Below are 57671 nucleotides of genomic sequence, written 5' to 3' on the forward strand. Positions count from 1 at the left end.
CCGGCTCAAACAATTCCGAGGCCTAGCGACCCGATACGCCAAACGAGCTGCCTACCACCGCGCCGAGATCATCCTCGCCTGCATCATCCTGCACCTCCGATGAAGATCCCCAGGACACACCCTAGGCCGCACGCGGCTCGGGGTCGTGGGCATGCCGAGGAGCCCGTCGCCGATGTGGCTGGCGGGCTCCTCGGTCAGACGAGGGCGCGGTGGAGTGTGTTGCGCCTCGGGGCCTGTAGCGGGTCCAGATATTGGGGCGGAATGAACTCCGGTAACCCGTCGACGGCCATGCGAACTTCCCAATCACCGTGGTGAATCAGGCGGTGGTGGAAGGAGCAGAGCAGGCACAGGTTGCGAAGGTCGGTCATGCCACCGTCTGCCCAGTGGTGAATATGGTGGGCGTGACAGCGCTTCGGTCTCCGCTGACAGCCAGGGAACGAACAGCCCCGATCCCGCGCATTCAGGGCCTTGCGTTGGCCTGGGGTGACGAACCGTTTGATCCGCCCCACATCCAAAGGCTCACCGGCAGCGTTCATGACGATGGGGAGCATGAGGCAGTCGCAGGCGGCCATGCGTGCCTCGCGGGCGGTCATCTGGCCGACGAAATCCACACTCGCGGTCCCGAGACCGGTCTTCAGCTCCTCGAAACCGACCAGGACGTGCACCATCGTCCGATACCCGCAGGTGCCGGGCTGGTCAGGGCTCGCGATCGCCAGGTCGAGCAAGTCCACCCACGCGTCGCCCTGACGTTCCCACACTGTCCGCAGGTCCGCTTGCCCGAACTCGTCGACCGGGCGAGGTTTCGCGTAGGCCTCGATCGCCGCCGCGGTGCGGGCACCTGCTTCGTCATCCAACAGGCCGGTGAGCTTCCAGAACCCGTCTTTACGCCGGTGCAACCTCAACTCACGACGCGGCTGAACGGGCTCGGGATCCTTCGGCTCTGCACCGTCCGGATCCAGCCACGCCATCAAGCCTGCTTCAGCCCGCGCGATCTGCGAAGGACCTCCATCACGAGCAAGATCAGCAAGGATCTTCTCAGCAGCGTCCCGGTTCTCCACCGACACATGCGCGGGGATCTTCTTCAGCACTTCGATGATCCGGTCGATGTGCTGTTCCCCGACAGCGCCTTCCGCCGCCGCAACAGCCGTCGTAGGTGCCAACGCTGGAACCTCGGTGCCATCGAGTGCACGGGTCGGGTTCAGCGCCACCGCGCGATCCACGAGTTTCTTCGCCTCAGCCGGAGCAATCCGCGCGACATCAGCAAGCCACATCTTCGTGTTCGCATACCCGTACAGATCTTTCGTGCCACGAGACTCGATCTCCGCCAGATAGATGCCCAACACAGCGGACGCAGCACGTGCCAGCGTCAGCGCCTCAGTCACTCCGTGGGCAAGCTCCAACTTCCCGGCACGCCACAACTCCTGCGGCAACTGAGGAAGAACGAGGGTCTCGGACACCCCTCCATAATACCGCAGTTTTGTCGAACACGTGTTCGTACTTTTAAGTGGTCGACGGATAGCGTTGATAACACTAAGGAGTGATCGGGGCACGCTCGCCGGTCACTTAACAATAAAAGCTCGTGAGTGGTCTTCTGCGTTTAGTCCTCTAGTTGCGTTCTCCCTGTGGGTGGCCGTGGCAGAGGTGAAGCACCACACCCCGCCACAGTGGGTACACAAATCAAGCCCCACCAGAACCGTCATTCCCACTCACGAGGAACGGGTTCGAGACTTCCGGTTGAGGAACGCGGAAGCCCCGACACCGTGCGCGGCGACGCTCGCCAGCACCGTCACGGACATGACGCTCAGCGCGATGTCGGCCGCGTCGCCGTCGAGCGAGTTGTAGGCCAGCAACCCGAACACGATCGAAGCCGCACCCCGCGGTGCCAGCAGGCCGATGGTCATCCGGTCCTTCCACCGCACATCGGTGCGCAGCAACGTGAGCAGCACCGGAATCAACCGGGCGACGGTCAGGGCGACGACGCTGACGATGACCACACCCCACGTCAGGCCGAACGAGAGCACCAGGACAGCCGTACTGCCGAAGACGAACCACATCAGCAGCCCGCACAGGGAACTGACGTCCTCGGCAAGCCCGAGTTCGTCGCCGCTGGGGTGCCGGGCGGTCTTGTAGGCGATTCCGCAGATGAACGCGGCGACGAACCCGTTGCCGCCGATGGCGACTGCGGCGGTGTAGGTCAGCAGGGGCAGCGCGACGGTCGCGACGCGCGCGGAGTGCTGTGTGGACCAGTTGTGCCTGCCCGCCACGTTCATCGCCACCGCCGCGACGGCGCCGATGACCGATCCGGCCAGCACCGCCAGCAACGCCGCCGGGATCGCGGCCTGCAGGGCCTCGACGGGTGTGTCCGCCTGATGGCGGCTTCCCGCCAGGGTGAGCGCGAAGATGAACACCGGGGCGACGATGCCGTCGTTGTAGCCGCTTTCGACGTTCAGCAGGTGCCGTACCCGTTCGGGGACCCGCACGTCGTGCACCACCGACGTCGCCGGGGCGAAATCGGTCGGGGCGATGATGCAGGCGATCAGCAGGACCACCGCCCAGCCGAGTCCGGGCAGCACCAGCAGGCCGACGCCCATCGTGATCAGGATCGACAACGGCAGCGCGATCACCAGCAGCCGGACCGCGGTCTTGCCGTCGTGCCCGAGATAGCCTCCCTTGACCGCGGTCGCGTCGACGAACAACAGCAGCGCGAGGATCAGTTCCGCCGCGTTCAGGGCGATCTCGGTGTTGAGGCCGTTCCCGAGTTCGTTGCGGGTGCTGAACCCGATCGCCAGTCCCGCCGCGACCATCGCCATCGGAGCGGTGACCTGCCACCGCTCCAGCCGCGCCGCCGTCATCGTCCACATCAGCACGACCACCGCGCCGACGAGCACGCTCTGGATCATGTCCCCGCCTCTCGTCCACGGCGGCCTCCCCGGCCACCGTGGACGAGCATAGAGAACCGGCGGACCACCTCGGTCCACAAAGGAACGCCGATCACACCACCGCGCCGTTGTCGTTGCGGTCACGCGCTTGCGGGGCCCTCTTCGCCGGACGGCCGGCGCCGGGATGGCGCCGGTCGAGCAGGATCGCCACCGGCCCCGCGGTGGCCACTGTGGACACCGTGCCGGCGACGAGCCCCAGCAGCAGCGCGAGGGCGAAGTCGGCCAGCGAACCGTCACCGAGGAACAGGAGCGTGCCGAGGACGAACAGCACCCCGATCCCGGTGTTGATCGTGCGGGGCAGCGTCTGCAGTACCGCCGCGCCGACGACGCGGGTGAACGGTTCCTTGCGGCGTTGCCCGCGTATCTCGCGCACCCGGTCGAAGACCACCACCGAGTCGTTGACCGAGTAGCCGATCACCGTCAGCAGCGCGGCCAGGAAGACGCCGTCCATCGACTTGCCCAGCCAGGCGAAGATCCCGAGGATGATCAGGACGTCCTGGGCCAGCGCGGCCACCGTGGCGAGACCGAGCCGCCAGTCGAACCGCACCGCCAGGTAGATCAGCTGGGCCAGGACGGCGAGACCGAGCGCGATCACGGCCTTGGTGCGCAGTTCGGCGCCGAGGCTCGGGCCGATCTGCTCGTCGCGGATCTCGGTGGCGTCACCCGAGACCCCGGACACCGCGGCCCGGATCCGTTCGGTGGCGGCCTCGTCGATCGGTTCGGTGCGCACGGAGATGTCGTTCTCCCCGGACGTCTGCACCACGGCGCGCGGGAATCCCGCGTCGGCGACGGCGTCGCGGACTTGCTCGACGTCGGCGGGGGCCGTGGTGCTGTACTCGATCACCCGCCCGCCGGTGAACTCCACGCCGAGGTTCGGCCCGGCCACCAGCAGTCCGGTGACGGCGGCGATGAGGACGGCGCCCGCCACCATCAGCCATCGCCGGGGTTTCGCGAGGAATCCCGGGTCGCGACGGTTGACCCACTGCCGGACCCGGCCTTCGTGGGTGAGCCCGGAAAGCCGGGGTTTGCGTGCCACGAAGCCGCGCATCGTGAGGTGCAACAGCAGCCGCGTGAACACGAGCGAGATGAACAGGGCGACGATCACCCCGATGGAGAGGGTGACGCCGAAACCGCGCACCGGCCCGGAAGCCAGCCAGAACAGGAGCCCGGCGGCGAGCAGGGTGGTGACGTTCGAGTCGACGATCGCCGACAGCGCCCCGCTGAACCCACGGCTGACCGACCGGGGAAGTGAGCCTCCCCGTTTGAGCGAGTGTTCCTCTCTCGCCCGTTCGAAGACCAGCACCGTGGCATCGACGGCCATGCCGATGGCCAGGACGAAACCCGCCAGGCCGGGCAAGGTCAGTGTCGCGCCGACGGCGAGCAGCGCCGCGTAGGACATCGCGGCGTAGACGACCAGCGCGCCCACGGCGACCAGACCCGCGAGCCGGTACACGGCGAGCAGGAACAACGCGGTCAGTCCCAGGCCGATGACGGCGGCACGGGCGCTGGCGTCGATGGCGGCCGCACCGAGTGTGGGGCCGACGGTCCGCTGCTCGATGATCTCGACCGGTACCGGCAACGCCCCGGCGTTGATCAGCAGCGCGAGATCCTTCGCCTCGGCGGGCGAGAACCGGCCGGTGATCTGCGTGCTGCCGCCGACGATCCCGACCTGGCAGCCGACCTGAGGGCTCACCTGCGGCGAGGAGATCACCTTGTCGTCGAGCGCGATCGCCACCCGCCGGGTCGGATCACCGGGCGGGGAACAGGCGGCCTGTCCGGTCAGCCGTTCCCAGCCTTGACCGGCATTCCCTTTGAAATCAAGGGAAACGAGCCAGCCGCCGCCCTGGGAATCGACCGTCGAGAGCGCCTCGTCGACGCCTTCCCCGGTCAGCGCGGCGGGTCCGAGTTTCAGCGGCTGCCCGGACTCGTCGGGCAGCACCCGCGTGCCGTCCGCGGCCGGTGCCGTCGATCCACCGGCGGTCGCTTCGACGCCGAGGACCGGATGGAAGGACAGTTGCGCGGTCCGGCCGATCACCTCGACGGCTTCGCGCGGATCCCGCAAGCCGGGCAGTTCGACGATGATCCGGTCGTCCCCGGAGCGGGCCAGCATGGGCTCGGCCACGCCGAGCGCGTCGACCCGGCGGCGCAGCACCTCAAGGGTGCGGTCGGTGGTCTCCGGTCCGGCGGTTGCGGTGGGCGAGTCCTTGGTCTCCAGCACGATCTGCGTGCCACCACGCAGGTCGAGCCCCAGCCGTGGGGCGGTGGTCAGTAACAGGTAGACGGTCGCGGCGAGGACGACCAGGGACACGACGGCGCGCCCGGTCATGCCTCGCCGCGCGGTTTCGCGCGGCACGACGAGTTCTCCTCGATGAATTCCCCCGCGCGCCGAGAAAGGCAGGCGGGTTCCCGGTACGGGCGCGCGGAACGCGGGCCCGTGGAGCTACAGATCCAGCAGCCGGGAAGGAGGAGCGCGATCCCCCAGTGCGACGAGGTGCGCGGCGCGCGACGGAAGCGTGATGTCGGAGTGGACGCCGCTCAGCCGGAGCAGCGTCGTCGACGCGGGCCCTTGCGGAACGGCGCCGAAGAGAGGCAGGTCACCGTGACCGTGCACACCCAGCAGTGACGGTTCGGCGGCGAGCCTGCCCGCGGCGCGCGCCGGCGCGATGGCCTTCGAGACGGAGGCGTCGACCACCACGTTCGTCCCGGGGGACTCCGCCGCCGCGGCGGTATCGCCGGAGAACAGGACGGAGAACAGCCCCAGCGCGGTCAGCACGGCGGCGAGCAGCGCCGGCACGGCCGGCCTGCCCCGCCGGTGCGTCACGCGCTCCACCGTCATCGACACTCTCCAAAGCTCTCTCGCCGACACCTTACTTGGACCCGGCGTCCCCCGTCGGAACACGACGCCGCAGGAGCGGGACCCCGTCGCCGTCGAGTTCGTCCAGGTAGGCCGCTCGTCCGGTCATGGCCATCGTCAAGGCCAGCGTGGTACCCGAGACGAGCGGCCCGGACCCGACGGCGAAGGGGCCGTCGGTCGCTTCGAGCCGCAGTCCGCCGATCCTTCCCTTCGCCATCACCACCAGGTCGGACCCCTGGTAGTAGCGCGCCAGCGAGGTGAGCGTCGCGATCGGATAGTCGTGGCGGATGCCGAGCGGCCGGCGGATGTCCTCCGCGTGCACGATCGCCTCGCCGAGCATGGCCAGCACGGGCAACGGTGGTTTGGTCGTGCTGGTGACGACGCGATGGAACCGCTCCAGCGTCTCGGCCCCGCTCGTCCCGAGGTGTTCGGCGAGCCGCATCGCGACCTGCTTGTCGAAGTCGAACCGGCAGCGGACGACTCCGACGTACCACCGCAGCGGAGTGAGGCTCGCCGAGGCGGTGAGATGGGCCAGCACCTCGCGCACCGTCAACCCGGCGCACAACGACGGTGTCGCCCATTCCTCCTCGGACAGGTCGCCGAGGTCGTCCGCCAGGGCCTGCCGCTCGGCGTGGATCAGCGGCCAGGCCACGGAGAGCGCGCGACTGCGTGATTTCGGCCCTGTGTTCGTCATCCAGGTCTCCTCAAGTAGTTCTCGGAAGAAGAGACTCTCGCCGGGAGCGCGAATCATCGGTCGTCGCGATTTCGGCTTGGAACAGCGGCTCAGGACTCTCGACGCCTCCGTCCGGCGAGGAGCAGCAGCGCGCCGACGGCCAGCATGCCGAGCGCCAGCACCGACATGGTCTTCACCGGCGAACCGGTGACCGCCAGTCCGGGCGGACGCGGCGTGTCCGGCGGCTGCGGGGTCGGCTTCACCGGCGGCTCCGGCGTCGGCGGCACCCGCGTGTCCGTGCCGCATTCGGGGTTCGCCGAGCCGGGCGGGCAGTTGACGCCAGGGGTGTCGGAGGTGACGACGTTGCGGAGCCGGTGGTCACCGGTCGCGGGCGACTTCAAGGTGACGCCGTAGGTGACGGTGGCCTTCTCCCCCGGCGCCAGCTTGCCGGTCCAGGTGAGTTTCGGCGCGGCGTAGGTCACCGTTCCGATGGTGGCCTTCGCGGCGCCGTCGAACGTGGCGTCGTCGAGCACCTGGGTCAGGTCGTCGGTGAAGGTCGCACCGTCCACAGTGGCCTGCCCGGTGTTCTCGACCGTCACGGTGTACGTGACGACCTCGCCGGGCTTGGCCTGCGTCTTGTCGACGGTCTTCTTGATCTTCAGGCTCGACACCGGCGTCGTCGTGCCGCACTTCGGGTCCTTGCTTCCCGGCGGGCAGTTGGCGCCGGGGTCGTCCGAGGTGATCGCGTTGGTCAGCTTGCCGTCGCCGTCCGGCTTGGTCACCTTGACGCTGTAGGTGATCGTCGCCGTCTGCCCGATCTCCAGGTCGCCGGTCCAGGTCAGCTTCGGTTCCTCATAGGACACCGCGCCGATCGTCGCCGTGCCGTCCTTCTGGAACACGGCGTCGTCGAGGACCTCGGTGAGATCGTCGGTGAACGTCGCGCCGGCCAGTTTGGTCTTTCCGGTGTTGCGCACGGTGACGGTGTACTTGACGACGTCGCCCGGGTTGACCGTCGACTTGTCCGCCTTCTTCTCCAGTTCGAGGCCCGGCACCGGGGTGCTGGTCGAGCAGGCCGGGTCGTCGGACTGCGGCGGGCAGGTGCCCGGCGTGTTGGTGTTGACGGTGTTCCGCAGTTCGTGGTCACCCGTGACCGGGTTCTTCACCTTCACCGAGTAGGTCAGCGTGGTCGACGTGCCCACCGGAAGATCACCGGTCCACACCAGGTTCGGTGCGGTGAAGGCGAACGCGCCGCCGACCGGCGCCGACTGGGCGTCGTTCTGGTACTCGGCGTCGTCGAGCACCTCGGACAGGTCGTCGGTGACCCGTGCCGCGTCCTCGCCGACCAGGTCGACCTTGCCGGTGTTGGTGACGGTGACCGTGTACTTCACGACGTCGCCCGGATTCGCGCTCTGCTTGTCCGACGTCTTCTTCACCGTCAGTTCCCGGGAAGGAACGTCCGCGGTGCAGTTCGGGTCGGTCGAACCCGGCGGGCAGTTGTTGCCCGGCGTGTCCGAAGTGACCACATTGGACAGCTTCTTGTCGCCGGGGTCGGGATTCTTGATCTTCACCGTGTAGGTGATGGTCGACGTCTCCCCGATGCCGAGCGAACCGGTCCAGTTCAGTTTCGGCGCGGTGTACGAGACGGCGCCGATCGTGGCCTTGCCGTCGTTCTGGTAGTCGGCGTCGTCCAGCACCTGGGTCATGTCATCGGTGAAGGAGATACCGTCCTGGCGGGTCTGCCCGGTGTTGGCCACGGTGACGGTGTACGTCACGGTGTCGCCGGGATCGACCGACTTCTTGTCGGCGGTCTTCTTGATGAGCAGCCCGGAAACGGGCGTGGTCGTCCCGCACTTCGGATCGGTGGAGCCCGGCGGGCAGTTCCCACCGGGGATGTCCGATGTGACGGCGTTGACGAGCTTCTTGTCACCGTCGCCCGGGTTCTTAACCTTGACCGTGTAGGTGACCGTGGACGTCTCCCCGACGCCGAGGTCGCCCTTCCACGTCAGCTTCGGCTCCGCATAGGACACCGCACCGATCGTCGCGGCGCCGTCCTGCTGGTAGTCCGCGTCATCGAGAACCTGGGTCAGGTCGTCGGTGAACGTCGCGCCCGGCAGCTTGGTCTGGCCGCTGTTCCGCACGGTGACGGTGTACTTCACGACATCGCCAGGGTTCGCCGAGTCCTTGTCGACGACCTTCTTGATCTCCAGCCCCGAAATCGGAGTGGTCGTGCCGCACTTCGGATCGGTCGAACCCGGCGGGCAGTTGTTACCCGGGATATCCGAGGTGACCACATTGGACAGCTTCTTGTCGCCGGTGTTCGGGTTCTTGACCTTCACCGTGTAAGTGACGGTCGAGATCTCCCCGATGCCCAGCGAACCGGTCCAGCTCAGTTTCGGTGCGGTATAAGTGACATCGCCGATCGTCGCTTTACCGTCGTTCTGGTAGTCCGCGTCGTCCAGCACCTGAGTGAGATCGTCGGTGAACGTCGCACCGGTCAGCTTGGTCTGCCCGGTATTGGTGACGGTGACCGTGTACCTCACGACATCGCCCGGGTTCGCCGACTCCTTGTCGACGGCCTTCTCGATCTTCACGCCCGCCACCGGAGTGGTCGTGCCACACTTCGGATCGGTCGAACCCGGCGGGCAGTTCCCGCCCGGCGTATCCGAAGTGACCGTGTTGACGAGCTTCTTGTCGCCGGGGTCAGGACTCTTGACCTTGACGGTGTAGGTGACCGTGGAAGTCTCCCCCACCGCGAGGTCGCCCTTCCACGTCAGCTTCGGCTCCGCATAGGACACCGCACCGATCGTCGCGGCGCCGTCCTGCTGGTAGTCCGCGTCATCGAGAACCTGGGTGAGATCGTCGGTGAACGTCGCACCGGACAGCGCCGTCTGGCCGGAGTTCTCCACGGTCACCGTGTACTTCACGACGTCGCCGGGATTCGCCGAGGACTTGTCGACGACCTTCTTGATCAGCAGACCGGAAACCGGCGTCGTGGTCCCGCACTTCGGATCGGTCGACCCCGGCGGGCAGTTCCCGCCCGGCGTCTCGGAGGTGACCGTGTTCTTGAGCTGATTGTCCCCGGTGTTCGGGTTCTTCACCTTGACCGTGTAGGTGACCGTCGACGTCTCCCCGACGCCGAGATCGCCCTTCCACGTCAGCTTCGGCGACGCGTAGGAGACGTCACCGATGGTCGCGGCCCCGTCGTTCTGATAGTCCGCGTCATCCAGCACCTGGGTCAGATCGTCGGTGAACGTCGCACCGGACAGCGCCGTCTGGCCGGAGTTCCGCACTGTCACCGTGTACTTCACGACGTCGCCCGGGTTCGCCGACTCCTTGTCGACCGCCTTCTCGATCTCCAACCCCGAAACCGGTGTGGTCGTCCCGCATTTCGGATCGGTCGAACCCGGCGGGCAGTTGTTGCCCGGGATATCCGAGGTGACCACATTGGACATCTTTTTGTCGCCGGGGTTCGGGTTCTTGACCTTCACCGTGTAAGTGACGGTCGAGGTCTCCCCGATGCCCAGCGACCCCGTCCAGCTCAGTTTCGGGGCGGCATAGGTGACGTCGCCGATCGTCGCGGCGCCATCGTTCTGGTAGTCCGCGTCGTCCAGGACCTGCGTCAAGTCGTCGGTGAACGACACACCGGAAAGCTTGGTCTGGCCGGTGTTCCGCACGGTCACGGTGTACTTCACGACATCGCCGGGGTTCGCCGACTCCTTGTCGACGGCCTTTTCGATCTTCACCCCCGACACCGGGGTTTCCGTGCCACAAGCGGGATCCGTGGAACCCGGCGGGCAGTTCCCGCCCGGCGTCTCGGAAGACACGGCGTTCTTGAGCCGGTTGTCCCCGGTGTTCGGGTTCTTCACCTTGACCGTGTAGGTGACCGTCGACGTCTCCCCGACGCCGAGATCGCCCTTCCACATCAGCTTCGGCGACGCGTAGGAGACATCACCGATGGTCGCGGCCCCGTCGTTCTGATAGTCCGCGTCATCCAGCACCTGGGTCAGATCGTCCGTGAACGTCGCACCCGCGAGCTTCGTCTGCCCGGTGTTCTCCACCGTCACCGTGTACTTCACGACGTCGCCCGGATTCGCCGAGGACTTGTCGACGACCTTCTTGATCAGCAAACCGGAAACCGGCGTCGTCGTCCCGCACTTCGGATCCGTCGACCCCGGCGGGCAGTTCCCGCCCGGCGTCTCGGAAGTCACCACGTTCTTGAGCCGGTTGTCGCCGGTGTTCGGGTTCTTCACCTTGACCGTGTAGGTGATCTCGGCGCTCTTCCCCGCGGCGAGCGTGCCCGTCCAGGTCAGTTTCGGTGCCGCATAGGACACCGCACCCGGTGACGCGGCGACGTCGTTCTGGTAGTCGGCGTCGTCCAGCACCGCGGTCAGGTCGTCGACGATCTTGATGTCGGCCGCGGTGACCTTCCCGGTGTTGGTGACGGCGATCGTGTACTTCACCGTGTCGCCGGGGTTCGCGGACTCCTTGTCCGCGGTCTTCTTCACCGTGTACGCCGGGGCGGGCACCTTGGTCTCCGCGCAGGTCGCGGCCGGGTCGTCCGGGCACTGCGCGTCCGGGGGCACCACCGGCGGCGGTCCGATCGGGACGGTCGCGCGGTTCACCAGTTCCTTGCCGATCGCGGCTTCTTCGACCTTGACCCGCACGGTCAGCGTCGCGGTCTCGCCCACGGCCAGACCGGCGACGGCCCAGTCGATCGGCCCGCTACCGGACGGCGTGCCCTTCGTCGCCTCCGACGACACGTAAGTCGTGGCCGGTGGCAGGGTGTCGCGCACCGTGAGCGCGGGAACCGGGATCACGCCGGTGTTCCGCAGCGTCACCTTGTACGTCAACGTGTCGCCCGGAACGGCTTCGGCGAGGTCGACCGACTTGGTCAGCTGGTACCCCGGCGAGGCGACCGTGTTCCGCACCGTGTTCGAGGTGCGTTCCTGCGCGCGTCCGGTGTCCTCGCCCTGGAAGGTCAGCTTTCCGGTGTTGTCGAGTTTCGTGCCGTCCGGCACACCCGTGCCGACCGTGACCTTGAAGGCGACCTGCTGCGACTGGCCGGGCCGCAGGTTCCGCAGCCGGCAGGTGACCACCTGCCCGGCGGCCGAACAGCCGGGATTCGACCCGGCCACGAACGTCACGCCGTTCGGCAGGGTGTCGGTGAGCACCACGTTCGTCGCGGTGTCGAGGTCGTTGGTCGTGCCGTCGGCGTGGCGGTTGGCCACGTCGAAGGTGTAGGTGACCTGGCTGCCCTTGGTGACGTAGCCGGGCGGGTTGTCGTCGGTGTTGCCGACGGGATCGTTCGCCTTGGTGATCTGGAGATCCGGTTCGAGCGCGTCGGTGACGAGCCAGACCACCTGCGGGTAGAGCGCGTCGCCGGTGGTGCCGATCTTCACCTGGAGCGCGCTGGTGCCCGCGGGCACCTTGCCCGTGATGTCGATGCTGCGGGCGTCGTACCCGACGTTGTTCACCGGGTTCGGATTTCGCGCGGTGACGTTCGATCCGGAACCGGTCGCCGACACCTGGTCGATCCGGCTGCTGAAGGCGTTGTCGTTCACCACGCCCGCGGGACCGGGCAGGGCGACGTTCTGCAGGCTGGAGGCGTTCGGGCCCACCTGGAGGTAGTCACCGGTGATGGGCGCGTCACCGTCGCCGGCCACGATCCCGAGTTCGACCGCGGGCTGCCGCGAGGTCGGGGCCTTGATGCCGCTCAACGCGATGGTCGCCGAGACCGGCGTGCCACCGCCGGCGACCCGCTGCAGGCCGTCCCACACCTGGAGGTAGCGCAGCGGCTCACTGGCCCGTTCGTAGGCGACCACCAGCGACCAGCCGCCCCAGCAGCCGAGGTTGGTCCCGCTGATCGACTGGCCCTGGCAGGCCTGGATGTCGGCGACCGTGTACTGGCCCGTCCCGGCTTTGACCACCGCGTCGGTGACGTCGGCGGCGCCACCGTAGGCGTACGGGGTCGGGAAACCGGACGTCGTCAGCGCGGGGAACCAGTCGTAGGTGTCGGCGGTGATCCGCTGGTAGCTGCTCGCGCCCGGGGTCTTCAGCGAGACCTGGTTGCCTTTCGCGCCGTCACCGGAGCTCCCGCTGGAGGCGATCGGGTTGAACTGCCAATAGAGCCGGGCGTTGAGCACCTTGGCCCCGGCCGGGAGGCTCAGGCTCGACGCGGAGGCGGTGTTGCCGGGCGCGGCCGGGTCGGTCTTGATCCACGACACCGGGCTCGCGTTGCTCGCGGAGGTGTCGCAGGTGACCCCGGCGGCACACTGCACCACCGAGTTGGCGGCCATCGCGATCCCGCCGTGAGCCAGCCCGGAGTACACCGGCTGCGGGCCGATCGGGCGTTCGGTGCCGGCGCCACGAGGCTGCGTCTGGGCGCTCGCCGGCACCGGGACGCCCATCAGCAGGGCCACTACGGCCACCGTGAGCACCGCTATGCCCCGGCGACACCGATCTAGCCCACGCCGCTCCGCCATGCCGCCTCCGCCTCACCCCTCGCTCCCGGCGGCCCAGGTCAGGCGGACGGGGACAGCGAGCACGATCGACGTCATCCTGTGTCGCCAAGATCATTCACGGCAACCGGGACCGGCGCTCTCACCTGGATAAAGCCCGTTAAGGGGGTCCGAAACCCCCGGACGGGTGATGGAATCGTGAAACCGTCCACAACGGACACGGGCCTTGCGTAGGGGTCATCGCGCGCTCGCGGCGGTGATGCGCCAGCCGGTGGCGTCCCCCTGCTGTCGCCAGAACTCGGCGAAACGTCCTTGCCGGGCAAGGAGCTCCCCGATGGTGCCGTCCTCGGCGATCTCCCCGTCCTCCAGGAAGACCACCCGGTCGGCGTGCCGGATACCGGCGATCCGGTGGGTGACGATCACCCGGGTCCGGGCCACGGGATCGGCGCTGAGCGACCGGACGACCGCGTCCTCGTTCTCCGTGTCGAGGGCGCTGGTGGCCTCGTCGACCAGCAGCACCGGCGCCGGTTTGAGCAGAGCACGGGCTATGGAGACACGCTGCCTCTCGCCACCGGAAAGCGCACTGCCCGCTTCACCCACGACCGTGTTCTCGCCGTCGGGAAGGCGGCCGATCAGTTCGTCGACCTTGGCGAGGGCGACGACCTCGGCGAACCGCTGCTCATCGGCCGAGGAGTCCCCGGCGAGGACGTTGTCGCGGACCGAACCGTCGAACAGGTACGGCTGCTGGAACACGACGGTGACCAGGTCCCGGCGATCGGCCGCGGGCAGGAGGGCGACGTCCGTCCCGCCGATGACGACCCGGCCGCTGGTGGGCTGATGCAACCCGGCCAGCAGGGAGAGCACGGTGCTCTTGCCCGAGCCGGACGGGCCGACGATCGCGGTCGTCGTGCCCGGTTCCAGGGTGAGGCTGAAGTTCTCGAGGACCGCTTCGCTCTCGGGCGCGTACCGGAAACCGACCTCCTCGAACCGGACCTGCGGCGCGGCCGCCCGCTCCGGCGGGGTGGCGTCCCCGGCCGGGGCCACGGGCGCGGTGAGCACCGTGCGGATCCGGCCGAGCGTGGTGGTGGCGGTTTCGATACCCGGCGCGAGATCCCCGAGCGCGGTGAACGGTTCCAGGTAGCGCGCGATCACCACGATCAGCGCGATCGCTTCCGGCACGCTCAGGCTCCCTTGGGTGGTGAGCAGCACGGTGGTACCGGCGAGCAGCACCAGGGCGAGCTGACCGGCGATGCCGAACAGCACCTGACCGGGGATGTGCAGGCGCAGCAGCCGGACGGTCGCGCCGTGCTGCGCGGCCAGCGCAGCGCCGGCGTGGCTGCGCGCGGGCTCCACCCGGCGGGCGGCGCGCAGGGTCTGCTGGGTGCGGGCGAATTCGACGATCCGCTCGGTCAGGACGCTGTTCGCGGCCGAGGCGGCCCGATCGGCGCGGCGGGTGATCCGGCCGGTCGCCCACAACGCGCCGAGCAGCACCGGGACCCCGGCCAGCGCGGCGACCCCGAGCGGCCAGGCGATCGGCAGCAGGGCGAGCGCGATCGCGATCGGCAGCAGGACCGCGCCGATGAGCGGGGTGAGCAGATAGCCGACCAGGCCGACGAGGTCGGGTCCGGTCGCGGCGATGGCCTGCCTGGCGGTCTGGGTGTTCTCACTGTCCAACCAGGACAGCCGGACGTTCGTCAGGTGCTCGGCGACGTCGTGCTGGGCGTGGTCCAGCACTTCGAAACCGAGTTCGAAGCCGAGGCGGCCCACCACCGCGTCGATCGCCCAGCCGGTGGCGGTGACGGCGGCGAGCGCGCCCAGCCACGGCAGGGCTTCGGCCGGGTCCGGGCCGAACAGGCCACCGACGAGCGGGACCAGCAGGACGACACCGGCGGCGCGCAGCAGCACCGAGAGCACGGCGAGCACCGTGTAGCGCCGGAACGCCCCGCCTTGCGCGGGCGGGATGAGACCGAGCAGGGTGCGGATCACGCGGTCACCTCCGAGACGGTTCCCGCCTGCCACAAGCGGGTGTAGCGCCCGCCCGTGGCCAGCAACTCTTCGTGGGTACCGGTTTCGGCGATCCGGCCGTGGTCGAGGACCACGATCCGGTCGGCGCCGGTGATGGTGTGCAGGCGGTGGGCGATGACCAGGACGGTCCGGCCGGCGGTGAGCCGGTCGAGTGCTTGTTGCACGAGGTACTCCGACTCGGGATCGGCGAAGGCGGTCGCCTCGTCGAGGACGAGGACAGGGGCGTCGGCGAGGAGTGCGCGGGCGATGGCGACCCGCTGGCGTTCCCCGCCGGACAGCTGGGAACCGGCTCCGAGCACCGTGTCGTAGCCCTGAGGCAACCGCTGGATCCGGTCGTGGATCTGCGCGTCCCGGGCCGCGGTCACGACCTGGTCTTCGGTGGCGCCGGGAACGGCGAGCGCGATGTTCTCCCGGACGGTCCCGTGCACGAGTTGCGGATCCTGAAGGACGAAACCGATGCGGCCGTAGAGCTCGTCGGCGGCGAAGGCGCGGATGTCGCGGCCTCCGACGCGGATCGCCCCGGTGGTCACGTCGTGGAACCGCGCGACCAAGGCGGCGAGGGTCGATTTCCCCGCTCCCGACGGGCCGACCAGCGCGGTCACGGTGCCGGGACGCAAGATCAGGGAGACGTCCTCCAGTACCGGAACCCCGGTGCGGTAAGCGAAGCCGACCCGGTCCAGTTCCACCGTGCCCGGCGAAACCTCCTCTAGGGCGGTTTGCTCCTTTGTGGACAGTTCAGGTTCGTCGAGGACGACCTGGATCCGGCGAGCGGCGAGCACACCTTCTCGGACACCGCCGAGACCGTAACCGATACCCAGTAGCCGCGCGCCGAAGGTGGTGCCCAGCAAGAGGAACGGGATCAGCGTCACCGGTTCGATACCGCCGCCGACCACCATCAGGGTACCGATTCCGGTGATCAGCAGCAGGAAGGTGGCGGGCCTGGTGGCGAAGTCCAGCATCGTCTTCTTGCCGATGAACGGGCGCTGCCAGTCCCCGAGGAACGCGATGTACTCGTCGAGCCGCTGCCGGAACGTCGAAGCGGCCGCGCCGCCGAACACCCGGATCACCGGCTGCCCTTCGAGATACGCGCCGGCTTCCCCGGCCATCCGCTCCGCCCAGCGCATCGCCTGGCCGGTCCTGGGTCCCGACTGCACGACCATGATCGACGTCGTGACGAGGTAGACGAGGATCGGGACGAGCAGGACGAGCGCGATCCGCCAGTCCACCGCGAACAGGTAGGCCAGGACCGCGACGGGGGCGACGATGGCCGCCACCGCGTCGGGCACGGCGTGCGTGACCAGATAGTGGAGCGAGAGCGTGTCGCCCTGCACCAGTTTCGCGACCGAGCCCGAACCGCGTGCGGTGAACCAGCCCAGAGGCAGCCTCGCCAGCTTGCCCAGCAACTCTTGCCGCAACCCGCGGGCGAACTCGGCGTCGGCCGCGTGCAGCCAGAGCACGACCGCGGATTCGAGCAGCGTTCCCACGCCCAGCAGCACCAGCGCCGCGATCCCGGTCGCCCACAGCGACTCCGCGCCGGAGAGCAACTGGCGGACCAGCTCCACGAGCAGCACGAACGGCGCGAGGCGGATCAGCGTCACGAGCGCCTGCAGCACCCCGGCGACGATCAGCGTCCGCCGCAGCGGGGCGAGCAACCGGCCTGCCGCCTGGGCGCGCCACGCTCCCTTGACCGCGGGCTTCTCCGGCTCGGGGACTTCCGGGGCCGGTTCTTCCTTGTTACCACGGAAAGAGCCCATCGCCCGGCCGTAGTACCAGTAAGCGCGACCGTGCACTTCGGACTTCGGGAAGCCGAACGTATCCCGCAACCGGGCCTTCAGATGCTTCAACGAGCCCGCTTCCGGCGCGAGCCAGGCCTGCCAGTCCGACCAGTCCCGCGTCTCGATCGCCGCGGCCAGCGAGGCGGCGTCACGGCGCGGTACCCAGTGGACCCGCAGCCGCGGATGTTCGCCCAGCGGGATCAGCCGGTCGGTCTCGTCGTGCTCTTCGAGATACAGCTCGATGGGCAGATCGGCCGGGACCACTTCGAGAATCGCGTTGATCGCGGGGATCGACGCGGAATCGCCGATCAGCAGGTACCCGGCCGGCCGTTCGTCGGGGACGGAGAAGGACGAGGAACCCAGAGACATCACCGGAACCGTCGACCCCGGCCGAGCCTCGCGCGCCCACTTCGACGCTGGACCGGCGGGCTCGTGCAGCACGACGTCGACCGCGAAAGTCCCGGCGTCCGGGTCGGCCTCGGTGAGGGTGTAGGCACGCTGGAATTCGGCCGGACCGCCCTCGGGATCCGGGAACCAGAAGCGGAGCCAGGCCGTCGGCGCCACGACGACGTCCTCGAACAACGTCGGCGAGGTGAACCGGATCCGCACGAACCGCGGGGTGATCTCTTCGGTCTCGACGACGGTCGCTTCGTGGTCCCGTCCGCCGAAACCACGCATCATCGCGCCTTGGAATCCGCGCGCCATCACACACCTTCCCCGGTGGACGCCAGATCGGCCACCATCTCGGCGACCGGCCTGCCCGGCGGGCAGGACCCGATCAGCCCGCGAATCGACGCGGTCAGCAGAAGCCGTACGTACTCGGGCCGCGGGACCTGCGGCAGCGAGGCGGACGGCGCGGCCAGCCGAAGATCGCGTGACAGCCGCTCGCGCACCGCCTCCCGCTCGCGGTCCAGCCCGTCGCCGTCGGTCTCCTCGGCCGCCGTGCTGTTCTCTTCCGAAGCGGTCATCCCGATGGTCAGCGACGCGACCGCGCCACTGAGCACGATCGCCGCGTCGGGGGCGTAACCGCGCCGGGCGAGCGCCTCGACCTCCTCCGCCAGCAGGCGCTGCCCCCCGTCCCCCCGCGGGAACAGCAGTTGCAGGTAGCCGACGAGGCCCGGGTGCTCCAGCACGAAGGCCCGCATCTGCAAGGCGAAGGACAGCAGATGCCGCTCGACGTCGTGGGCGGGATCGTCCCGCAGCCGTAGGTCGGCCAGGATGCTCTCCCCGACCAGCCGCTCGAGCCCCCATCGCCCGTCGACGTGGCGATAGAGGGCGGTCGCGGTCACCCCCAGCCGGACCGCGACCGCCTTGACGCTGAGCCTTCGCATGCCGAGTTCGCGGCCGGCGCGGACGATGTCGTCCACCGCGATCTTGGCCGGTCGGCCGCCGATGTTCGTCGGCATCTCACCCCCGGGTCAGGAAAGTTATACCCGGAAACTAAGGTTAGGCTTACCAGAAGTCAAGACACCGTTGAGCCACGGACGCGTTCAGAGGACTAACGGCGGTTCAGGACCTGGTGACGTCGCGGAGCAGGTCCTCGGTCAGAACGGTGCGCGAGGGCAGGCCGAGCTTGCGCAGCGCCCGTCCGACGTGGATCTCGACCGTGCGGGGCGACAGGAAGAGGCGCTCGCCGATCTCGCGGTTGGTGAGGTTCTGCACGACGAGCCGCGCGACCTCGAGTTCCCTGGGAGACAACGCTTCGCCGTAACCCTTGCGGCCGCGCCGGGGGATCTCGGGGTCGCAGCGCCTGAGCGCCCGGCGGCAGCGGAGCGCGTCCACGGCGGCGCCGAGGCTCCCGTACGTCGTCTCCGCGGTGGTGAAGGAGCCGACGGCCAAGGTTCGTTCCCCTGCCTCGGCGAAGCAGCCGGCCGCGAGTTCGTCGGCGTACGCGGCGAAGTAGGGGAAGGGCAACGCCTCGTACGCGTGCGCGGCGTCGTGCAGTAGTTCCCCCGCGGCAAGGGTCTCTCCGCGCGCGTGCCTGAGCAGGCCCCGGCACAGCAGCACGGCCGCGCCGGCGAGCGGGGCGTCCTTGCCGTCGATGCCCTGGCGGTATTCCGCGAGGAGTTCCCGCGCCTCGACGAGCTGCCCCAGCCCGATCATGGTGCGCACGGTGAACGGCATCAGCTCGGCCGCCCAGACCCAGTTGTTCTTGCGGCGCACGGTGGCCAGGCCGTACTGGGCCAGCCGGAGGGCGGCGGTGAGATCCTTGCCCGCCTGGTGCACCGCGACGCGGCCCGCGTACGCCGAGGCCTGCACCGGCACGCTGCCCGCGGAAAGCGCGAACGCCGCGTCGAAACTGCGCAGGGCCGCCGCCGGACGATGCTGCCCGTACTCGTACCAGCCGAGCACCAGCAGCGGTTCGGCGGCGAGCGAACTGCCGGCCTCGAACCGTGTCAGCATCGCCCTCGCCTTCTCGCTGACGACCGTCCACTCCCCCATCGCGAGGTCCAGCCGCAGTTCCGTGCCGTCGGCGAGCGCGTCGAGGTAGGGCTGGTGATCGTCGCGGATGAGCCGTCGCGCGGTCGCGAGAAAGGCCCGCGCCACCGGGAAATGGCCGTTCCACGCCACCGCGTCGGCCAGGTTGACGTAGGTGCGCGCGACCTGGCGGCAGACCTCGGCCGATTCGGGCTCCGTCGGCAACGACGCGACGTCGTCCCAGGCCTCCGGATCGGCGATCTGCATCCGCGCGGACAGCCGGTTGGCGGTGATCGCCGCGCGCATTTCCGCGTCCTGTTCCCCTTTGCCTGCCTGCTCGGCCTGTTCGAGCCAGCGGAAGTTCTCCTCGACCGGCGCCATGCCGATATGCGGCAGCGCGAACGTGACCAGTCCCCTCGCGAGCAGCGCCTGCCGCCGGTCGAGATCGGCCGCGCCCAGTTCGATCTCGAGCCTGCCCGCCTCCACCTTGCCCGCCTGGTTGACCAGGACCCGGCCGAGGTTGACCCGGATCTCCCCGCGCGCGGTCCTGCTCAACGGCCAGTCGCGCAGGATCTCCCGTAGCAGCCCCACGGTGCCGGCGTGAGCGATGCCGCGCGGCAGTTCCCGGCCGAGCCGGACGGCGAACGACTCGCGCGCCGCCCTCGGCAGGTCCGTGTCCCGTAACGCCGCTTCGAGCAGACGGCTCGCTTCTTCCGTCCGGCCGTCCTCGATCGCGTCGTCGACCGCGGCTTCGGTCCACTGTGTCCAGATGGCGACGTCTCCGGCCAGCCGCGCGTGCCGGGCGATGAGCGACGCCGAGGGCTCGGCGCCGGACACGAGCCAGGTGGCGGCGCGGCCGTGCATCGCGCACCGCTGAGGCCCGGAGAGCAGCGCGTAGACGGCTTCGGCGATCAAAGGGCTTCCCGGGGAGTACCTGCCACGGCCGTGGTCGCGCAGCAGTCCGGCGTCCACTGCCTCGGTGATCGCGCCGGAACCATCGCTCACCGACGCCACCGCGCCCAGTTCTTGTTCCCCGCCCGGCGAATCCAGCACCGCGGCCGCGCGCACGACGTCCCGCGCCGCCGGGCCGATCGCCGCCATGAGTTCGGCGATCCGGCTCCGCACGACCGGCGGAACGGTCGCCGACGCGAGCGACTCCACCGAAAGCGTCTCACCGAGACTCCGGATCAGGGGCACGAGATCGGCGGCGATACCGGACGTCCGCCGATGCAGCGCCTCGGCCAGATCCGGTGCGCCCACCCAGGTGCGGACCTGTCCGGCGGTGAACGGCGTCAGCGTGAGGTGGGCCGTGAGCCCGCGCAGCGGCGGGAATCGGCGCGGCCCGCCGGACACCGCACCGAGCACGACGCTCAGACCTGCCGCGGGCGACGCCGCCAGCCCGCGCAGGAACTCCCAGGTGTCGTCGTCTGCCGCGTGGACGTCGTCGAGGACGAGGACGGCCGGGCCGCAGCCGGTCAGGATTTCCCGCACGGCACGGAACTCCTGCTGCCGGACGGTTTCCGCGTCCGCGCCTTCCGGGAACGGCGGCAACCACGACGACCACTCCGGGATCAGCCGTCGCAGCACTCCGGTCACCGGAGAGAAGGTGGTGGCGTGGGTGGCGGCGACGTCGCCCGCCCCGAGCAGCGCGTCGACCAGAGACGCCAGCCGGCAGGGACGTACGAACGAACCGCACCGGGCCGACCAGAACACGCGCGACGCGATCCCGGGATGAGCGGCCAGTTCTCCGAGCAGACGGCTCCGGCCCACGCCCGGCCCGCCCTCGACGACGGCGACCGAGGGCGGATGCGCGACCACGCGCAGCAGTTCGGTCAGTTCGGTGTCGCGGGCCACGAACACCGGTGCCGCACCGAGCGTCGGCATGCCCGGAACCCTACCGATCGGGCACCCGCCGAAAGGCGGGAACACGAACAGTAACCGCAGGCCGGAACCCCCGCCGGTCGCAATACGGACCCTTAGCTATTGCCGCGAACCTTGCCAGAGGTGCCACCAGAGGGTGAATCTCAGTCCATTCACAGTGCCCCACAGTCACATCTTTACCGCAATCGTCATCCGCTCGTGCCGGGTGGCCACCCAGTCGGGTAGCCGGATTTCTTTGTCTCTTCCAGGTCGCCCTCAGCGCGTGCTTTCGCCTCGACCATCCAGTTAGGAGCGTTCCGACGGTGAAGACCTCACTCAGGCGCGGGCTGGCCACGGCCTTCGCCGGTGTCGCCGCGCTGGTCGCCTTGCAGGCGCCCGCCGCAGCGGTGCCCGCGACGACGGCCGCCACGCAGATCCCGATCAAGATGCAGGCCCAGGAGAAGAGCAACTGGTGCTGGGACGCCAGCGGAAACACCATCGCCGCCTACTACGGGCATTCCCTCTCCCAGACGAAGTTCTGCCAGATCGCGCACAACGAGTCCGGTTCGACCTGTGCGAACAACCAGGGCTACCTGAGCGATCAGCAGCGTGTGTTCCGCTGGCTCGGCTTCAGCAACGTGGGCAGCTACAACTCCTCCGGCCAGACGCTGACCTTCGCCGGGATCAAGGGCCAGGTCGACGCCGGGCAGCCGATCGGCACCCGGATCGGCTGGCGCAACGGCGGTGGCCACATGCATGTGCTCTACGGCTACGACAACTCCGGCGGCGCCACGACCGTCTACTACGGCGACCCGTGGGGATCGAGCCCGCGCTACAACCAGATGAGCTACAGCGCCTACAAGTCCAACAACTCGTTCGCCTGGACCCACACCGTCTACGGGATCAAGGACTGAAACCATGAAGCGGACCTTCTTCGGCGCCACGATCCTGGCCATCGGACTGGCGCTCACCCTCGGTTCCGGACAGGCGTCCGCGGCCGACGCCCCGAGCGGCGCGCCCACCGCCGCCGACCTCGCCACGGTGTCCACAGTGGTCACCAGTGACGCGACCACCCAGCGGCTCGCCAAGGCCGCGTTCCCGGGCACCGCCAAGGCCGACACGGCCATCGCGGCCCGAACCGCCAAGGCCGACCCGCGCACTCCGGTGGCGGTCTACCAGCCGACGGCGGCCTTCCTCGCCGGAACCTCCGGCACGACCGCCGAACTCGCCTACGTCGCCGTTCCCGCCACCCTGGGCAACGGGACCGCGGCGACCGTGTGGACCCAGCGCGAAGGCGCGGGTTGGTCGGTGTTCAACGTCGCCTCGGGAGACGTCGAGAAGCGCTTCGCCACGCAGACCGGCAAGGGCTACCTCCTGACCGAACCACAGGCCGGCGCCTGGTACGCCGTGGACGGCGACACTGTGACCGTCCTCGACGGATCCACGGTCGCGAAGACCGGTGAGAAGATGACTCTCGCCGCCTATCGCGAAGCCCTGCAGAGCCGCTACGGCGACAAACTGCCGGGCTCGACCTACGACCGCACCGGTGCCGCCGGCGGTTACGGTGCTTCCCCGGTGAGCGACACCTCGCTGCCGTGGTGGCCGTACGCGATCGGCGCCGTCTTCCTCGCCGCGGCCGCGGCGGCCGTCACCTTGCGACTCCGCAAGCAGTAGGGACCCTCAGGCGGAGTGCCGGGATCGCGCGGGATCCCGGCACTCCGCCTAGGCGAACGTGTAGTCCTCGAGGGGGAAGCTCCCCGCCTCCCGGATGGCGCTCAGCGTCGACGACGGGCGCAGCAGGGTCGCTTCCCCGTGGGGATTGAAGTAGTAGCTGTTCGCCGGAGCGCAGTTGCCGAGCGCGAAGACCGAGTCCTCGATCCGTTCGGTCATCCGCGCGAGGAAGGCGTCGTTGGCCTCCTGGGTGACCTCGAAATCGGTCGCCCCTCGCCGTCGCATCGCACCGAAGAGGCGGTCCATATGCCGCATCTGGGTTTCGATGGTGGTGAAGTACGAAAGTCCCGAGTAGGAGTAGGGACTGTTGAGCGAGACGAAGTTGGGGAACTTCGGGACCGCGACGCCTTCGTAGGCCTGGAAGCGGTTCTCCCGCCACCACTTCCCGAGGTTCCGCCCGCCGCGGCCGAGGATCTCGATCGCCGGGAAGTTGGCCTCCCACAGGTCAAATCCCGTGGCCAGCACCAGAACGTCGGTATCCCGCCGCCTGCCGTCGGCGGTGACGATCCCGGTCTCGTCGATCCGCGCGATGGACGTCGTCTCCAGGTGCACGTGGTCCCGGGTGAACGCCGGGTAGTACTCGTTGGAGAACGTCGGGCGCTTGCAGCCGAACGAATACCGCGGCGTCAATTCCTCGCGCAACCCGGGATCGCGCACCTGACGGCGGAGATGTGCCTGGCACCAAAGCTTTCCGAGCCGGTTCGCCAGCGGAAGCTGCTTGTAGTGCAGCACTCCGGAGACCATCATCAGTTCCAGGATCGCGGTCCCGGTCAGCCGGGCGATCCGCTGGGTGAGCGGAACGGCGGCGAACGCGCGACGGACGGCCTTGGGCACCGGGAAGTCCAGTTTGGGGCTCACCCAGATCGGCGTCCGCTGGTACACCGAGAGTTCACTGGCGATCTTCGCGATTTCGGGGACCAGCTGGACCGCGGTCGCGCCGGTGCCGATCACCGCCGCCCGTTTGCCGGCGAGGTCGTAGCCGTCGTCCCAGGCCGTGGTGTGGATGACCTTGCCGCCGAACGTCTCGATCCCGGCGATATCGGGTTTCTTGGGCTGGGAAAGGAATCCCGTCGCGGTGAGGAGGTACTTCGCGGTGACCGGCTCGCCATCGGCCCTGGACACCGTCCAGTGGGCGTTCGTTTCGTCCCACACCGCGCCGGTGACGACGGTGCCGAACCGCATGTAGCGCCGCAGCCGGTACTTGTCGGCGACGTGCTCGGCGTACCGCTTCAGTTCCGCGCCCGGGGCGAACAGCCGCGACCAGTGCGGATTGGGCTCGAACGAGTACGAATAGGTGGCCGACGGGATGTCGACGGCCAGCCCGGGATAGCGGTTCACATGCCAGGTTCCGCCGAGATCGGACTCGCGGTCGAGGATCAGCAGGTTGTCGTAGCCGAGCCGGTTCAGCTGGATCGCCGCGCCCATACCGCCGAAGCCCGCACCGACGATGACGGCGTCGTACTGCGCGTTCATACGTTTTCCTCTCGCTGGGTGTCCTGGTCGAGGCGGTCGCGGTAGCCCGCCCGCTCCGGTGTGTCGGGGCGCAGGGCGCGGTCGTCCCGCATCAGGCGGCGGAACCCGTTGAGGACGGGTTCGGGCAGCACTTGCGCTACCTGGGCGAGCGCGCCGACGTAGCCGGGGACGGAGATCTCGGCGGCGCGAGTGCGGACGGAATCCACGACGGCGTCGGCGATCCGCTCCGGTTTCACCTTCGGGATGGGCCGCATGTCCAGCCCGGACGCGAGCGCGGTGTCGACCGCCGACGGCAGCACGGCGGAAACGCTGACGCCGTGCGGCGCGTACTCCAGCCGGGTCGCGGCGGTCAGCCCGACCACGGCGAACTTGCTGGCGTTGTAGATCGCCAGCCCTTTGACGGGGAACTTCCCGGCCAGCGACGCGACGTTGACGACATGCCCTCGTCCGCGTTCCAGCATTCCCGGCAGCGCGAACCGCATGCCGTGGACGACGCCGAACAAGTTGACCTCCATGGTCGCCCGGTTCAGCTCGTCGGAGAGGTCGAGGAAGCCGCCGTTGGGCATGATGCCGGCGTTGTTGACCAGCACCGCGAGCGGCCCGTTCGCCTGTTCGGCGTCACGGAGGAAAGCGGCGAACGAAGCGGGATCGGCGACGTCGAGCGGGTGCGCGGTACCGCCGATGTCGGCGGCGGTACGTTTGGCGGCCTCGAGATCGAGGTCGCCGATGGACACGCGCGCGCCGCGGGCGGCCATGCGCTCCGCCGTCGCGCGGCCGATGCCCTGTCCCGCACCGGTGATCGCCACGTGGGCCCCGTCGAGGCCGAGGGCCGGGTACTTGCTCATGCGCGCACTCCCTCTCGTTCGAAGGCGTCGGCGACCAGGGCCGGTGCCGTGTTGATCGCGGTGGCGAGCACGTGCTCCCGCCGCCGTTCGTCCATGAAGTTCGCGCCCATGGCGGCGAGATCGGCCGGTCCCGGTTCGATCCGGACCACCCGTACACCCGCCGCGCGCAGCTTGCGCGCCTCGTCGTCGACGCGCCGGGTCATCGCGGTGCGCAGCAGGCGTTCCAGCCTCGTCAGACCCTTGGCCGGAGCGCCGCCTTCGCTACTCATGGGTGCGATCACGACGACTTCGCCGACGTCGTGTCCGAGGAGCAGGTCGGCCGAGGTCGGGGAAACCGTTCCCCCGTCGAGCAAGGGCCGTCCGTCCACAACGGACGGCGGAAACCAGCCGGGGATCGCCCAGGAGGCGGCGATCGCCTCGCCGAGCCGGGCGTCAGGAGCGCCTGGAGAGCCGAGCGCGACCCGCTTCCCCACCGGATCGGTGGCCACGAGCCAGGTCGCGGGATGCGGGACCCAGCCGTCGGGCGCCAACGCGTCCCCGAGGTCGCGGAGCCAGCCGGCGTCCCCTCGGCCCCGCGGGAGCAGCCCCGCGATGCCGGCCAGGCGATCGACGTCGCCGTTGAGCGCCGCTCGAACGAGCTTGGCGGCGGGCCACCGCGGGGAGGGCACCGGCGGGAAACGTCCCGGTGACCGCCGGACGTGCGCGGCGACCACGGGATCGCCATCGGACGTCCCGGTCAGGGCGCCGAGGATCGCCTTCGCCGGGATCCCCGCCCCGAGCATCGCCACCGCTTCGGCCCCGGCGGAGGTCCCGACCAGGACGTCCGCCGTGCGCGGGTCCCAGCCGGCCCGGGTGTGCAGCGCGTCGAGGACGGCGGCGGTCCAGGCGAACCCGAGGGTGCCGCCGCAGCCGAGCACCAGCGACCTTCCGGAATGACGTGTCATTTTCGGAACCGTATGTCATTTGTACGCCCGAGGCAATAAGCTGACGGCATGACGACGGAGACCCCGGTCAGCAGGGCCACACGAAAGAAGCAGGAACTACGGCGCGAGATCGTGGAGACCGCGTTCGACTGCTTCGCCGAACGCGGCTACCACGCGACCGGTATCGCCGACATCGCCGCACGTCTGGGCATCGGGCACGGCACCTTCTACCGGTACTTCCAGAACAAGCGGGACATCGTCGACCACGTCATCACCGACCTGGTCGAGAAGGTGGTCGCCTCACTGGCCGCGGACAACGCCCCGGACGCGGTCAACAGCCTGGCCGAGTACCGCAAGCAGAGCGCGCGGATCGGCGACGCGCTCGCCGGGATCTTCGGCAGCGACCCCCGGATGGCCCGGTTCCTCCTGCTCGAAGCGGCGGGTATCGACGCCGAGATGCGGGAACGGGTGCTGGATTTCTTCGAGACCGCCGCGCAGCTGACCGCGGGCTATCTGCACCACGGGGTGCGGCTGGGTTACCTGCACGAGGATCTGGACGTCGAGGCCACCGCAGGCGCGATCAACGGGATGATCCTCGCGTCGATCCTCGCCGGGCTGCGCGATCCGTCCCCACAGGCGCAGGCGGCGATGAGCCGGGCCGTCCGCCGTGTCATGTACGACGGGATCGCCACGCGCACCTGAACCGCGACGCGCCAGCAGGCGGGGTCCGGACCGTACTGGCTTGTCGCCTCCCTATCGAACTCGGCGACGATCCGGGGGTCTACCGACCAAAACGCAGACTTGCACCGACCAAAACGCAGGGTCCCTCAACGGTTACGCAAAGTATGACTGGGTGTCTCGCCGAAGGTCGCCCGGTACTGCGCGCTGAACCGGCTACCGTCGGCGAAACCCCACTTGGACGCGATCCCGGTGACCGTCTCGCCCGCGCCGGGATCGGCGTCGAGCAGCTCGGCCCGGACCCGGTCCAGCCGCACGCGGCGCAGGTACGCCATCGGAGTGGTGTCCAGGTGCCGCCGGAACGCGAGTTGCAACGCGCGCACCGAGACCCGGCAGGCGCGGGCAATGTCGGCCACGCCGAGGTCGAGGTCCGGGTTCGACTCCAGGAAGGCGATCCCGCGACGCACCGTGTCCGGTACCGCGTCCCGGCGGTCGCACAGCTGGGCGTCACCGGTGCCGGTGGTGAAGGTGTCCAGCGCCATCGCCGCCATCAACCGTCCGGCCACACCGAGCACCAGCGGCCCGTGCACCACCTCCGGTTCGGCGAACAACCCGGTGACGTAGTCGACCGTCTGCCGCCAGCGCCGCGCCCGCACCGGCTCGACCGGCAGGTAACGCAACCGCTCGATCGCGCTACCGTCCTGCGCCGGATCGACCCCGGCGAACAGCGCCAGGTCGATACTGGTGATCTGGAGGCGGGCGCCGTGCAGACCGGTCCGGTAGTCATGGTCGGGGTGCACGGCGACGAACACGTCGCCCGGGATCAACCTGCGCTCGCCGGTGACGTCTTCGATGTCCATCGCCCCGCCCAAGACGCGCAGGAGCACCACGCTGCCGAGCGGCTGGACGACGACGTCCGTGGTCAGCGTGTTGTGCAGCAGGTCGAACTGCACTTCGCCGACGTCGCAACGTCGGTGTTCGAAGCGATAGTTCTCGACGGCGCCCCGCACCCGAAGCCGGTTGTCGCGGTACGCCTCGGCGATCAGGGCGCGCGCCTGTTCCGGGTCCGTGGTCGCGAATTCCGTGAGCGTCGGCTCGTGCACCGGCTCTGCCTCTTTCCCTTCACCTGCCTACAATCACGATCACTCATGTGAGCGAACAGGAGAAGTATGACGGCGCTCCCCCGCACCGGCCACGCTATCGCCGCCGACGGCACCCGGTTGGCCTACCAGTGGCGAGGCACGGGCAGTCCGCTCGTCCTGTTGTCGGGGCAGGCGAACGATCACACGTGGTGGAACCGCACCCGCGACGACTTCGCCGGCACGCTCACGATGGACTACCGCGGCACCGGGGACAGCGGATCACCCGAGGTTCCGTACTCCACAACAGTTTTCGCGGACGACGTGATCGCGATACTCGACGACCTCGACATCCCCGAGGCCGACGTCTACGGAACCTCCATGGGCGGACGCGTCGCACAATGGGTCGCCGCGAAATACCCAGACAGGGTACGACGTCTCATCCTCGGCTGCACCTCACCCGGCGGTGAGCACGGCATCGAGCGGACCAACGACGTCCGGCTCGCCCTCGCCCGGAGGACGTCGATCGAGGCGCGGGAAGCGTTGCAGGACATGATGTACACGCCGTCATGGCGCGCGGCGAACCCCGGACCGTACACCGTTCTCGGTGCCCACGGCATGCTTCCGCACGCGGTGCGCGGACACCTCGTGGCGAGCAACACCCACGACGCCTGGGACGCGCTGCCCACGATCACCGCACCCACTTTGGTCCTCCACGGGGATGATGACGTGCTCGCACCGCCGACGAACGCGCCTCTGCTGGCGGAACGGATTCCGGATGCCCGGGTGCGCTTGTTCGCCGGAGCTCGGCATGCGTACTTCGACGAGTGCCGTCCTGAGTCGAGCGCGGCGGTCAAGGAGTTCCTTGAGGATCCTTCTCACGGTTGATCTCTATTCTCGTTGCGGCACAACACATTCCGATTCTTGTCGGTGGGTCGTTGTAGGTTCGTTCCGTGGCTACTTCCGGGGCCGATGTCTTGGTCGCGCTCAAGGACATGACCGATCCGGCACAGCTGGACGGCGTTTGCAGTGGTCCCAGGACACGGGTGCATCCTGTCCTTCGATCTCAGACGCGACAAACCACGAGTGATCAAGCAGTGCTTCTTGCTCATGACTACCTGGCGACTGCTCGTGACGCCATCACTGTGGAGCGTCTGAAACCAGCTGTTGACGCAGGGGTTCACGAGGCCGTCAAAAGCCTGGAGGAGAAAGGGCTTGCCCTGGCTCGCCAAGGCTCGGGGACAACGGTCACCGAGGAGGACGGATGGATACTCCTCGACCCGATCGTGCTCGCGGCGGTCGTGCGGCACGACACCCAGTTGACGTTGCTCGATCAACTGGTGGATGTCCGCGCCTGCCTCGAAGCGCCCATGGCCGCGCAAGCGGCCCGCAACGCGACCCCACCGACATCGCCTTCCATGACCGCATCATGCGGGCCTCCGGCGACCGGCTGTCCAGGTCGATCGTGCGCACCGTGCATGCCGAAGCGCGCAAAAGCTATCGCTACTCCGGTGATCCGACGTCGACCGAGTGCCGCGTCAGCAACGACGAACACCGCGCCGTCCTCGCTCACATCAAGAAGAAGGACGAAGCCGGAGCGGAACAGGCCATGTCGCAAAACATCCTGTCGGCATGGGACCGTCGCCGCCCGAAGCACCGCTCCTCTGACTGAACGCCGATCGATCCGATGTGGACGGTCGCCGTGCCGCAGGGACGTCCCGTTGCCGGCCACCGCTATGATCACGCCGACGGTAATCGCGCCGACCACCCCGCCGACGTCGCTGGGGAATCAGAGATCGTGCCTTGAGGAGCAACTGTGGAACAGCCCAAAGCGATGCCGGACGTACGCGGCGACGCCGCGCGACGGGCCTTGGTGCTGCAGTACTTCACGATCGGCTACAACGTGGTCGAAGGCATCATCGCGATCACCGCCGGACTGGCCGCCGCATCGGTGGCGCTGGTCGGCTTCGGCGTCGACTCGGGGGTCGAGATCGTCGCCGCACTCCTGATCGCCGTCCGGCTTCGTGCCGCGATCCGGACCGGCACCGTCGACGAACGCAAGGAGTACCGCGCCCTGCGATTCGTGGCACTCACGTTCTTCGCCTTGGGCGCCTTTATTCTCTTCGAGAGCATCCGGGAAATCGTCACCGGAGCCAAGCCGGAGAAATCGTTGGTCGGCATCGTTCTCACCGGGGTCTCCATCGTCACCATGTCCTTTCTCGCCTCCGCGAAACGACGGACCGGACTGGCCATGAACTCGCGGCTCGTCGTCGCCGACGCCGCCGAAACGCGACTCTGCCTCTGGCTGAGCGTCACCACATTCCTCGGCTTAGTGGCATACGCACTGCTCGGCTGGACCTGGCTGGACGCGATAGCAGGACTGATCATCGCGCTCTTCGCCATCAACGAAGGGCGCCGCGCCTGGTCCGGCGAACTGACCTGCGACGTGTGACCACAACCTGGAATTTCCCAAGAGCAGAGTGCGCCAGTAGTACCAGAAGGCGATGAGCACGAGGATCGCGATCACGGCGTACCAGCCGGCACGGTGGAGTGAAAGCGTGTCAGTGCATCACCCGCGACACGGGTGCTGCCGAACGAGCGAAGGGTGCCGAGCGTCGTGCACCAGAAGATCACGCCTTGTCGATCATGGCCCGCAGCTCGCGGTCGACGGCGGCGGAGGCCATGTCGGTGCGGAAGCGGCCGTCATCGCGACATCTTCACTTGCCGAGCGCTGCCTGCGATTCAGGCTCCTACGATGCCTATCCCAAGGACATCCACCACTGCTGCGGGGGGTCACGGAGCGGGGGCGGGCTCCGGAATTGACATAGCCCAGGTGGCCATGGCGTCGAGGACTTCGCGGAGTCCTTCGCCGAGGGGAGTGAGCTGGTACTCGACGCGTGGCGGGATTTCAGGGTAGGCGGTGCGAGTGACGATGCCGTAAGTCTCGAACTGGCGCAGCCTGCTGGTCAGGGTGTGCGGGCTGATACCCGGCAGGGCGTCGCGCAGTTCGGTGAAACGGCGGGGGCCGTGCAGGAGTTCGCGCACGATAAGGGTGGCCCATGGCCCGTTGAGCAAGGTGAGGAACCGGGCGACACCGCACTCCGGGAGGCACGCGTTGTGGGTCACATTAAGGAGCTTATCCCATTAGTGCAGTTGATGTAACCGGTGCATCTCGTGCAGTAATAGGTGCATGACCTATGTGATCCATGGCGCCACCGGCGCCCAGGGCGCCCCTGTCGTCGCCGCTCTCACCGCCGCGGGCAAGCCCGTTGACGGGTTGACCCGCAACGCGGACGCGGTCGTTCCCGGTGCGCGGGTGGTGGCTGCCGGCTACTCGTCCGCAGAGGAATTGACCCGTGCCTACCGTGGCGCCGAGGGCGTGTTCGTCCACCTTCCCGTGACTTCGGAAGAGGACCGCCGCACCTACGCGCGCAACATCGTCGCCGCCGTCCACGCGGCCCAACCGGCCCGCGTGGTGTTCTCCACCAGCGGTTTCACCGTCGACTCCCCCGGCGATGACCGGAAGCGGGATTCCGGCGAAAGCGCGGTCTCGATACTGGCCAACGGATTGGTGGACAGTGGCGTGTCCCACGCAGTGATCGCGCCCGAATTGTTCTTCGAGAACCTGCTCATGCCCCACGTCATCGGACCGGCCCGCGAACAGGGTGTGCTGCGCTACCCGCTGCCCGCCGGCTTCCCAGTCTCCTGGGCGTCCCATTTGGACATCGCCGACGTCGCGGTCGCCCTATTCGAGCGCACAGACGTCTCCGGCGTGGTTTCGGTCGGGCAGTACCCGGCGATCACCGGACGGGAGCTGGCCGAGGCGTTCGGCGCCCGACTCGGACGAAGCGTCGCCTACCAGGCCATCACCCCGGAGGAGTTCCGCGTTTCCCTCGCGTCCTTGATCGGGGAAGGCCCGGCCGCGGACGTCGCAGACAGCTACCGGGCCATGGGGGCGCTCCCGGACCGCTCGATCATCCCCGAACGCTCCGCACAGAAACTGGTCGGCGTGACACCCCGGACCGCAAGCCAGTGGCTGGCCGACATCGGCCTGCACTGAGGTGTTCCCAGGCTTGACACCAGGCATCCGCCGGTGCGAGGTGGCTTGACCCGAGTTAGCGCCGTCCGACGTGGTAGCGGTCGGGCAGTGGCGAAGTTCTCCAGAAAGGATTCATCCTCCAGGAAGAACCCGAACACCGGAGCCTGGCGGAAATCTTAACGGTGACAGGCGGTTCGGCCCGACCGACGCGCGGTGGACAGTGCCGATGTCCTTGCTGCCGCGACCGTCGCAGTCGGGCCGGCCGTCGGACGACGACATCTGACCGAGTATCCACAGGTCGTCGAACCACGAGGGCACGCGGCCGGTGTGAGAATCGCCTTGCGCAGTAACGGTTGCGCGGTCTTCAACCGCTTGTGATAGCCGGACTGGTTCAGCACGGCCGGAAACATCGCGCCACCCGGCATCGGCGTGGATGTGCCGGATCCAGCGTCGCTCATTGTCGTAGCGCTGCAGCATCTGCGCCACGGCCATGGTGATCAGCTCACTGTCCGTCAGTCCTGGTCGCCGACCACGCCCTCGCCACTCATCAGCTCTCTCGTCGCCGAATCCCGGCAACTCCCGCAAGAAGTCGACTACTCGCGAACGTCCCGAAACCGACGGGATCGTGTAGTTCATCACAACGAGAACATCTACCAGGACGGCCTGCTGCTCGAGATCACCGAAGAGGGCGACGGCTAAGTGACTAGTCCTCGTCCTGCTGCGGGGAACGGGGAGGTGAGGCGCGCAGCGAGCCGGGATGCGCCTTCGCCGACGGGTCGTTGCGGGTCTTGATCAGGCTCGCCACGGTGACCACGATGAGGATGCCGATGATCACCGCGAGGCTGACCGGAGTCGAGATCTCGGGCACGCTCTCGTTGATGTCGACGTGGGCCCAGTGCAGGATCAGTTTGATCCCGATGAACCCGAGGATCACCGCCAGCCCGGCCGACAGGTAGACCAGCCGGTCCAGCAGGCCCTTCACGAGGAAGTACAGCGCCCGCAGGCCGAGCAGGGCGAACGCGTTGGCGGCGAAGACCAGGTACGGCTCGTCGGTGACGCCGAAGACGGCGGGGATCGAGTCCAGCGCGAACAGCAGGTCGATGCCGCCGATCGCGAGCAGCACCACCACGAGCGGCGTGCCGACGCGCTTGCCTTCGACGTGGGTGAACAGCTTGCCCCCGTCGTACTCCTTCGACAGCGGCAGCAGGCGGCGCGCTGTCCGCACCACGACGTTGTTCTCGACGTCCGGGTCCTCGTCGCGGTGCCGGAACAACTGGACCCCGGTGTAGATCAGCAGTAACCCGAACAACAGGAACATGAAGGAGAACAGCGAAAGCAGCGTGGCACCGAGCGCGATGAAGATACCGCGCATGATCAGGGCGACGACGATGCCGAAGGTGAGCACCTTGTGCTGATGCTCCTCGGGTACGGCGAAGGTGCTCATGATGATCACGAAGACGAAGAGGTTGTCGACCGACAGGCTCTTCTCCACGATGTAACCCGCGAAGTACTGCTGCCCGAAATCGCCGCCGTGCGCCAGCGTCAGCCAGACGCCGAACGCCACGGCCACCAGGATGTAGCCGACCGACCAGGCCACCGCTTCGGCGAACCCGACCTTGTGCGGGCGCACGGCCGCGAGGATGAGGTCGAGTGCCAGCAGCGCGAGCACCAGTCCGATCGTGACGGTCCAGGTAAGGCCATCGATCTGGAGCATCCGCACCCTGTCTTTCCTCAGCCGGCCAGATGCGGCCAATCCTAAGGGCGCTTCTTCCGGCCCGCATTCGCATGACCCGCGTTCGCAGGACTCGGCGCCGCTTCCGAAAGGGCCGCGAGGACGGTCTTGATCAGCGGGTGGTCAGCGCTTCCCCGCCGGACGGCCGCGAAGACGCGCCGCAGAGGAGGTTCGCCGCGGAGCGGGACGGCGACCGCGCCGGGTACCGCGGTGACGGCGTTGCGGGGCACCAGCGCCACTCCTTCGTCCGCGGCGACCAGGGTGGTGATCGCGTGGAAATCGTCGGAGACGTGCCGGATCTTCGGGTTGGCGCAGACGATCATCAGGACGTCGCGGCAGGGATTCCCGGGTTTCGGCGCGACCCATTCGTCGTCGGCGAGTTCGTCGATGTCCACTTCGGACGATCCGGCGAGCCGGTGCCCGGTGGGCAGCACGACGTCGAAAGGTTCGACGTACAGCGGGAAACGGGTGAGCCTGCTTTCATCCGTTCGTGGTGAGAGCCGGTACTCCTCGGTGATCGCCAGGTCGATCTCGCCGTCGAGCAGCAACGGGATGCTCGCGTGCCCCTCGACGTCCTGCACCTGCACCGAAACCCCGGGCGAACCGGCGCGCAGCGCGGCGATGGCCGGCGCCACGACCATGGTGATCGCCGAGGCGAAACTCGCCATCCGCACCAGCCCCCGGACACCCGAATCGAGCGCGGCCAGCGTCGCCTGCGCCCGTTCCAGCTCGGCGGCGACGGCGTTCGCGTGCACCACCATCAGCTCACCGGCCGGGGTCAGGGAGACCCGGCGGCCCCACCGGCGCAACAGCTGCTGGCCGCACTCGGCTTCGAGTGCGGCCAGCTGCTGGGACACCGCGGACGGCGTCAGGTGCAGCGCTCGGCCCGCCGCCGTCACGGTTCCGTGGTCGGCGAGAGCGCGCAGTACCCGCAGCCGTCGCGGATCGATCATTCGTCCATCATGGACCTTGCCGTCACGAACGCGTCCACCGCACGGTCGACGTCCTCGGTCGAATGCGCCGCCGACATCTGGGTCCGGATCCGGGCCTTACCGTGCGGCACCACCGGGTAGGAGAAACCGACCACGTAGATGCCCTGGTCGAGCAGCAGGTCCGCCATCTTGCCGGCTTTTGCCGCGTCGCCGATCATCACCGGGATGATCGGGTGCTCACCGGGCAGCAGGTCGAAACCGGCCTCGGTCATCCGCCGCCGGAACAGTTCGGTGTTGGCCCGCAGGCGGGTCAGCAGCTCACTCGACTCGCCCAGCAGTTCCAGGGTGGCGAGCGCGGCCGCGGTGATCGACGGCGCCAGCGAGTTCGAGAACAGGTAGGGCCGGGAACGCTGGCGCAGCATCTCGACGATCTCCGCGCGGCCGGAGGTGTAGCCGCCGCTCGCCCCGCCCAGTGCCTTGCCGAGGGTGCCGGTCAGCACGTCGACCTTGTCCTGCACGCCGAACAGTTCCGGCGTGCCGCGCCCGGTCGGGCCGGTGAAGCCGACGGCGTGCGAGTCGTCCACCATCACCAGCGCGTCGTAGCGCTCGGCCAGTTCGCAGATCTCGTCGAGCGGCGCGAGATAGCCGTCCATCGAGAACACGCCGTCGGTGGCGATCATCCGGTACCGCGCGCCGGACGCCTCCTTCAGCCGCTGCTCCAGGTCGGCGACGTCGCGGTTGCGGTAACGCATCCGCTTCGCCTTGCACAGCCGGACGCCGTCGATGATCGACGCGTGGTTGAGCTCGTCGGAGATGATGACGTCCTGGTCGGTCAGCAGGGTCTCGAACAGCCCGGCGTTGGCGTCGAAGCACGAGCTGTAAAGGATCGTGTCCTCAGTGCCGAGGAACTCCGAGAGCTTCGCCTCCAGTTCCTTGTGCGGCTGCTGCGTCCCGCAGATGAACCGCACCGACGCCATCCCGAAGCCCCAGCGGTCCAGGGCCTCCTGCGCGGCCTTGACCAGCACCGGGTGGTCGGCGAGGCCGAGGTAGTTGTTGGCGCAGAAGTTGAGCACGTCACCGCCGGCGACGCTGACCGAAGCCCGCTGCGGTCCCTGGATCACCCGCTCGCCCTTGTACAGCCCGGCTTCCCGGATCTCGGCGAGCCCGGCCTTGAGGTCGTCGCGCATCGCGCCGTACATCAGTTCTCCGTCCAATCCAGAATGACCTTGCCGCAGCGGCCTTCCCTGGCCGTCGCGAACGCCTTTTCGTGTTCGGTGTAGGTGAAGCGGTGAGTGATCACCGGTGAGATGTCCAGCCCCGCCTGGAGCAGGACGGACATCGAGTACCAGGTCTCGAACATCTCGCGGCCGTAGATCCCCTTGATCTGGATCATCTTCAGCACGACGGCGGCGATGTCGACCGACACGTCGGAGGCCGGGAGGCCGAGCAGCGCGACGCGGCCGCCGTGCGACATGTTCGTGATCATGTCGCGCAGCGCCTCGGGCCGTCCGCTCATCTCCATGCCGACGTCGAAGCCCTCGGCCATGCCGAGCCGCTCCTGCGCGTCGGCGATGGTCGCCGACGAAACGTCCAGGGCGAGGTCGACGCCGACCTTGCGGGCCAGTTCCAGGCGGTGCTCGCTGACATCGGTGACGACGACGTTGCGCGCGCCGGCGTGGCGGGCGATCGCGGCGGCCATGATGCCGATCGGGCCGGCGCCGGTGACCAGCACGTCCTCGCCGATGACCGGGAACGACAGCGCGGTGTGCACGGCGTTGCCCAGCGGGTCGAAGATCGCGGCGATGTCGAGGTCGACCTTGGTGCGGTGCACCCAGGCGTTCATCTCGGGCAGCACCGCGTACTGCGCGAAGGCACCGTCGACGTGCACGCCGAGGCCCTTGGTCCGGGCGCAGAGGTGACGTCGTCCGGCCTTGCAGTTGCGGCAGGTGCCGCAGACCAGGTGCCCCTCGCCGCTGACCAGGTCGCCCACCTGGACGCTGGTCACCGAGCGGCCGATCTCGACCACCTCGCCGACGAACTCGTGCCCGATGACCAGCGGCGCCGCGATGGTGCGCGCCGCCCAGTCGTCCCACGAGTCGATGTGCAGATCGGTGCCGCAGATACCGGCCCGCAGCACGCGGACGGCGACGTCGCCGGGACCGACGGCCGGGTCCGGCACGTCGGTGAGTTCAAGCCCTGGTGCTCGGTCGGCTTTGACCAATGCCTTCATGGCGCGAAGTCTGGCCCCCACGCGCTGTGCGGTCCATCGCGAGTTTCTGAAATCCCTCGTTAGCGTGGCTTCACAAGCGGCCCGGCCCGCTCGCCGATCAGCGCGGCCACTCCTTCGAGTAAGCGGGCCAATCCGAAGGCGTAGGCGTGCTCCGGATTGTGGGCTCCCTGGTGCGCTTCCCCCGCCGACTGACCAACGCGCGCCGCGAGCGGGAACCGGGCCGGATCGAAGACTTCGGCGAGCAAGGGGCCGACCTTTTCCCACCACTGCTCGTCGTTCATGCCGGTGCGGCGGACCGCGCGATCGGCTTCGATCCGACGCCGGGCGACCCCTTCGACGTGGTCGTGCACCAGCGTGATCACCGAGTCCATCTCGACGTCGGTGAGGCCGAGGCCCTCGACCACGGCGAGTTCGCGTTCGTACTTCGCGATCGATCGCGGCCCGAGCGGCGGGCGCCCGGTGAACACCTGCAGCACCCACGGATGCCGGAGACAGAGGTCCCAGTTCACCCTCGCGACCTCACGCAGGCCGTCCTCCCAGCCCTGGCCGCCGGGGTCGCCCAGGTCTTCCACCGCTTCCCCGTAGACCTTGTCGAGCATCGCTTCGAGGAGTTCCTCCCGGGAGGCGATGTAGGTGTAGAGCGACATCGTGCCCACGCCCAGCGACTCGGCGACCCGGCGCATGGACAGCGTGGCGAGATCCTGGTCGCCGTCGGCGAGCTCGACCGCGGCCGCGACCACCTGCCCGGTGGTCAACGTGTGCTTCGGACCGCGCCGCGGGAGCTTCCGGGTGCCCCACAACGTGGCGATCGTGCGGGCCGGATCGCCGCCGTTGATCTCCGTCATGGACCCAGCATAGAAGATTTACTCCGTAACCCCTACGAAGTTTGTGCTACGCTTCTCCGTATGCCATACGAAGAAGCGGCGCTCGAGGCCGTCGACCTGCGCAAGCGGTATCGGGACAAGGTGGCGTTGGACGGCTTCGACCTGCGTGTCGAAGCGGGGACGGTCTGCGGTCTGCTCGGCCCGAACGGGGCCGGGAAGACCACGGCCGTCCGGATTCTGAGCACCTTGCTGCGCCCGGACGGCGGCCAGGCGCGCGTGGCGGGGTACGACGTGCTCGCCGACCCCAAGGCGGTGCGCTACCGGATCGGCCTGGTCGGGCAGAACGCGTCGATGGACGAGATCCTCACCGGCCGCCAGAACCTCGTGCTGTTCGGCAGGCTCTCCCATCTGAAGGCCGCCGCGGCGAAACGTCGCGCGGACGAACTCCTCGAACAGTTCGGCCTGACCGAAGCGGCGGGTAAGCCCGTCGCTGCGTACTCCGGCGGAATGCGACGACGGCTGGACCTGGCCACCAGCCTGATCCTCGCCCCGCCGGTGCTGTTCCTCGACGAACCGACCACGGGACTGGATCCGCGGGCCCGCATCGAGGTCTGGGCCTCGATCAAGGATCTGGTCGGCTCCGGCACGACGGTGCTGCTGACGACCCAGTACCTGGAAGAGGCCGACCAGCTGGCCGATCAGATCGCCGTCATCGACGCCGGCCGCGTCGTGGCCGCCGGGACACCCGACGAACTCAAGGCGAAGGTCGGCCCGGACCGGGTCGAGACCATCACCCGCAAACCCACTCTCGACGAGGTCTTCCTGCACCTCACCGGACACGCCACCACCACCGAGGAGCCCGCATGACCGCGATCCTGGACGCCACCGCGCTCACCGGCCGGATCCTGCTGCACTGGCGACAGCGGCCCGGCTCGATCCTGGTCGGGTTCCTGTTCCCCGTCCTGATGGTGCTGATGTTCGGCTACCTCTTCGGCGGCGCGATGGCCGTGCCGGACGGGCGGTACCTGGACTTCCTGATTCCCGGCATGCTGGCGATGACCATGCTCTTCGGGCTGGAGGCCATGGTCGTGGCCGTCACCACCGACACCGCGAAGGGCGTCACCGAACGGATCCGCGCCATGCCGGTCAGCGCGACGGCGATCCTCGCCGGGCGCAGCGCGGCCGATCTGCTCAACGCCGTCGTCGGCCTCGCGGTCATGGTGGTGACCGGTCTGCTGGTGGGCTGGACGCCGGAACGCGGTCTGCTGCCGGCACTGGCCGCGTTCGGTCTGCTGCTCTGGTTGCGGTTCGCCTTCACCTGGGCCGGTATCTACCTCGGCCTGCTGCTGAAGACCCCGGAATCGGCCGTCGCCGTGCAGATCCTGGTGTGGCCCACCGGTTTCCTCTCCAGCGCGTTCGTCTCGCCCGCGACCATGCCGGACTGGCTCGGCGCCATCGGGACCTGGAATCCGTTGTCCGCCACCGCGACGGCGATCCGGGAGCTGTTCGGCAACCCCACCTGGGGCGCGACCGACTGGGCCGGCACGCATTCCGTGGCGCTCGCCCTGATCTGGCCCGCCGTGCTCACGGCGATCTTCCTGCCGCTCGCGGCCAGGCAGTACCGCGCGCTGGGCCGGTGAGCCGGGCGTCAAACCCGTTGCACGGCCGCGACGGAACCGGGAACGCGGACCGAGAGGAAGTCCGGACGCGGTACGACTTCGAACCCGATCGACCGGTAGAGGCGGATCGCCGAGGTGTTGGTCGCCGCCGCGTGCATCATCGGCTGCTCGCCGCGGGCGCGAATACCCGCCGCCACCGCGCGGATCAGCCGCGTCGCGAGCCCGTGGCCGCGGTAGGCCGGGTCGGTGCAGACGGCGCTGATCTCGGTCCAGCCAGGTGGGTGCAGCCGCTCCCCTGCCATCGCGACGAGCGCGCCGCCGCGCCGGATTCCGAGGTAGGTCCCCAATTCGATGGTCCGCTGCCGGAACGGACCCGGCCGGGTCCGCTCGACGAGGTCCAGCATCTCCGGGACGTCCGCCGGGCCGAGCCGGACGGCCTCGGGGTCCTCGGCTGCCTCGAGCCCGACATCGACGAGACGGACTCCGGCGATCCTGCCGAGGACCTCCCAGTCCCCGGGGAGGGGCACGGCGGTGTGGACGGTGACCTCCTCACCCGGACCGGCGAGCGCCGCGACGTCGTCCCACACCCTTTCGTCGGGTTCGGGCGGCAGCGCGAAGAACGGGGCGACATCGACCGGATACCGCAGCACCTGCCCTAAACGTTCGGCGAAGTGCGCGTGCGGACCGGTCAGCGATGCCCATGCGGGATCGTCGAGAGGCGTGGCCATGCAGGCACCGACGCCGTCCGGCGATCTTTCATTCCCGCTCCCACATCCTGAACGGTCCGCTAGCCGCCCGGCACGAGCAGGGGCGCGTGCGGGTCGAGTTCGATCCCGCCCGCCCGGAGCGCGTCGTCGAGGATCCGCCAGATCCAGTGCACCAGCAGACCCGCCAGTTCCGGGAGGTCGATGCCGCGCGGGTTGTCCAGCCACCGCGCGGCGCTGGTGTCGACCAGCCCGACGAGCCCGAAGGCGAGCGGCTCCGAGATGCGGACGTCCAGTTCGAAGGTTTCGAGGTAGTGCTCGATCAGGAGCGTGAGCTGCTGCGCGATCACCGTTTTGACGTCGGTGACGGCGTCGCCGCCGTCGCGCCGTCCCGCGTAGGCGTGCCGGGTCAGGAAGCGGTAGAGGTTGCCGTGTTCGGCGAGCCAGCCGGTGTGGGCGCCCACCGCGACGGTGATCATCTGCATCGGCGTGCCGCTCGGGTCCCAGAGCGGGGCCAGTTCGGCCGTGATGAGGTCGGTCGCGCGGTGGGCGATCGCGCGCTGCAGATCGGCGGCGTCGTCGAAGTGCTTGTAGACGCGGGTTCTCGCCACCCCCGCCTCGTCGGCGATCTGTTCGGTGGAGACCTCCGGTCCATGCTCGGCGATCGCGCGCAGCGCCGCGTCGACGAATTCCCGCCGACGGCGTTCCCGCTGACCAGCCCAGCGCGCCGCCCGGCCGTCCGGCCGGGGAGCGTCGGCTTCTGGTGTCATCCCCCAGACTTTATCGGCAGCCATCTAGCAGGTACACTACCGTACTCGTTACTTTAGGCATCACAATGTCACCGAGAGTGTTCGGATCGGTCGATCCGGGAGACCCACGATGAGCGATGACGTCGAGACACCTGCGTCAGACGCCGTGCTGCTCGACGCCCTTCGCGACGGCGACATCGAGGCGGGCGAACAGCTGTTCCGCCGGCACGCCGAGCCACTGCGCAGGATCGCGGCGGGCTGGCTCGCCCAGCCCGCCGAACGGGACGACCTCGTGGCCGAGGCCTTCGTGCGCGTCCTGAGCATCATCCGCGCCGGCGGTGGACCTCGCGAAAACCTCCGCCCCTACCTCGCGGTCACGATGCGGAACCTCGTGGCGAAGTGGAGCCACCACCACAACCGGGTCGAGCTGTACGGCACCACCCCGGCGACCGAGGAACCCGCCGGGACCGCCGGCGCGGAAGAGCTCTTCATCCTCCGGTCGAACGCCCGGCTGGCGTGGCTGGCGTACTGCGCGCTGCCCGGCCGGTGGCGGACGGTGCTGTGGCGGACCGAAGCCGAGGGCGACTCGCCGAAGGTGGTGGCGCCCCTGCTGGGAGTGACTCCCAACGGAGCCTCCGTCCTGGCCCTGCGAGCTCGCGAAGGGCTGCGCCAGGCCTTCCTTCAAGCGCAGGTCCCCGAAGCGGGAACACCCTGCTGCCGCGAAGCCAGGCACCGGATGGGCGCCTGGCTCCGCGGCGGGGTGCCGGACCGGCGAGCGAACCAGATCACCGCGCATCTCGCGGGCTGCGAACCCTGCCGGACCGTCGCCACCCGGCTCGACGAGGTCAACCGGGAGCTTCCGCCGGGAGCCCGCGCCGCCGCTGGATGATCAGCCGGGGACCGGAGCGCTCTCCCCCGCGATCCTCAAGGCCTCCACCAATTCGCGGTACAGCGTGTCGGTGGCGAGCAGGTGCTCGTGACTGCCACTGGCCCGCACCTGTCCGTCCTCCATCACCACGATCGTGTCCGCGTCGATCACCGTCGACAGCCGGTGCGCCACCGTCACCACAGCACCTTCACGGGCCCGCCGCCGGATGCAGTCGTGGATCGCGCTTTCGGTCCGGCCGTCGACCTGCGCGGTCGCCTCGTCGAGCAGCACCACGTCCGGCGTCCGCAGGATCGCCCTGGCCAGCGCGATCCGCTGCCGCTCGCCACCGGAGACCGAGGTCGACGACAGCGGCGTGTCCAGACCGTCGTCGAGCGCGGCGATCTTGTCGGCGAGCCGCACTTCGCCGAGCGCGTGCAGCATCTCCTCCTCAGTCGCGTCCGGATGGGTGAAGCGCAGGTTGTCCCGGATCGTCCCCGGCACGATCGGCGTCTCCTGCTCGACGTAGGCGAGCCGCGCCCGGACCGAGGCGTACGGCAGGTCCGCGTACGGCCGCCCGTCCAGCAGCAACATCCCCGAGGACGGCTGCACGAACCGCATGATCAGCGACAGCATCGTGGTCTTGCCCGCGCCGGACGGCCCGACGATCGCGGTGTGCCCGCGCCTCGGGATCGCCAGCGACACGGCACGCACCGCCGGTTCCCCTCCGTAACCCGCGGTCACGTCGCGCAGTTCGAGCACCGGGCCGGCCTGATCACCCGGCGCGGCGGGCGAGGACACCCTGTCCTCCTCGACCTCCAGGGCGTCCATCTCCCGGATGCGCCCGGCCGCGGCGACGCCCGCCTGCAGCGCGGTCATGTTCTGGCTCAGTTCGGTGATCGGCTCCATCAGCGCGAACGCGTAGAGCAGGAACGCGATCAGGCTCGACACTTCGAGCAGGCCGGCGCCGACGCGCCAGGCACCGAGCCCGAGGATCACCAGGATCGCGAGCTGGATGCCGGACCACGCCACCACCCACGCGATGGCCTCCCGCCGCACGGCTCGGACGCCGTGCCCGGTGGCCGCCCGCGCTTCCAGGAGAATCCGCTCGGACTGCCGATCCTCGGCGCGGCTCGCCTTCACCGTGCGGATCGCGCGCAGCGCGCCCTCCAGCACCCCGCCGAGCTTGCCCACCCGGTCCTGCGCCTTTTCCTGCTCCTTGGCGATTCCCGGCATCAGCCAGGCGAACAGCACGATCACTACGAGCACGGCCGCGACCGTCGTCCCGAGCAGCGCCAGGTCCAGCACGCTCATCAGCACCAGCGTGCCCGCCAGCATCACCACACCGTTGATCAGCCCGATCACGCTGGACGACGCCGCCTCCCGCAGCAGCACCGTGTCGGAGGTGACCCGGGTGATCAGTTCCCCCGCCGGCTTTTTGGTGATCGCCGGGATCGTCGCGCGGAAGAAGCGCCGCACCATCGATTCCCGCGCCTTCAGCACCACGTGTTCGCCGACCGTGCCGAGCAGGATCCACTGCCCCAGCCAGATCACCGCCCCCATCACGATCAGGCCGAGCAGCGCGAGGACCGGGCCGGCGAGCGACGCCGACGAGCCGAGCGAGTCGAGCACCCACTTCGTGACCATGGGCGTGGCGAGACCGGTGGCGGACCCGAGCAGTGCGAGCACGAGTCCGATCGCGAGCGCCCCCTTGTGCGGTCGCGCGAACGACCACAGCACCTTCAATCGCGGAGTATCCATGGTTCCCAATGGAACACTGATGTTCTAAAATCGTCAAGCGAGTTCCATATTGGTGAGCGAGTACGGTACGGGGCTATGAGTGAGGATGTGGTCACCGAGACGGGCGTCCGGGCACGGACCCGGCGCGCGATCCTGGACGCGGCCATCGAGACGCTGACGAAGCAGCCGGGCGCTTCGCTGGCCGATATCGCGGCGGCGGCGAACGTCGGGCGCACCACGGTGCACCGCTACTTCCCGGAGCGCTCCGACCTCATCGACGCCATCAGCCTGGACGCCCTCGACAAGATCTCGCAGGGCACCGAAAAGGCGCGGCTGCAGGACGGCCCGGCCCACACCGCGCTGGCGCGGCTGTGCCAGGAGTACTTCGAGTTCGGCGACGTCTTCCAGTTGCTGTTCACCATGCCGGACCTGGTCACCCGCCCGGAGTGGCAGGAGGAGAGCGACGACGACCGCGTCCTGCTGCGACTCATCGAACGCGGGCACGCCGAAGGCACGATCGACCCGGCGATGACGAAGGAATGGTTGCTGCAGCTGCTATGGAGCCTGCTCTACACGGCATGGGAGCTGGTCCGCGAGAAGACACCGAAGCACGAAGCGCTGACCTTGTGCCTGCGCAGCCTGGAAAAGGTGGTCGTGGCCGACCGAGTCCCGAAGTGAAGGGTCCTCCGAAGTGATGACGCGCATTCGCGCCACTTCGAAGATTCTTGCCGTGTGACAGAAAAGACCGACACCCGGCCGGGTGTCGCCTGGGGACTGCTCATCGGCGGGCTCGCGGTGTTCGTGGCCGCCCCCGCCCTGCTGCTGGCGACCGGGCACGACACGATCAAGCCTTCGTCCGATTCGGACAAACGGCTTTCCTTGTGGGGCGCGGTGATTCCCGCGCTGGCCGGGATGATCCTGGCTTGCGCGATCCCGCTCCACGTGCCCTCGCTGCTGCCTCGAGCGAACGACCGGGACAGGCTGAAGAGACAGGCGCTGGCCTTGGCGGCCGTGGCCTTCCTGTGGCCGCTGGCGTTGTTCCTGGTTTCCGCGATAGGCGACCAGGCACAACTGGTCCGTGACATCTGGGGACTGGCCAAGCCGATCGTGTTCCTGGTCCTGCCCTTGGTACTCCTGCGAATCCTTCGCCCCCCAGGGGAACCAGATCCGTTCCGGCTGCGGCCCGCGTGGTGGCCGCGTCACGCCTGGCAGTGGCTGGGACCGGTACCGGCGGTGCTGGCATTCGGCTGGTTGTACGTGCTGGGCCCGTTCGCCGCGCCGCTTCCCACCGCCGAGGACTATCCGGATCCGGTGTTCCTGGCCGTGGGCGCGACGCTGACCTTCTTCACCGCGAACGTGCTCGAAGAGGTCTTCTTCCGCGGCATGCTGCAGACCCGGCTGGAGGCGCTTTTCGGCCGGTGGCCCGGAATCCTGCTGGCGTCACTGCTGTTCGCCTGGCTGCACCTGCCCACCCACGCCCAGGGCACCTCGGCCTGGGCCGGGCTCCCGCTGACACTGGGCGCGATCGTGGCGTTCCAAGGGGTCTTCGGCCTGTTCACCGGCTACCTGTGGTCGCGCTACCGCACCCTGTGGGCGCCGATCGCCGCGCATACCGCGATGAACACCTTCCCGCTGCTCCTGATGTGACAACGACCACGACGGCGGTGGCCGGTCTTCCCCACGGGAAAGACCGGCCGCCCCAAGGATTCACGCGCCGATAGTCGCCGCGTCGATGACGAACCGGTAGCGCACGTCGCTGTTCTCGACCCGGTCGTAGGCCACGTTCACCTGGTCCGCCGAGATCGTCTCGATCTCCGCGCCGATCCCGTGCTCGGCACAGAAGTCGAGCATCTCCTGGGTCTCGGCGATGCCGCCGATCATCGACCCGGCGAGCACCTTGTTCCCGCCGAGCAGCGAGAAAGCGTTGTAGGACAGCGGTTCGCCGGGAGCGCCGACGTTCACCATCGCCCCGCCGACCCGCAGCAGGCCGAGGTAGGAGTCGACCGGCAAGGTCGCCGAAACGGTGTTGAGGATCAGGTCGAAGCGCCCGCGCAGCGACTCGAACGTCGAGGCGTCACCGGTCGCGAAGTAGTCCTTCGCGCCCAGCTTCAGACCGTCCTCCTGCTTCTTCAGGCTCTGGCTGAGCACCGTGACCTCGGCGCCCATGGCGACCGCGATCTTGAGCGCCATGTGGCCGAGCCCGCCGAGGCCGACGACGGCGACCTTCTTGCCCGGTCCGGCGCCCCACCGGCGCAGCGGGGAGTAGGTGGTGATGCCCGCGCACAGCAGCGGCGCGGCGACGTCGAGACCGATCCCTTCGGGGATGCGGCAGACGAACCCGTCCTTCACGACGACCTGGCGGCTGTAGCCGCCGTAGGTGTTCTCGCCGTCGAAGCCGACGCCGTTGTAGGTCTGGATGTTGCCCTTGACGCAGAACTGCTCGGTGCCCTCGAGGCAGTACTGGCACTCGCCACAGGAATCGACCATGCAGCCGACCCCGACACGGTCGCCGACCTGGTACTTCGTCACCGCGGGACCGACCGCGGCGACGACGCCGGCGATCTCGTGGCCCGGCACCATCGGGAAGATCGCGGTGCCCCAGTCCTCCTTCGCCTGGTGGATGTCGCTGTGGCAGATACCCGCGTAGGCGATGTCGATCAGCACGTCGTCCGGGCGCAGGTCGCGGCGCTCGATCGTCGTCGGCGCCAGCGCGGCCCCCGGGGACGGCGCGGCGATGGCGTGCGTGGTCGTGCTCATGAAACCCTCCGTGGAACGATGACCTATGTAAGATGTCTCTTACATCAAGAGTAAGAGGGCACTTACATATTCCGCGACCCGGGACGGTGTGATCCACGACATGGGCGGCAAGTACCACCACGGCGACCTGCGTGCCGAACTTGTCCGGGTCTCCCTCGACCTCATCGCCGAACAGGGCCCGACGACGTTCTCCGTCGCCGAAGTCGCTCGCCGCGCGAAGGTCAGCCCCGGTGCGCCCTACCGGCACTTCCCCGGCAAGGAGAGCCTGCTGGCAGCGGTCGCGGCCGCGGTGGCGGACCAGCTGGCGGACCGCGTCCACGACGCCATCGAGGCCGAGACCGAACCCGTCGCCGCGCTCGCCGCGGCCGCCGGGGCGTACACGCGCTACCTCATGGAGCGCCGCGCCGGGATGAACATCATCTACGCCGACGGCCTGCAGGGCCCGGAACACACCCTGCTGCACGAACAGACCCGGCGCCTCACCGACCAGTTCCTCATGCTCTGCCTCAGCGTCGCCGACCAGCCGCAGGACGGGCTCGAACTGATGGAGCAACTCTTCACCCAGGCACACGGCTACGGCACGTTCTATCTCGACGGCGTCTTCACGAAACAGGGCTATTCCACGGACGTCGTCGTCCGGAAGTCGGTCGAAGCCGCCCGCGCCGCCATCGAAGGCCGCGCGAAAATGTGACGTGATTCACGTCTGATTTGTCCGATTACCGGGGGTCCCCGCGTCGGCAGGATGCGAAGCGCAAACCACTCCAACAACGAGGAGAAGCGCGTGAGCATCGAGCAAGACGTCGGATCGTGGCGAGAACTCGGCCGCCATACGAGCACCGCGGTGATACTGGCGGGCGGCGTGCTCGTCGGCGCCGTCAACATCTATGTGGCGGCGAGCCTGCTGCCGACGGCGATCCGCGACATCGGCGGGGAAGCGTTGTACGCGTGGAACATGACCGCGTTCCTGGTCGCCCAGGTCGTCGCGACCCTGCTCGTGGGCCGGTTTCTTTCGCGGTACGGCGGCAAGGGTTCCTACTTGATCGGCTTCGGCGTCTTCGCCGCCGGTTCGGTGCTGTGCGCGGTGAGCCCCTCGATGCCGGTCCTCCTCGTCGGCCGCGGGGTCCAGGGACTCGGCGCCGGCCTGTTGACCGGTCTGGGTTTCGCGATGATCCATTCCGCGCTGCCACAGCGGCTGTGGGGCCGCGGGAGCGCCCTGATCTCCGCGATGTTCGGGGTCGGCAACTTCGCGGGACCGGCGCTCGGCGGTTTCTTCGCGCAGTTCGGCTCGTGGCGGTCCGCGTTCGTCGTCCTGGCGGTCGTGGCCGCGGCGATGGCGGCCTTCGTGCCGTGGGCACTCCCCCGCGGTGAACGCGCGGGCCACACGGCGCCGGTGCCTGTCGTGTCCTTGTCCCTGGTCGTCGGGGCCGCCGGCGCGGTGAGCGTCGCCGGGATCCTCGCCGACGAGGTCGCGATGGCGGCCTTCATCGCACTGGGTCTCGCTTTGGTGGCCGCGTTCCTGGTGGTGGAGAAACGCGCGAAGACGGGCGTGCTGCCCCGGTCGGCGTACCGGCCGGGCTCACGGCTGCGCTGGATCTACCTGACCATCATGGTCCTGGCGTCCGGGGTCGCCGTGGAGACCTTCCTGCCCTTGTTCGGCCAGCAACTGGGCGGCCTTCCGCCCGCCGCGGCGGGTTTCTTCGCCGCCGCGCTGTCCTTGGGCTGGTCGGTGAGCCAGATCTTCAGTGCCTCGGTCCGCCGGGTCGGCACGGTCCGGCGGCTCGTGGTCGCCGGCCCGGTCTGTCTCGCCGTCGGATTCGCCCTGCTGGGCCTGCTTCAGAACGAGGACCCGCCGCTGCCCGTCGTCCTCGCTTGGCTGCCCGTGCTCTTCCTCGGTGGCGCGGGAATCGGCATCGCCATGCCGCATCTGTCCGTCGCGGCGATGACCTCCGCCCCGGACGCTGACGAAGGCCGGAAGGCCGCCGCCTCGATCGCGACGATCCTGACGATGTCGACCGCGTTCGGCGCGGCGGTCGCCGGCCTCCTGGTCAACCTGGGGGCGCCGTCGCTGGTCACGTCGGCGAGGTGGTTGTTGTTCGGCTTCGCCGCCATTTCGGCGTTGGGCCTGCTCACCGCGCGGCAGGTGACGCGGGACTAAGAGTGGTTTGGTCCGTGAGGGCCACCTTGAGGGACTCTGAGTCCCTCAAGGTGGCCCTCACGGACCTACAAATCAGTATTTCGTTCGGCTCGCCCGTACGCGCGGGAGCGCTTCCGGGCAGCCGCCGTCGCAGCGGATATGCGCCCAGACGATCTTTCCGCCGCCCACGTGTTCACGCCGGACGCCCCACTGCACGGCCACCCCGTCGACGACCAGGAGCCCGCGTCCGCGCGGGTCCTCGATCTCCGAACGGCGTGCCCGCGGCTGTTCGACGCTGACGTCGACGACCTCGATGCGGACCGCGCACGGGGATACCCCGCGCCAGAGCTGGATGTGGCGTGCCCCGCCGCCGTGCACGTAGGCGTTGGCGACTAGTTCGGTGGCGGCGAGCAGAACGTCGTCACGGTGGCCTTCGCCGAGATCGGCCAGGCATCTCGCGGCCCAGGCGCGCATTTCCGGCAGCATGCGTGGTGTCGTGGCCTGCAGATCCAGTACCCACGTTCCCGGAACCGGATGCTCCGCGATGCTGATCATGGCGGCACCCTCCCCGTCACGCGACCTCTCCGCTCAAGTCGCACGTGTGGGTTACCCAGAACACCTGACGATCAACCCCGGCGGCGTCGTGACGAGGACAACACCGAGGTCAGCGGACCGCGATTCCTTCGAGCAGGGTGGCGATCACCGCGTCGATCCCTGGCGAGGTGACCACCTTCGGACCGTGGGGAAACAGGCCGGAGAGCACGGTTTCGTGGCAGACACCGACCAGCATCGCCGTGGCCGCCTCGACATCGCCGGAGAGCCTGCCGAGTTCCCGTTCCGCACGAAGGTATCCGGCGAGGCGATCGCGCCAGCTTTCGCCGTCTTCGGCCGCCTCATCGAACCGCGCGAGGACCGCGGGCTGCGCGAGCAGCCCGGCGAACGCGGGCAGGATCTCTTTGTGCAGAGCCAAACCGTAGGCGAGCTGCGCGCGAAGAGTGGCCTCGACCGTACCCGAGCCTGGAGCGGGCAGCTCACCGAGACCGTTTTCGACGTCCCGCACATGCGCTGCCAAGGCGTTGGCCAGCAACTCTTCCTTGTCGGCGAAGTGGTTGTACAGCACGCCGTCGGCGACGCCGGCCTCGCGCGCGATCGCCCGCACCGTGAGCCCCGCGGTGCCCTGTGCGGAAATCAGCTTCGCGGCCGTGTCGATCAGGTGTTCGCGCAGGTTTCGCCCGGCTTCGCCGTGGCGCAGGACCGCCGCTTTTCTCGGTGACATCCGGGCTCAGTCCAGTGCCGACGCCGTGACCAGCCACGCGGCGCCACGCAGCCGGACGCCGTCAGGGCCGTCGAAAGGTCGCAGCGCCGCGGAAAGCGCCTTCCGCGCTCCATCCGCGGCTTCGTCCTCGACCTGGTCCAGGTGGTACTTGACCGGCCCCCAATCCGCGATGAACCCGGCCGCGTCCGGTACGTCGCTTCCCCAGACCTGCTCGGCCTCGGCGCGCGTACAGGTGACGTCCCGGAATCCGGCGCCGGTCAGCACCGAACGGATCCGCTCGGGGTCGGCGAACGACGTCGGCCCGGTGCCGTCCGCGCCGGTGGGTGTCGGCAGGAACGGTGCCAGGGAACCGAAGACGGCGCCGAGGTCGGTTCCGGCGAGTTCGGTCATGCACAGGAACGCGAGCCGCCCGCCCGGCCGCAGCGCACGGTGCACGTTGGCGAACGCGGCGACCGGGTCGGCGAAGAACATCACCGCGAACCGGCTGAGCGCGACGTCGAAAACGCCTTCCCCGAACGGGAAGACCTGGACGTCACCCTGCTCGAACGCCACGTTCCCGACGCCCTCGGCCTCCGCCCGAGCGCGAGCGGTGGCCAGCATCGGCTCGGAAAGGTCGATTCCCGTCGCGTTCCCGAGCGGGGCACGACCGGCGGCGAGCCGGGTGACCTGGCCGTTCCCGCAGCCGATGTCCAGCACCCGGTCCCGTTCGCCGATCCCGGCCGCGCCGAACAGGGACTCGTTGAATCCTCCGTTCACCGCGTCATAACGCTGGTCGTGGGCTGCCCAGTGCCGCCCTTCGTACCCGTTCCACGCCTCCGCCTGCGCGGTGTTGACGATGCCGGACATCCGAGCCTCCTCATTATGAACACGTGTTCATGAACGTGTGTTCATACTGGAGGAGGCTGCCCGGACCGTCAAGGACGGGTACTGCGATCAGTCCGCGATCGGCAGCCTGGCGACCAGCCGCGCGCCCGTCTCACTGTCTTCCACTCGCAGCGAGCCACCGTGCCGGATGGCGATATCGCGAGCAAGGGTGAGCCCCAGCCCCGTCCCGCCCGCGTCCCGCGCACGAGCGTCGTCGAGCCGGGCGAACCGGTCGAACACGCGCTCACGATCGGCGGCGGGAATGCCGTGACCGTCGTCGATCACTTCGAGAACGGCCTCCCGCCCCTCGCGCCGGAGCCTGACGGTGACGGACGAGCGAGCGTGCCGCACGGCGTTGTCGACGAGGTTGCGCAGCAGGCGTTCGAGCTGGACGGGTTCGCCGGGCACCGGAACCGGTCCGTCCACATCGGACACGACGGCGGGCCCTTCCGGTTCGAGCGCGCGTTCGGCGACCTGCTCCCCCACCACGTCGGCCAGGTCGACGACGCCGGCCGGCTCCGGAACCTCGGCCGGGTCGACGGCCAGCTGCAGCAGATCCGCCGTGATGCGCTGCAGGCGCTGGACGTCGAGCAGCGATCGCCGGGCGACGGCGGGCCAGTCCGCGCGATCGGCGTGGGTGAGCGCGACCTCCAAGCTGGTCCTGAGGTTCGCGAGCGGGCTGCGCAGTTCGTGGCTGGCGTCGGCCACGAACCGTTCCTGCTGGGCGTGCGCCTGCTGCAACCTGTCGAGGGTCGCGTTCGTGGTGGTGGCCAGCCTGGCGATCTCGTCGCGAGACGGGGGCACCGGCACCCGGCGGTCCAGCCTGCTCCCGCTGACCTCGGCCAGTTCCCGCCGGATCGCCTCCACCGGCCGCAGCGCCCGGCCGGCCGCGAACCACGCGACCAGCGCGGTGACCAGCACCGCGAGCGGGACGAAGAACACGAGCGTGTCATCGAAGGTCTTCAACGTCCGTAAGACGTCCCAGGGCAGCACGAACACGTAGAGCGTGACCCGGTTCTGGCCGACGTCGACGACCCGGCCCACCACCGTGTACTCGCGGTATTCGCGCCACTGTGGATGGTCGCCCGGCTTCAGCGTGGCCTTGGTGGTGACCGACCAGTCCGACGGCGCCCCGGCGGGAGCGGGCGGCAGCGACGTCCACGCGGGGTCCCAGCGGCGCAGGTTCTCGCTGCCGGCCACCGGCCGCCCGGCATCGTCGACCACCTCGAACAGCGCGTCGCCGGAGAGCACGGCGGCCGGCGCCCGTTGGCCGGCCCGGTAGGCGTCGGCCATCCGTTCCAGCTGGGTTCGCGTCTCGCTCACGGCGCTGTCCGAGAGCTGTTTGCTCAGGAACTCGCGCGTGCCCAGCCAGCCGAGAATGAACACGACAGCACAGAGCAGCGCGGCCGAGAGCGCGGTGCTCCGCCGCACCGAGGACGGCCACCACCTGGTCATGCGGAGTCCCCGTCGGCGACCAGCCGGTAGCCGGCGCCGCGCACGGTGGCGATCGTGCGCCGCCCGAACGGCGCGTCCAGTTTGCGCCGCAACGCGCTCACGTAGACCTCGACGATGTTCGGATCACCCCGGTAGGCCAGATCCCAGACTTGTTCGAGGATGTCCTGTTTGGTGACCAGCTGCCTGGCGTGCCGCAGCAGGCATTCGAGTACCGCGAATTCCTTCGTGGTCAACGACACCTGCTGCCCGGCCCGGCGGCAAGTCCGTTTCGCGGGGTCGAGCACGAGGTCGCCGAACTCGAGGAAACCGGACGAACCCGCGGCACCCCGGCGGGTGAGAGCGCGCAAGCGCGCGGTGAGCACCACGTACGAGAACGGCTTGCTCAGGTAGTCGTCCGCGCCGGTGTCGAGCGCCTCCGCCTCGTCGTACTCACCGTTCTTCGCCGTCAGCATGAGGATCGGCGTGGTCACCCCGCGTTCCCGCAGCGCCGCGCAGACCCGGTAGCCGTTGAGCTTCGGCAGCATGATGTCGAGCACGATCACCTGATACGGGTACAGCTGCGCGAGTTCGAGTCCTTCGAGGCCGTCGTGGGCGAGGTCGATCGCATAGCCGTCGGCCTCGAGTCCCCATTGGAGGGTCTCGGCCAACCGCCTTTCGTCTTCCACCACGAGCACGCGCATGACTCCGATCCTCCCAGATCACCCTTGCGCTACCTGAAGCGTTCTTCAGGTTGTTTCAGGAACCGTTCAGGTGAACCCCGCCATGATCACCGTGACTTATCGGATCGGTTCGGGGAGCTTGAAAATGGACACAGCGCATTCGGCGCACTCAGTGGACACAGTGGACGGTCACGCCGCGGGCGCGGCGGACGTCGTCAAGGTCTACGGCCGGGGAGACACCGCGGTACGGGCGCTGGACCACGTGTCCCTCGCCTTCCCGCGCGGGCGGTTCACCGCGATCATGGGGCCGTCCGGTTCGGGCAAGTCGACGCTCATGCACTGCCTCGCCGGTCTGGACACCGTGGACGGCGGCCGGATCCGCATCGGACGGACGGAACTCACCGGGCTCTCCGACGCCGCGCTGACCAGGCTGCGGCGCGACCGGGTCGGATTCGTGTTCCAGTCGTTCAATCTCCTGCCGACCATGACCGCCGAGGACAACATCCTGCTCGGTCTCCGGCTCGCGGGCCGCCGTCCGGACGCGGCGTGGTTCGACACCGTCGTCGACACGCTGGGCCTGCGGCAGCGGCTGCGGCACAAACCGGGTGAACTGTCGGGCGGCCAGCAGCAGCGGGTGGCGTGCGCCCGCGCCCTCGTCGGCAGGCCGGACGTCGTGTTCGCCGACGAACCCACCGGGAGCCTCGACTCGCGTTCCGGCGCCGAAGTGCTCGGCTTCCTGCGCACGTCGGTCCGCGAACTCGGGCAGACCGTGGTGATGGTGACCCACGACCCGGTGGCGGCTTCCTACACCGATCACGGGGTACTGCTGGCCGACGGCCGGGTCGCGGCGCAGATCCCGCGCCCGACCGCTGACGCCGTCCTCGGCGCGCTCACCGGTCTGGGGGCGTGATGCTGCGAACCGTGCTCGCCGGGTTCAAGGCCCGGCCGCTGCGGCTGCTGCTGTCGGCCATCGCCGTCACCCTCGGGGTGACCTTCGTGGCCGGCTCGTTCGTCCTCACCGACGCTGTCGGCGCCGGTCTGCGGGAGGCGGTCGCCTTCGAAACCCGGGGGGTGGACGCGTCGATCGACGCGTCGCGCGGCGCCGAACTCGACGACTCGGTACTGGAGAAAGTCCGCCACGTTCCCGGCGTCGCCGCCGCGGACGGCCGTGCCACTGTCAGCGCGCCGGTGCTCGATCCCGCGGGGCGGCCCAGGGACGCCGCCGCGACCGCGTCGGGCACCGACTCGGGCCTGCGCCCCTACGATCTCGTCGACGGCCGTTTTCCGGACAGCGCGGGGGAAATCGCGATGGAACGGAACAGTGCCGAGGGCTTTTCGCCGGGGCAGGCAGTGACCGTGTTCGACGAGGCCGGTGGCCGGCATTCCTTCACCCTCACGGGCAAGTTCAGCCGTCCCACCGATTCGGGTCTCGGCGGAGCGAACCTGGTGGTGACACAGGAGGCGTTGCGCAGGCTGGATCCGTCCGCGACCTACGGCGAGATCGTCGTGCGCGCGGCTCCGGGCGTCAGCCAAGCCCGCCTTGTCGCGGATCTGAAGAAGTCCTTGGACAGCAAGGGAATCACCGTGTCCACCGGCAAGGAATCCGCTGCTCGGCTGCTCCGCGAAACAGCACCGAACGCGGCGGGGATGGCGAAGTTCTTCACCGCCTTCGCGGTGCTCGCGATGGTCGTCGCCGCGATGGTGATCACCAACTCGTTCACCATCCTCGTCGCGCAGCGGGCGCGGGAACTTGCGCTGCTCCGCTGTGTCGGAGCGGGTAAGCGGCAGGTCTTCACCAGCGTGCTGGCCGAGGCGGCGGTGGTGGGTGCGATCGCTTCCGTCGCCGGACTGTTCGGCGGGCTCGGCGTCGCCGCCGCGCTGCAGGCCGTCTCGGGCCAGGAGAACGTCTACCTCCCGCTGACCACCCGGACGGTGGTCGCCGCGGTGGCGATCGGCGTCCTGGTGACGTCGCTCGCGGCGGCGATCCCCGCGTGGTCCGCGACCCGGGTCGCCCCCGTCGAAGCGCTCAGGACACCGGTCGAAGGCCGGTCGGCGCGAGCCGGACGACCCCGCACGATCATCGCCGCCGTCCTGCTCGCCGCCGGTGTCGGCTTGGGCGTACTGGCACTGCGGGCGGAGACGGAAGACGGTGCCGCACTGGCCGTCGCGGCGATGGTCGCGCTGCTCGGCGCGACACTGGCCGCCGGTCCGCTGGTGGCGGGCCCGGTGGTGCGAGCGCTGGGCACCCTCGTGCCCGGGCAGCCCGCGAAACTGGCCGCGCTCAACGCCGACCGCAACCCCAAGCGCACCGCCGCCAGCGCCGCCGCACTCACCATCGGGCTCGCCGTCGTCGCGCTCGCCAGCACGGTGGCGGCCGGCGTCGAGGCCGGTCGGAGCCGCGGTCTCGACGAGCAGCTGGCCGCCGACTTCACCGTCACCTCGGCGCTCCCCGCCCGGCCCCTGCCCGCCACGCTCGCCGACACCCTCTCGACGGTGCCCGGCGTCGCCGCGACCACGACCCGCCGGTCGTTCTCGGGCGACCTGGGCAGCTACGGCACGTACCAGTTGACCGCTGTCAGCGGCGACCTCCTGCGTCCATCGGTGCTCTCCGGGCGGCTCGACCGGCTCGGCCCCGGCCAAATCGCGATCAGCAAGACGCTCGCACAGGAAACCGGGCTCGCGGTCGGCGACACCGTCCGGGACCTTCGGGTCGTCGCGGTCTACGACGGCGTCGACGCGCCCGGTGTCGATCTCGGGTTCGCCCTGGTCGACATCGGGCAGCAGCAGGCGATCGCTCTCGGCGACCAGAGCTACGACGGGAGCGTGCTGGTCAAGCTCGCCGCCGGAGCCGACCCCTCCCAGGCCCGGAGCGCGCTGGAGAAGGAGTTGTCCGGGACGCCGCTGGCGAAGCTGAGCAGTCTGGCGGAACTCAAGGAGGAGGCGTCCGCTCCGCTGAGGGAGACCCTGAACCTCATGTGGGCGCTGACCGCGCTGGCCGTGCTGATCGCCTTCGCCGGGATCGCGAACACGCTGACGCTGTCGGTCCTGGAACGGACGCGGGAATCCGCGCTGCTGCGCGCGCTCGGCCTCACGCGAGCCGGACTCGGTGCCGCGCTGACGGTCGAGTCGGTTTTCGTGGCGCTGCTGGGCGCCGCGTGCGGGTTGCTCGTCGGCATCGGCTCGGCGTGGCTGATCACCGAGGTGGCCTCGGGCGGCGGTGAGCCGATCATGTTCGCGCCGCCGTGGGGTCGCTTGGGAGTGCTCCTGGGAGCCGCGGTCCTGGCGGCTCCGCTGGCCGCCCTGATTCCGGCGCGACGAGCCGGCCGAAGCCCTCTCCCCTAACCGCATTCAGAGGACTAAACGCCCCGTGTCGTCCGTCTGGACACGCGTGTCGTCCCTGCAGTCACGCGACACCGCCGTCCGCGCACCGGCCAGCAGAACCACCACCCGCTACCTCAACACTCTTGCCTAACGACCCGAATCACTCACGACCACCAGCACCGATCGGCGCTCCTCTTCGTCCCGCGATTCGCTAAGGGCAGTGCGGCGGCAGCCACCCGGGCGTGGTCACCACCTGCTCGGGCGGCACCGTCATCTGCGACGTCCGGGGCCCGAAGCCGAACCCGACGAGCCCACCAGGGCAGACGCGGACGGCACCGGGCCCGCCTTGCGTCCGGGATTCACGCCAGGCAAGGGGATCCACGCCGGCCCGCCACACCTTCCAGAACGGCGCGCCGTCCCGATGGCCGGTACACGGATCGGCCTCGGGCAGGTCTTCGACGCGGCACACGTAGCCGGATTCGCCGTATGGCCCGGTTCCGCTCCCGAGGCGCACCGCGAGACCGGAGCGCTCGAGCGCGGTCCTGGCGTCTCCGGGTGAGCCGGGCACGCATCGGACGAGGACCTCGCCCCCGAGGTCGGCGGCGACCGTCACCCCTTCCGCGCCCTCGCAGGCGCCGGATCGCGGAACCGGTTCGACAGCGGGAAAGAAGGCCACCAGGAAGATCAACGCAGGCAAGATCGACACGCTCCGGATACTACGGGTGTCGACCCGGATGCGTACAGTAAAGCTTTCGCGGAATGCCGACGTAAATCACTCTCCGTTTCGTACGAAAGGAGAGAATGTGTCTTATTTTGCCCTACTCAGGGGACTTGCGCATTTTCCGATGCAGGCAAAAGATGTGTTCTTCTCGCGCGCACCACCCAATGGGGTGATGCCGACTTTGTCCGGATGATCACAGTTCATTCGGGTCCTCGAAAGGTTCAGAGCGTGACGCGCAGGCGCCTTACCGCATTCGTCGTTCCCCTCGCCCTCGCCGGATTCCTGCTCACCGCGGGCGGTACCACCGCCCAGTCACGGCAGCCGTCCCAGAGCCCTGTCGACATTTCTCCCGGCGCGATCCGGTTCGATCCCGGCCAGCCCGAGCTCACCATCTCCTACAGCCACTCGGATCTGGACCTCGAATACGTCCGAAAGGATGCGGCGGCTTCCGACGGATGCAGTACGAGAAATCACGAAGAAACCGAAGAAGCCGTGGTCAGACCCGGCACCGGGCACGTCACCCTCGCCGGCGTCCGCTATGAACTCGAGCAGTTCCATTTCCACACCCCGTCCGAACACCGTTTTCAGGGCCGCGCGGATCCACTGGAAATGCATTTCGTACACCGGAGCGCCGCCGGGAAACTGCTGGTGATCGGCGTGCCGTTGCGCGCGGGCGCGCATTCCACGGTGGACGACGTCCTGGCGAAACTGGCGCCGGAATGCGGCGAGACGGTGGCGCTGGAGGACTTCGACCTCAACTCTCTGCTCCCCCGCAACCGCGGCACGCTCCGCTACAACGGCTCGCTGACGACGGCGCCGTTCACCGAGGGGGTCCAGTGGTTCCTGATGTCCGAGCAGACCGTCGCCCCGGCGACGATCGCGCGGTTCCAGGGGCTGTTCAGCGGCGGAAATGCCCGCGCGCCGCAACCGCTCAACGGGCGGCACCTCACGGCGGTGCCCCAGACCTGAGACCCGTTTCATCGGGATTTCATGGCTCCGCCCTACCGTCCGTCCTCAATGGATCGGTCGATGAGGAGGCATGGATGAGCCCGGCAAGGCGGACTCCCTTCACCACGGTGGCGCCGCGGGATCCCGCGGCGAGTCCCGGCGAACGGGACGGGAGCCTCGGGCCGGGCTGGAGCTGGGCGGCGTTCTTCGAGCCTTGGGCGACCGGGCGACCCTCGCCCAAGTACCGGTGGACGCTGTTCGAGACCGCCGCTCAGGCCATCGACGACCTCCGGCGCTGCCTCGACGACGGCAGCGTCGGTTCCCGCGGGGCCCTTTGCTCGTCCGTGCTTCGGACGCGCGGGGCACCGCGG

49 protein-coding genes (1 of these 49 running past the window's edge) are annotated in these 57671 nt (G+C 69.0%); 18 read left to right on the plus strand and 31 right to left on the minus strand.

From position 1 onward, the window contains the following. Nucleotides 1–194: 194 nt before the first annotated feature. The 10 genes from ACLJRL_RS36540 to ACLJRL_RS36585 form a co-directional block, all read right to left on the minus strand. Nucleotides 195–1457, minus strand: a complete 1263-nt coding sequence (locus tag ACLJRL_RS36540; RefSeq protein WP_410660955.1) for a DUF222 domain-containing protein — start codon at nucleotides 1455–1457, stop codon at nucleotides 195–197. Between the two features lie 249 nt (nucleotides 1458–1706). Beyond that, nucleotides 1707–2900, minus strand: a complete 1194-nt coding sequence (locus ACLJRL_RS36545; RefSeq protein WP_410660956.1) for a cation:proton antiporter — start codon at nucleotides 2898–2900, stop codon at nucleotides 1707–1709. Nucleotides 2901–2991: 91 nt separating this feature from the next. Then, nucleotides 2992–5292, minus strand: coding sequence for a protein translocase subunit SecD (gene secD / locus ACLJRL_RS36550; RefSeq protein ID WP_410660957.1), 2301 nt, complete (start codon nucleotides 5290–5292; stop codon nucleotides 2992–2994). A gap of 87 nt (nucleotides 5293–5379) precedes the next feature. Further along, entirely contained in the window at nucleotides 5380–5775 is a 396-nt protein-coding gene (locus ACLJRL_RS36555; protein WP_410660958.1) for a hypothetical protein, read from the minus strand. 31 nt (nucleotides 5776–5806) lie between these two features. Further along, nucleotides 5807–6487, minus strand: coding sequence for a maleylpyruvate isomerase family mycothiol-dependent enzyme (locus ACLJRL_RS36560; RefSeq protein ID WP_410660959.1), 681 nt, complete (start codon nucleotides 6485–6487; stop codon nucleotides 5807–5809). Nucleotides 6488–6576: 89 nt separating this feature from the next. Further along, nucleotides 6577–12894, minus strand: coding sequence for a hypothetical protein (locus tag ACLJRL_RS36565; RefSeq protein WP_410660960.1), 6318 nt, complete (start codon nucleotides 12892–12894; stop codon nucleotides 6577–6579). 267 nt (nucleotides 12895–13161) lie between these two features. Further along, on the minus strand, nucleotides 13162–14910 hold the full coding sequence (locus ACLJRL_RS36570) for an ABC transporter ATP-binding protein (protein WP_410660961.1): 1749 nt from the start codon (nucleotides 14908–14910) through the stop codon (nucleotides 13162–13164). Further along, nucleotides 14907–17429 carry an ABC transporter ATP-binding protein/permease gene (locus ACLJRL_RS36575; protein WP_410660962.1) on the minus strand — a complete coding sequence of 841 codons (2523 nt, stop codon included), beginning with the start codon at nucleotides 17427–17429 and terminating at the stop codon, nucleotides 14907–14909. The genes ACLJRL_RS36570 and ACLJRL_RS36575 overlap by 4 nt, the downstream gene beginning before the upstream one ends. Next, nucleotides 17429–18130 (minus strand): TetR/AcrR family transcriptional regulator, encoded by a 702-nt coding sequence (locus tag ACLJRL_RS36580; RefSeq protein ID WP_410660963.1) that lies wholly within the window; start codon nucleotides 18128–18130, stop codon nucleotides 17429–17431. Before ACLJRL_RS36580 ends, ACLJRL_RS36575 begins: the two co-directional genes overlap by 1 nt. 103 nt (nucleotides 18131–18233) lie before the next feature. Next, nucleotides 18234–21026, minus strand: coding sequence for a LuxR C-terminal-related transcriptional regulator (locus tag ACLJRL_RS36585; protein ID WP_410660964.1), 2793 nt, complete (start codon nucleotides 21024–21026; stop codon nucleotides 18234–18236). Nucleotides 21027–21325: 299 nt separating this feature from the next. Between ACLJRL_RS36585 and ACLJRL_RS36590 the strand changes: the two genes are divergently transcribed. Both ACLJRL_RS36590 and ACLJRL_RS36595 read left to right on the plus strand, forming a co-directional pair. Next, entirely contained in the window at nucleotides 21326–21916 is a 591-nt protein-coding gene (locus tag ACLJRL_RS36590; protein WP_410660965.1) for a papain-like cysteine protease family protein, read from the plus strand. A 4-nt stretch (nucleotides 21917–21920) separates the two neighbouring features. Further along, nucleotides 21921–22676 carry a hypothetical protein gene (locus ACLJRL_RS36595; RefSeq protein ID WP_410660966.1) on the plus strand — a complete coding sequence of 252 codons (756 nt, stop codon included), beginning with the start codon at nucleotides 21921–21923 and terminating at the stop codon, nucleotides 22674–22676. A 48-nt stretch (nucleotides 22677–22724) separates the two neighbouring features. Here the strand turns inward: ACLJRL_RS36595 and ACLJRL_RS36600 are convergent, their stop codons facing one another. From ACLJRL_RS36600 to ACLJRL_RS36610, 3 genes are read right to left on the minus strand one after another with little or no spacing between them, the layout of a single operon-like run. Then, a complete protein-coding gene (locus tag ACLJRL_RS36600) occupies nucleotides 22725–24206 on the minus strand; it encodes a flavin-containing monooxygenase (RefSeq protein WP_410660967.1) in 1482 nt (493 codons plus the stop codon). After that, nucleotides 24203–25051, minus strand: a complete 849-nt coding sequence (locus ACLJRL_RS36605; protein ID WP_410660968.1) for an SDR family oxidoreductase — start codon at nucleotides 25049–25051, stop codon at nucleotides 24203–24205. The genes ACLJRL_RS36600 and ACLJRL_RS36605 overlap by 4 nt, the downstream gene beginning before the upstream one ends. Continuing rightward, nucleotides 25048–25995 (minus strand): patatin-like phospholipase family protein, encoded by a 948-nt coding sequence (locus ACLJRL_RS36610; protein ID WP_410660969.1) that lies wholly within the window; start codon nucleotides 25993–25995, stop codon nucleotides 25048–25050. Before ACLJRL_RS36610 ends, ACLJRL_RS36605 begins: the two co-directional genes overlap by 4 nt. Before the next feature lie 48 nt (nucleotides 25996–26043). On the opposite strand from ACLJRL_RS36610, the gene ACLJRL_RS36615 reads away from it, so the two are divergent. Continuing rightward, a complete protein-coding gene (locus tag ACLJRL_RS36615; RefSeq protein WP_410660970.1) occupies nucleotides 26044–26676 on the plus strand; it encodes a TetR/AcrR family transcriptional regulator in 633 nt (210 codons plus the stop codon). Nucleotides 26677–26801: 125 nt separating this feature from the next. On the opposite strand, the gene ACLJRL_RS36620 is transcribed toward ACLJRL_RS36615, so the two are convergent. Beyond that, a complete protein-coding gene (locus ACLJRL_RS36620; RefSeq protein WP_410660971.1) occupies nucleotides 26802–27755 on the minus strand; it encodes a helix-turn-helix transcriptional regulator in 954 nt (317 codons plus the stop codon). Nucleotides 27756–27821: 66 nt separating this feature from the next. On the opposite strand from ACLJRL_RS36620, the gene ACLJRL_RS36625 reads away from it, so the two are divergent. The 3 genes from ACLJRL_RS36625 to ACLJRL_RS36635 all read left to right on the plus strand — a co-directional run bounded on the left by ACLJRL_RS36625 (nucleotide 27822) and on the right by ACLJRL_RS36635 (nucleotide 30183). Then, on the plus strand, nucleotides 27822–28619 hold the full coding sequence (locus ACLJRL_RS36625; protein ID WP_410660972.1) for an alpha/beta fold hydrolase: 798 nt from the start codon (nucleotides 27822–27824) through the stop codon (nucleotides 28617–28619). A 376-nt stretch (nucleotides 28620–28995) separates the two neighbouring features. After that, nucleotides 28996–29403: an FCD domain-containing protein gene (locus tag ACLJRL_RS36630; RefSeq protein ID WP_410660973.1), complete on the plus strand. Its 408-nt coding sequence runs from the start codon at nucleotides 28996–28998 to the stop codon at nucleotides 29401–29403. A 144-nt stretch (nucleotides 29404–29547) separates the two neighbouring features. Then, the gene (locus tag ACLJRL_RS36635) at nucleotides 29548–30183 is read left to right on the plus strand and encodes a cation diffusion facilitator family transporter (RefSeq protein ID WP_410660974.1); all 636 of its coding nucleotides are present in this window, start codon (nucleotides 29548–29550) and stop codon (nucleotides 30181–30183) included. A gap of 341 nt (nucleotides 30184–30524) precedes the next feature. Here the strand turns inward: ACLJRL_RS36635 and ACLJRL_RS36640 are convergent, their stop codons facing one another. Then, entirely contained in the window at nucleotides 30525–30857 is a 333-nt protein-coding gene (locus ACLJRL_RS36640) for a winged helix-turn-helix transcriptional regulator (RefSeq protein WP_410660975.1), read from the minus strand. 64 nt (nucleotides 30858–30921) lie between these two features. On the opposite strand from ACLJRL_RS36640, the gene ACLJRL_RS36645 reads away from it, so the two are divergent. Continuing rightward, nucleotides 30922–31791, plus strand: a complete 870-nt coding sequence (locus ACLJRL_RS36645) for an SDR family oxidoreductase (protein WP_410660976.1) — start codon at nucleotides 30922–30924, stop codon at nucleotides 31789–31791. Between the two features lie 111 nt (nucleotides 31792–31902). On the opposite strand, the gene ACLJRL_RS36650 is transcribed toward ACLJRL_RS36645, so the two are convergent. The 6 genes from ACLJRL_RS36650 to ACLJRL_RS36675 all read right to left on the minus strand — a co-directional run bounded on the left by ACLJRL_RS36650 (nucleotide 31903) and on the right by ACLJRL_RS36675 (nucleotide 37509). Continuing rightward, entirely contained in the window at nucleotides 31903–32406 is a 504-nt protein-coding gene (locus tag ACLJRL_RS36650; RefSeq protein ID WP_410660977.1) for a hypothetical protein, read from the minus strand. A 67-nt stretch (nucleotides 32407–32473) separates the two neighbouring features. Beyond that, nucleotides 32474–33484: a TerC/Alx family metal homeostasis membrane protein gene (locus ACLJRL_RS36655; protein WP_410660978.1), complete on the minus strand. Its 1011-nt coding sequence runs from the start codon at nucleotides 33482–33484 to the stop codon at nucleotides 32474–32476. A gap of 41 nt (nucleotides 33485–33525) precedes the next feature. Beyond that, nucleotides 33526–34455 carry a LysR family transcriptional regulator gene (locus ACLJRL_RS36660; protein ID WP_410660979.1) on the minus strand — a complete coding sequence of 310 codons (930 nt, stop codon included), beginning with the start codon at nucleotides 34453–34455 and terminating at the stop codon, nucleotides 33526–33528. Next, entirely contained in the window at nucleotides 34452–35633 is a 1182-nt protein-coding gene (locus tag ACLJRL_RS36665; protein WP_410661079.1) for a glycine C-acetyltransferase, read from the minus strand. Before ACLJRL_RS36665 ends, ACLJRL_RS36660 begins: the two co-directional genes overlap by 4 nt. After that, complete coding sequence (tdh, locus tag ACLJRL_RS36670) at nucleotides 35633–36664, minus strand: L-threonine 3-dehydrogenase (protein WP_410660980.1); 1032 nt, start codon at nucleotides 36662–36664, stop codon at nucleotides 35633–35635. The genes ACLJRL_RS36665 and tdh overlap by 1 nt, the downstream gene beginning before the upstream one ends. A 59-nt stretch (nucleotides 36665–36723) precedes the next feature. Continuing rightward, nucleotides 36724–37509: a TetR/AcrR family transcriptional regulator gene (locus ACLJRL_RS36675; RefSeq protein ID WP_410660981.1), complete on the minus strand. Its 786-nt coding sequence runs from the start codon at nucleotides 37507–37509 to the stop codon at nucleotides 36724–36726. A 60-nt stretch (nucleotides 37510–37569) separates the two neighbouring features. Here ACLJRL_RS36675 and ACLJRL_RS36680 point away from each other — a divergent pair, with 60 nt between their 5' ends. Both ACLJRL_RS36680 and ACLJRL_RS36685 read left to right on the plus strand, forming a co-directional pair. Next, nucleotides 37570–38355 carry an ABC transporter ATP-binding protein gene (locus ACLJRL_RS36680; RefSeq protein ID WP_410660982.1) on the plus strand — a complete coding sequence of 262 codons (786 nt, stop codon included), beginning with the start codon at nucleotides 37570–37572 and terminating at the stop codon, nucleotides 38353–38355. Continuing rightward, nucleotides 38352–39128: an ABC transporter permease gene (locus ACLJRL_RS36685; protein WP_410660983.1), complete on the plus strand. Its 777-nt coding sequence runs from the start codon at nucleotides 38352–38354 to the stop codon at nucleotides 39126–39128. Before ACLJRL_RS36680 ends, ACLJRL_RS36685 begins: the two co-directional genes overlap by 4 nt. Nucleotides 39129–39136: 8 nt before the next feature. On the opposite strand, the gene ACLJRL_RS36690 is transcribed toward ACLJRL_RS36685, so the two are convergent. Together ACLJRL_RS36690 and ACLJRL_RS36695 are read right to left on the minus strand one after the other, a co-directional pair. Then, a complete protein-coding gene (locus ACLJRL_RS36690) occupies nucleotides 39137–39835 on the minus strand; it encodes a GNAT family N-acetyltransferase (RefSeq protein WP_410660984.1) in 699 nt (232 codons plus the stop codon). A gap of 59 nt (nucleotides 39836–39894) precedes the next feature. Beyond that, nucleotides 39895–40581 (minus strand): TetR/AcrR family transcriptional regulator, encoded by a 687-nt coding sequence (locus ACLJRL_RS36695; protein WP_410660985.1) that lies wholly within the window; start codon nucleotides 40579–40581, stop codon nucleotides 39895–39897. Between the two features lie 109 nt (nucleotides 40582–40690). Between ACLJRL_RS36695 and ACLJRL_RS36700 the strand changes: the two genes are divergently transcribed. Next, nucleotides 40691–41449: a zf-HC2 domain-containing protein gene (locus tag ACLJRL_RS36700; RefSeq protein WP_410660986.1), complete on the plus strand. Its 759-nt coding sequence runs from the start codon at nucleotides 40691–40693 to the stop codon at nucleotides 41447–41449. Here ACLJRL_RS36700 and ACLJRL_RS36705 read toward each other — a convergent pair whose 3' ends face one another. Then, nucleotides 41450–43186: an ABC transporter ATP-binding protein gene (locus ACLJRL_RS36705; protein ID WP_410660987.1), complete on the minus strand. Its 1737-nt coding sequence runs from the start codon at nucleotides 43184–43186 to the stop codon at nucleotides 41450–41452. Between the two features lie 75 nt (nucleotides 43187–43261). On the opposite strand from ACLJRL_RS36705, the gene ACLJRL_RS36710 reads away from it, so the two are divergent. Together ACLJRL_RS36710 and ACLJRL_RS36715 are read left to right on the plus strand one after the other, a co-directional pair. After that, nucleotides 43262–43843 (plus strand): TetR/AcrR family transcriptional regulator, encoded by a 582-nt coding sequence (locus tag ACLJRL_RS36710; protein ID WP_410660988.1) that lies wholly within the window; start codon nucleotides 43262–43264, stop codon nucleotides 43841–43843. Between the two features lie 54 nt (nucleotides 43844–43897). Further along, nucleotides 43898–44812: a CPBP family intramembrane glutamic endopeptidase gene (locus ACLJRL_RS36715; RefSeq protein ID WP_410660989.1), complete on the plus strand. Its 915-nt coding sequence runs from the start codon at nucleotides 43898–43900 to the stop codon at nucleotides 44810–44812. A gap of 60 nt (nucleotides 44813–44872) precedes the next feature. On the opposite strand, the gene ACLJRL_RS36720 is transcribed toward ACLJRL_RS36715, so the two are convergent. Further along, entirely contained in the window at nucleotides 44873–45922 is a 1050-nt protein-coding gene (locus tag ACLJRL_RS36720) for an NAD(P)-dependent alcohol dehydrogenase (RefSeq protein ID WP_410660990.1), read from the minus strand. An 88-nt stretch (nucleotides 45923–46010) separates the two neighbouring features. Here ACLJRL_RS36720 and ACLJRL_RS36725 point away from each other — a divergent pair, with 88 nt between their 5' ends. After that, nucleotides 46011–46613, plus strand: coding sequence for a TetR/AcrR family transcriptional regulator (locus ACLJRL_RS36725; protein WP_410660991.1), 603 nt, complete (start codon nucleotides 46011–46013; stop codon nucleotides 46611–46613). 90 nt (nucleotides 46614–46703) lie between these two features. Further along, nucleotides 46704–48077 (plus strand): MFS transporter, encoded by a 1374-nt coding sequence (locus ACLJRL_RS36730; protein WP_410660992.1) that lies wholly within the window; start codon nucleotides 46704–46706, stop codon nucleotides 48075–48077. Between the two features lie 72 nt (nucleotides 48078–48149). On the opposite strand, the gene ACLJRL_RS36735 is transcribed toward ACLJRL_RS36730, so the two are convergent. From ACLJRL_RS36735 to ACLJRL_RS36755, 5 genes are all read right to left on the minus strand, one after another. Beyond that, complete coding sequence (locus tag ACLJRL_RS36735) at nucleotides 48150–48611, minus strand: ATP-binding protein (protein WP_410660993.1); 462 nt, start codon at nucleotides 48609–48611, stop codon at nucleotides 48150–48152. A 109-nt stretch (nucleotides 48612–48720) separates the two neighbouring features. After that, a complete protein-coding gene (locus ACLJRL_RS36740; protein WP_410660994.1) occupies nucleotides 48721–49332 on the minus strand; it encodes a TetR/AcrR family transcriptional regulator in 612 nt (203 codons plus the stop codon). Nucleotides 49333–49338: 6 nt separating this feature from the next. Next, nucleotides 49339–50178 (minus strand): class I SAM-dependent methyltransferase, encoded by an 840-nt coding sequence (locus ACLJRL_RS36745; protein ID WP_410660995.1) that lies wholly within the window; start codon nucleotides 50176–50178, stop codon nucleotides 49339–49341. A gap of 87 nt (nucleotides 50179–50265) precedes the next feature. After that, nucleotides 50266–51651, minus strand: a complete 1386-nt coding sequence (locus ACLJRL_RS36750) for a sensor histidine kinase (RefSeq protein WP_410660996.1) — start codon at nucleotides 51649–51651, stop codon at nucleotides 50266–50268. Next, nucleotides 51648–52331: a response regulator transcription factor gene (locus tag ACLJRL_RS36755; RefSeq protein WP_410660997.1), complete on the minus strand. Its 684-nt coding sequence runs from the start codon at nucleotides 52329–52331 to the stop codon at nucleotides 51648–51650. The genes ACLJRL_RS36750 and ACLJRL_RS36755 overlap by 4 nt, the downstream gene beginning before the upstream one ends. 160 nt (nucleotides 52332–52491) lie before the next feature. Between ACLJRL_RS36755 and ACLJRL_RS36760 the strand changes: the two genes are divergently transcribed. Next, a complete protein-coding gene (locus tag ACLJRL_RS36760; protein WP_410661080.1) occupies nucleotides 52492–53220 on the plus strand; it encodes an ABC transporter ATP-binding protein in 729 nt (242 codons plus the stop codon). Continuing rightward, nucleotides 53220–55652, plus strand: coding sequence for an ABC transporter permease (locus tag ACLJRL_RS36765; RefSeq protein ID WP_410660998.1), 2433 nt, complete (start codon nucleotides 53220–53222; stop codon nucleotides 55650–55652). The genes ACLJRL_RS36760 and ACLJRL_RS36765 overlap by 1 nt, the downstream gene beginning before the upstream one ends. Before the next feature lie 190 nt (nucleotides 55653–55842). On the opposite strand, the gene ACLJRL_RS36770 is transcribed toward ACLJRL_RS36765, so the two are convergent. Next, nucleotides 55843–56337 (minus strand): hypothetical protein, encoded by a 495-nt coding sequence (locus ACLJRL_RS36770; protein ID WP_410660999.1) that lies wholly within the window; start codon nucleotides 56335–56337, stop codon nucleotides 55843–55845. A 243-nt stretch (nucleotides 56338–56580) separates the two neighbouring features. On the opposite strand from ACLJRL_RS36770, the gene ACLJRL_RS36775 reads away from it, so the two are divergent. Both ACLJRL_RS36775 and ACLJRL_RS36780 read left to right on the plus strand, forming a co-directional pair. After that, nucleotides 56581–57321 (plus strand): carbonic anhydrase family protein, encoded by a 741-nt coding sequence (locus ACLJRL_RS36775; protein WP_410661000.1) that lies wholly within the window; start codon nucleotides 56581–56583, stop codon nucleotides 57319–57321. 74 nt (nucleotides 57322–57395) lie between these two features. Further along, a protein-coding gene (locus ACLJRL_RS36780) for a hypothetical protein (protein WP_410661001.1) crosses the window boundary here: on the plus strand, nucleotides 57396–57671 show its 5' portion. It continues 165 nt past the right edge of the window; the window shows 276 of its 441 coding nt (coding positions 1–276); its start codon is at nucleotides 57396–57398; its stop codon lies beyond the right edge, outside the window.

This window comes from Amycolatopsis sp. lyj-112, from assembly GCF_046549055.1.
GTDB lineage: Bacteria > Actinomycetota > Actinomycetes > Mycobacteriales > Pseudonocardiaceae > Amycolatopsis.

Bases quoted from the DNA above. Each gene is read 5' to 3' on its own strand.
- ACLJRL_RS36740 (WP_410660994.1), bottom strand. From the start codon at position 49,332: ATGTCACCGAGAAAAGCGGCGGTCCTGCGCCACGGCGAAGCCGGGCGA.
- ACLJRL_RS36735 (WP_410660993.1), bottom strand. From the start codon at position 48,611: ATGATCAGCATCGCGGAGCATCCGGTTCCGGGAACGTGGGTACTGGAT.
- ACLJRL_RS36710 (WP_410660988.1), top strand. From the start codon at position 43,262: ATGAGTGAGGATGTGGTCACCGAGACGGGCGTCCGGGCACGGACCCGG.
- ACLJRL_RS36655 (WP_410660978.1), bottom strand. From the start codon at position 33,484: ATGCTCCAGATCGATGGCCTTACCTGGACCGTCACGATCGGACTGGTG.
- ACLJRL_RS36545 (WP_410660956.1), bottom strand. From the start codon at position 2,900: ATGATCCAGAGCGTGCTCGTCGGCGCGGTGGTCGTGCTGATGTGGACG.
- ACLJRL_RS36650 (WP_410660977.1), bottom strand. From the start codon at position 32,406: ATGAACTACACGATCCCGTCGGTTTCGGGACGTTCGCGAGTAGTCGAC.
- ACLJRL_RS36575 (WP_410660962.1), bottom strand. From the start codon at position 17,429: ATGGCGCGCGGATTCCAAGGCGCGATGATGCGTGGTTTCGGCGGACGG.
- ACLJRL_RS36630 (WP_410660973.1), top strand. From the start codon at position 28,996: ATGGATACTCCTCGACCCGATCGTGCTCGCGGCGGTCGTGCGGCACGA.
- ACLJRL_RS36610 (WP_410660969.1), bottom strand. From the start codon at position 25,995: ATGACACGTCATTCCGGAAGGTCGCTGGTGCTCGGCTGCGGCGGCACC.
- ACLJRL_RS36700 (WP_410660986.1), top strand. From the start codon at position 40,691: ATGAGCGATGACGTCGAGACACCTGCGTCAGACGCCGTGCTGCTCGAC.
- ACLJRL_RS36615 (WP_410660970.1), top strand. From the start codon at position 26,044: ATGACGACGGAGACCCCGGTCAGCAGGGCCACACGAAAGAAGCAGGAA.
- ACLJRL_RS36645 (WP_410660976.1), top strand. From the start codon at position 30,922: ATGACCTATGTGATCCATGGCGCCACCGGCGCCCAGGGCGCCCCTGTC.
- tdh (WP_410660980.1), bottom strand. From the start codon at position 36,664: ATGAAGGCATTGGTCAAAGCCGACCGAGCACCAGGGCTTGAACTCACC.
- ACLJRL_RS36600 (WP_410660967.1), bottom strand. From the start codon at position 24,206: ATGAACGCGCAGTACGACGCCGTCATCGTCGGTGCGGGCTTCGGCGGT.
- ACLJRL_RS36555 (WP_410660958.1), bottom strand. From the start codon at position 5,775: ATGACGGTGGAGCGCGTGACGCACCGGCGGGGCAGGCCGGCCGTGCCG.
- ACLJRL_RS36595 (WP_410660966.1), top strand. From the start codon at position 21,921: ATGAAGCGGACCTTCTTCGGCGCCACGATCCTGGCCATCGGACTGGCG.
- ACLJRL_RS36625 (WP_410660972.1), top strand. From the start codon at position 27,822: ATGACGGCGCTCCCCCGCACCGGCCACGCTATCGCCGCCGACGGCACC.
- ACLJRL_RS36675 (WP_410660981.1), bottom strand. From the start codon at position 37,509: ATGACGGAGATCAACGGCGGCGATCCGGCCCGCACGATCGCCACGTTG.
- ACLJRL_RS36705 (WP_410660987.1), bottom strand. From the start codon at position 43,186: ATGGATACTCCGCGATTGAAGGTGCTGTGGTCGTTCGCGCGACCGCAC.
- ACLJRL_RS36745 (WP_410660995.1), bottom strand. From the start codon at position 50,178: ATGTCCGGCATCGTCAACACCGCGCAGGCGGAGGCGTGGAACGGGTAC.
- ACLJRL_RS36580 (WP_410660963.1), bottom strand. From the start codon at position 18,130: ATGCCGACGAACATCGGCGGCCGACCGGCCAAGATCGCGGTGGACGAC.
- ACLJRL_RS36680 (WP_410660982.1), top strand. From the start codon at position 37,570: ATGCCATACGAAGAAGCGGCGCTCGAGGCCGTCGACCTGCGCAAGCGG.
- ACLJRL_RS36755 (WP_410660997.1), bottom strand. From the start codon at position 52,331: ATGCGCGTGCTCGTGGTGGAAGACGAAAGGCGGTTGGCCGAGACCCTC.
- ACLJRL_RS36690 (WP_410660984.1), bottom strand. From the start codon at position 39,835: ATGGCCACGCCTCTCGACGATCCCGCATGGGCATCGCTGACCGGTCCG.
- ACLJRL_RS36720 (WP_410660990.1), bottom strand. From the start codon at position 45,922: ATGAGCACGACCACGCACGCCATCGCCGCGCCGTCCCCGGGGGCCGCG.
- ACLJRL_RS36765 (WP_410660998.1), top strand. From the start codon at position 53,220: ATGCTGCGAACCGTGCTCGCCGGGTTCAAGGCCCGGCCGCTGCGGCTG.
- ACLJRL_RS36665 (WP_410661079.1), bottom strand. From the start codon at position 35,633: ATGTACGGCGCGATGCGCGACGACCTCAAGGCCGGGCTCGCCGAGATC.
- ACLJRL_RS36695 (WP_410660985.1), bottom strand. From the start codon at position 40,581: ATGACACCAGAAGCCGACGCTCCCCGGCCGGACGGCCGGGCGGCGCGC.
- ACLJRL_RS36605 (WP_410660968.1), bottom strand. From the start codon at position 25,051: ATGAGCAAGTACCCGGCCCTCGGCCTCGACGGGGCCCACGTGGCGATC.
- ACLJRL_RS36585 (WP_410660964.1), bottom strand. From the start codon at position 21,026: ATGCCGACGCTCGGTGCGGCACCGGTGTTCGTGGCCCGCGACACCGAA.
- ACLJRL_RS36685 (WP_410660983.1), top strand. From the start codon at position 38,352: ATGACCGCGATCCTGGACGCCACCGCGCTCACCGGCCGGATCCTGCTG.
- ACLJRL_RS36660 (WP_410660979.1), bottom strand. From the start codon at position 34,455: ATGATCGATCCGCGACGGCTGCGGGTACTGCGCGCTCTCGCCGACCAC.
- ACLJRL_RS36750 (WP_410660996.1), bottom strand. From the start codon at position 51,651: ATGACCAGGTGGTGGCCGTCCTCGGTGCGGCGGAGCACCGCGCTCTCG.
- ACLJRL_RS36560 (WP_410660959.1), bottom strand. From the start codon at position 6,487: ATGACGAACACAGGGCCGAAATCACGCAGTCGCGCGCTCTCCGTGGCC.